The sequence below is a fragment of the Bradyrhizobium canariense genome, from assembly GCF_018130465.1.
Classification (GTDB): Bacteria; Pseudomonadota; Alphaproteobacteria; order Rhizobiales; family Xanthobacteraceae; genus Bradyrhizobium; species Bradyrhizobium canariense_C.
This window is the reverse complement of record NZ_JAFCKJ010000011.1, coordinates 1-54990: the sequence shown is the minus strand read 5'-3', so window position 1 is coordinate 54990 and position 54990 is coordinate 1. Positions and strand designations below refer to the sequence as shown.

The window sequence follows — 54990 nt, the reverse complement described above, 5'->3', positions numbered from 1 at the left end:
CGCCGGTGCGGGAGTCCTCGAATGCGATCGAAGCCATCGCGCTGGCACCGGCAAAGCGTAGCCCCTCCTGATAGGGCAGCGGATGCGGCTTGCCGTGCGGCAGCTCGGCACCGATCACGAGCGCCTTGAAACGGTGTGCGATGCCGAGGCCGGAGAGCAGCAGCTCCGCGTTGAGGCGCGGCGCGTTGGTCACGGCGACCATGGGAATGCCGGCCGCGTCCGCCCGGTCGAGCAGCGCCATCAGGCCCGGCAGCGGCTCGATCTGCCCGGCTACCAGCGCGCGGAAGACTCCCTCCTTCTCATCGAGGATCAAGGCACGCCGTTCGGGCGGCTCGTCGGGCAGAAAGCGTTCGCCGATCGATACATTGGCGAAACCTTGCAGCTCCCTGGAGAAGCGCGCGTGATCGAAGATATGACCGCGAGGGCCGAGCACCTCGTTGAAGGCCTTCAAGTGCAAGGGATCGGTGTTGGCGAGCGTGCCGTCGATGTCGAACAGCAATGCCCTGCTCGTCTCCTTGCCGATAGCCTCGATCATTTCCGTACTTTCCCGAATATATGACGCATCAATACGAAAGCCGTATCAATACAGCCTCAATCACGCAATGACGCTCGTGCATGACCACCACGCGACACTCGACAAAGTCGCGCGCGGCTGCAACACTCCATGCAAGATCAAAAAGGAGGAAACGATGACGATCAACCGACGCGATCTGGCTCTCTCGACTCTTGCTCTCCCAGCTCTTGCCGTCTCAGCTCTTGCGCTCACAACACCGGTGCTGGCGGCCTCGGCGGACGAGGAAGCCGTGGCGAAGAAGGTCGAGGCGTTCCGTCTCGCCCAGATCGCGGCTGATCCCAAGGCGCTTGGCGCGCTCTGCGCCGACGAGGTGAGCTACAGCCATTCCAGCGGCAAGGTCGAGGACAAGGCGACCTTCGTCACCAACGCCACCGACGGCAAGTCCAAATTCCTGTCGGTCGAATACAAGGACCCGACCATCAAGGTCGTCGGTCCCGCTGCGATCGTGCGTTTCCACTGGGTGGCGGAACAGGAGATGGCGGCCGATGGGAAAAAAGTGCCGACCAACCTTCACATCCTGATGAACTGGCAGAAGCAGGGCGACGACTGGAAGCTGCTGTCGCGGGCTGCAACGAAGTTGTGATGATGATTCTCACCCTCTCCCCTTGTGGGAGAGGGTGGCTCGCCGCATAGCGGCGAGACGGGTGAGGGGTATGCCTCCGCGAAGCAAATCTCTCACTGCTGAACTCGCTGAAACAACCCCTCATCCGGCGCCGTAGCCGATGCAAAGCATCGGCGTTCCTAAACAGCGGCGGCCGAAGGCCGCCTATGCCACCTTCTCCCACAAGGGGAGAAGAGAAGGCAGAGCACGCGGCAAAAGATTCCGGGCTCGCGCTCTGCGCGCCCGGAACGACAGGCGGAAAATTATGCCGCTTCCTTCACATCACCGTTAATTAGCTTGCGCGCGGCGCGCTCGGCTTCACGGGCATTGCGGAAGAGTTGGCCTTCGAGGCGGTTGAATTGGTGGGACGAGGCGAAGAAGCAATAGCCTCCGTCGCCGCGAACCACGATGCCCGCGGTCTGCGAATTAACCTCGATGATGTAGCTGTCCGGCATGGTCCGTGGATTCCTCAGTGCGGGCAAATAACCGGATCCCTGCCCGAAAGTTCCTCGGACAAATCATGCGGTTTCCACCCCGAATCGACAGGCAATTGAGTACGCCGCGACCTCATCCGTTTTATGACTGGTTCTTGGCAAAGCCGCGACGCCGTGACTCAGTCGCGCCGCGTTTGGCCGCGCCGCACCTGAGATGAGGCGCAACGCCGCGTGCGATTACGTCGCGATCGCGGTGTCGGTCGGACGAACCGCCTGTGGGCGGCCGTGCTCGTCGATCGAGACGTAGGTGAAATTGCCGTCGGTGACGAGGAACGGTTGCTGCTCCCCGCGGCGCAGCGCCCATGCTTCCAGATGCACGGTGATGGACGTGCGCCCGACGCGAACGAGGTGGGCGTGAACCGAAACGAGATCGCCGACATAGACGGCCTTGCGGAAATTCATCGCCTCGATCGCGACGGTCACCGTGCGCGACTTTGCGACCTTTGACGCAAACACGCCGCCGCCGACATCCATCTGGCTGAGCAGCCAACCGCCGAAAATGTCGCCGTTTGCGTTGGTGTCGGCAGGCATCGCCAGCGTGCGGATGCAGAGATCACCGCTCGGCCCGGCATTGGCTTGTTCGTTCATACCTGTCTCACTTGAAATTGTCCCAGCCCGGATCCGGCGCAAAGCGTTCGCCGAATCTCCCGGCGAGCGCGCGCAAGGTGGATACGACATTATCCACGCCACGCGTACGCGCGTAGTTCAACGGACCGCCACGGAACGGTGCATAACCGGTGCCGAAGATCATGGCACCGTCGACCATGTCGGCATCATCGACGATACCCTCGCGAAGCGCCGCGACGCAGACGTTGGACATCGGCAGCACCAGGCGGTCGATCATCTGATCGGTGACGCGCGGACCGGTCTCGGGCAACGGCGCCTTCTCGGCCTTGCCGTCGCGCCAGACGTAAAAGCCCTTGCCGGTCTTGCGGCCGAGTTCGCCCTTGGCGACCTTCTCGCGCAGCCAGGCCGGCGTCGGCGGCAGCAGATCGCCGAACTTGGTGCGCAGCATGTCGCCGACATCAATGCAAATGTCGAGCCCGACCTGGTCGGCCAGTTCGATCGGCCCCATCGGCATGCCGAACTGCTCCGCGGCGGCGTCGATCAGGCGCTGGTCGATCTTCTCGTCCAGCATCACCATCGCCTCCAGCATGTAGGGCGTCAGCGCGCGGTTGACGAGGAATCCCGGCGAGCTCTTCACCGACAACGGCAGCCGGTCGACCGCGCCGACGAAGGCGAGTGCTTCCTTCAGCACCTGCGTATCGTTACCGTCATGGCTGACGATTTCGACCAGTTGCAACCGCGACACCGGGTTGAAGAAGTGGAGGCCGACCAGCCGCTCCGGCCGCGCCAGCGTGGTTCGCAGATCCTGCAGCGGAATGCTCGAGGTGTTGGTCGCCAGGATCGCGCCCGGCTTCATCCGCGGTTCGAGGCCGGCATAGACCTTCTGCTTCAACTCGAGCTTTTCGGGGACCGCCTCGATGATGAGATCGGCGTTGCGGACACCCTCCCCGTCCATGTCGGGGATCAGGCGATCGAGCGCGTCGCGCACGTCGGTCGGCTTGCGGATGATCTTGCCGTAGAGCTCGGCGGCGCGCTTGACCGCGCCCGCGATCGGCTCCGCCTTCATGTCGGCGAGCGAGACGCGCAGCCCCTGCCCGGCGCACCAGGCCGCAATGTCGCCGCCCATGGCGCCGGCGCCGATGACGTGGACATGCTTGATGGTGTTGCCGGTGCCTGCCGCCTTCTTCATCTGCTCGCGCAGGAAGAACACGCGGATCAAATTCTGCGCGGTCGGCGTCACCATCAGCTTGGCGAATGAGGCCTGCTCCGCCCTGAGCATCGCGGCCTTGCTGCCGCCATGGGTTTCCCAGAGATCGATCAAGGCATAGGGTGCAGGATAATGCTCGCGGGACGCGGCCTTCGCAGCTTCGCTGCGCATGCGCTTGGCAAGGAGCCCGCGCACCGGTCCGAAATTGGCTGCGCGCGTGAGCAACCCCGGCCGCACCCGCTTCAACCGACCAAACAGCGCGTCCTTCACCGCGCTGCGAACGTGGCGCTCCTGGGTCACGGTGTCGACGAGGCCGAGCGATCTGGCGCGGCGGGCATCGATAGTGCGGCCCGTCAGCATCAGGGCCATCGACTGGGTCGGATTGACCAGCGCGGTGAAGCGCGCGGTGCCGCCGAGACCGGGATGCAGGCCGAGCATCACCTCCGGGAAGCCAAAGCGCGCGCCGTCGATGGCGATGCGCGATTGGCAGGCGAGCGCGACTTCGAGCCCGCCGCCGAGGCAGAAGCCGTGGATCACCGCGACCGTCGGCAGCTTCAGCGCTTCCAGATGGTCGACGACCGCATGGGCGGCGCGGATGCGCGTCTCCACCATTTCGGCATCACTGGCGCCACGGAATTCGTTGACGTCGGCGCCCGCGATGAAGCCGGACGGTTTGGCGGAGCGGATCACGAGGCCGGCAGGACGCTCGGTCTCGATCGCCGCCAGCACGGCGTCGAACTCCTCCATCACGTCCGAAGACAGCGTGTTGGCGCCGGCACCGGCGCGGTCGAACAGGAGCCAGGCGACGCCGTCAGCGTCGCGCGTCAGCTTGAAGTTCTTGTAGGGACTGTCTGACGCCGGCTGCGGTCCGAGCGCGAGGACGCGATCGCCGAGCGCGGTCATGATCTTGGAATCCATGGTCACACCGCCTCGATCAGCATGGCGCCGCCGAGCCCGCCGCCGATGCATTCAGTGGCAATGCCACGCCGCGTGCCGAGCCGCTTCATCGCGTTGACGAGATGCAGCACGATGCGGTTGCCGGAAGTGCCGACGGGATGGCCGAGCGAGATGGCGCCGCCGTCGACATTGAGTTTTTCGCGGTCGATCTCGCCGGCCGCGCCGTCGAGCCCCAAGATCTCGCGGCAGAATTTGTCGTCATTCCAGGCGGCGAGGCAGCCGAGCACCTGGGTTGCGAACGCTTCGTTGAGCTCCCAGGTCTGGACGTCGTTGATGGTGAGGTTGTTGCGCTTCAGCAGCGGCGTCGCGGACATCACGGGACCGAGGCCCATGATAGCAGGATCGAGCGCGGCCCAGTTGCTGTCGACGATGACCGCCTTCGGCGTCAGCTTGTGCTTGGCAACCGCTTCGTCGGAAGCCAGGATCACCCAGGACGCGCCGTCGGTGATCTGCGAGGAATTGCCGGCAGTGACCTGGCCCCAGGGACGCTCGAACACCGGCCTCAGCTTGGCGAGGGTCTCGGCGGTCGAGCCCGGACGCACGCCATCATCGTGGTCGAAGAATTTTCCGTCGCGGGAGAACGCAGTCTCGACCTCGCCCTTCAGATAGCCTTCTGCCTGCGCATGTGCGAGCCGTCGATGGCTCTCGGCAGCATAGGCATCGGACTGCGCGCGGGTGATGCCGAAGAGATGGCCGACGACTTCGGCCGTCTGGCCCATGTTCAAGTCGGTAATGGGATCGGTCAGCCCGCGCTCCAGGCCGATGATCGGCTTGAGATAGCGCGGCCGCAGCTTGAAAGCTGCGGCAAGCTTCGCGGCGACGCCCTTGGCGGTGGCAAGGCCGGCGAACCAGCGCACGCCGGAATTCGGCCAGACCAGCGGCGCGTGGCTCAAGGCCTCGGTGCCGCCGGCGAGGATCATGTTGGCATGGCCCTCGCGGATGTAGCGGTAGGCGGTGTCGATCGACTGCATGCCCGAGCCGCAATTGATCTGCACGGTGAAGGCGACCATGCCCTCGCCCATGCCGAGCCGGAGCGCGGCGACGCGGGCCGGGTTCATCTCGTCCGCGATCACGTTGACGCAGCCGAGGATGACCTGGTCGAAGGTATCAGGCGAAAACGGCTGGCGCGCCAGCAGCGGCCGGCCGCATTGCACGGCGAGATCGACAGGCGTGAACGGCCCCGGCCCCGAACGCGCCTTCAGAAACGGCGTCCGGCTGCCGTCGACGATGAAAACTGGTCGTGCCATCAGCTCGCCGCCCTCTGTTCTCCGAGTTCCTGGAAGAACTGATGCACGTCGCCGGTTTTCTTGTAAATCGGCGACAGCGCCTCCGGCGCAAAATCGTCGACCTCTATCACTTTTGTGACGGCTTCACGGGCTGCGGCCAGCTGCTCGCCTTCGGCCTGCGTGATCACGCCCTTGGCCACCGCATCCTTCCAGTCGCTCATATGCGCCGCGCGCATGCGCTTGGCGATTGCGTCCGTGCCTGCGACCAGGTTGAACGCGCGCTCCAGCCGGGCAAAGCCGCCATCGTCATCGACATAAGCGAGGTCGGGCGTGAGGCGGTCGCGCGCGGCCGACGGCTCCAGCACGAGGCTTGCGCATTGATGCACGACCCGATCGGAGGGACCCAGCACGCGGGCGCCGAATGGCTGGACCACGAACTTCAGGATGCATGCGACGAAGCGGTTCGGCAGATTGGCGAGAATCTCCGCAAGCCGGTTCTCGATGGTCCGAAAGCCCGTCGCCATGCACCATTCGAGCGCGGCAAAATCCTCGTTCTGCCGGCCCTCGTCCTGCCAGCGTTTGAGCGCGGCCGAGAGCAGATACAGCTCGGACAGGATGTCGCCGAAGCGCGCCGACAGCATCTCCTTGCGTTTGAGCGCGCCGCCGAGCGTGAGCAGCGCCATATCGGCGCAGAGGGCAAACGCCGCGGAGTAACGCGAGAGCTGGCGATAGAATGGCATCGCCTTGCCCGCATTCGGTGCCGGCGCAAAGGCGCCAAAGCTCCAGCTGCGGCCGAAGGCGCGCAATAGTGTCTCGAAGCTGTGGCCGACATGCTTCCAGAACACCTTGTCGAACGCGGTCAGCCCGCGCTCGCGATCGGCATCCGCGAGCGCATTCATCTCGTCGAGCAAATAAGGATGTGCACGGATGGCGCCCTGCCCGAACACGATGAGATTACGGGTGAGGATGTTGGCGCCCTCGACGGTGATGCCGACAGGGACGGCGCGGTGGAGATTGCCGAGATAGTTTTGCGGACCGTCGATCACGGCCTTGCCGCCATGAATGTCCATGGCGTCGTCGACCGCGGTGCGCATCCGCTCGGTCGCGTGCAGCTTCATAATGCCCGAGATGACGGCGGGATGGACGCCTGCGTTCAGCGCCGCGCAGGTCAGCCGTCGCGCCGCGTCGAGCTGATAGGCGGTCGCGACGATGCGCGCGAGCGGCTCCTCGACGCCTTCGAATTTGGAGATGGAGATGCCGAACTGCTCTCGGATGCGGGCATAGGCGCCGGTGGTGCGGGCGGCATAGGCGGCGCCGGCGGCCGAGAGCGACGGCAATGAGATGCCGCGGCCGGCGGCGAGCGCCGTCATCAGCATCTTCCAGCCCTGCCCCAGCCGCTCTTGGCCGCCGATGACATAGTCGAGTGGAATGAAGACGTCGCGGCCCCGGTTCGGGCCGTTCTGGAAGACCTGCATCGACGGCAGATGGCGACGGCCGATTTCGACTCCGGGCAGATTGGTCGGGATCAGCGCCACGCTGATACCGAGCTCTTCCTGGCTCCCCACGAGATGATCGGGGTCATAGGCCTTGAAGGCGAGGCCAAGCAGCGTCGCGACCGGACCGAGCGTGATGTAGCGCTTGTGCCAGTTGAGCTTCAGACCAAGCACCTCCTGGCCCTCGAAGGTACCCTTGCAGATGATGCCGGTATCGACCATCGAGGCGGCATCAGAGCCGGCCTCGGGGCTGGTGAGACCGAAGCAGGGAATGTCGCGGCCGTCGGCAAGACGCGGCAGCCAGCGCAGCTGCTGCTCCTTCGTGCCGAAGTGCATCAGGAGCTCGCCGGGGCCTAGCGAGTTCGGCACCATCACCGTCACCGCCGCTGCGATCGAGCGGGTCGAGATTTTGCGCACCACTTCCGAATGCGCATAGGGCGAGAAGCCGAGGCCGCCGAACTCCTTCGGAATGATCATGCCAAAGAATTTTTCGCGCTTGACGAAGTGCCAGACATCGGGTGGCAGGTCGCGCCATTCCCAAAAGATCTTCCACTCGTCGAGCATGGCGCAGAGCTCGTCTACGGGGCCGTTGAGGAAGGCCCGCTCCTCTTCGGTCAGCGTTGCCTGCGGGACCTTCAGCAGCTTCGACCAATCAGGGTTGCCGGTGAAGAGATCGGCGTCCCACCAGACGTCGCCGGCCTCCAGCGCCTCGCGCTCGGTGTCCGACATCGCCGGCAGCACGCCGCGCGCCCAAGCGAAAATCGGTTTTGTCAGGGTGTCGCGGCGGAAGCTCATGGCGGACCTCATGCATCGGCGCGGTGATCGGGCATTTTAGCGGAAAGTGGCCGGCGGAGGTGAACACTTCGCCTGCGAAAAGACGCGAATTGACGCGGCCGGGCGGCCGCCCAGGGCCATAACGGCCGAGGCGTGGTGGCAGTTCCGGGAGGGGATGGGCTTCGAGGTCGGCCGGTCTAATCCGGCCGCACCATCTCGAACATGTTTTCCGGCTTGATCTCGAAATAATCACCGCTGCGGCCGGCCCTGACGATCGGTCGGGCGGCGGCAGTCTGGTAGACGCCGTCCTTGATCATGGCCTTGTCGATATGAACGGCAACGACCTCGCCGAGCGTCAGCCAGGCATTGGCTTCCTTGCCGTCGGCGCCCTTGAGCCTGACGATGTCGGACACCTTGCATTCGAAGGCGACGGGACTCTCACCGACGCGCGGCACGTTGACGAGCCTGCCGGGCACGGCGGTGAGGCCGGCGACCTTGAACTCGTCGACCTCGGGGCCAACGTGCGCCGCAGTCGCGTTCATATGCTTGGCCAGGTCCATGGTGGCGAGATTCCAGACGAACTCGCCGGTCTGCTGGATGTTCTCGACCGTGTCCTTCCAGTTGGTGGAGGAGAAGCCGATGATCGGCGGCACGTAGCAGAAGGCGTTGAAGAAACTGTAGGGCGCGAGATTGACGTGGCCTCTGGTGTCGCGCGACGAAATCCAGCCGATCGGCCGCGGCGCGATGATGGCATTGAAGGGATCGTGCTTGAGGCCGTGGCCCTTGGCGGGCTCGTAGAAGTGCAGGTCTTTGTCGGTCACGCGCTGATTCTCCACTGCCCGTCATTCCGGGACGGTCCGCAGGACCGCCCCCGGAATCTCGAGATTCCGGGTTCGCGCTTTGCGCGCCCCGGAATGACTGCATGTCCGCTTATAAGAGGAAATCCGTCGCCGCGTCAGTGCCGCGGGGACAATCCCGCGATGACGAAATCGATCATCTGGTCGATGGTCGGGCCCGGCTTGGTGGCGCACTGGGCGATCATCTGGGGGTGGAAAAAGCGCATCATTGCGGTGCAGGCACAGAGCGCGGCCAGTTGCAGGTCCGGCGCCTCGAACTCGCCGGAGGCCACGCCTTGCGCGATCATCTGGCCGATGACCCCGGCAATGCACTCCATGTGGTTGACGCAGACGTCCCAGTCCTCCTGCATCGCGATCTCGACCATCTCGTGCAATTTGGAATCGCCGACATAGCGCTCGGTGTTCATGCGATGGATGGTGGTGAGCAGTTCGCGGAAGCGCGGCAGTACCGGACCGGGCCTCGCCACGATCCGCTGCGCTTCCAGTTCGACCTCGCCCATCAGCGAGCGGGCCACCGCCTGATGAATCGCCTTCTTCGATTCGAAGAAGCGATAGACGTTGGCGGGGCTCATCTTGAGCTCCTTGGCGATGTCCCCGACCGTGGTCTTCAGATAGCCGATCTGGCGGAACAGCCGCTCGGCCACCTCGAGAATACGATCCCGGGTGTCGCCTTCGATGTGTTCCGAAACCAGTGTCATCTGTCAGGACTCGTCATTCTTCATCTTCACTTATTCAGCCGCCTCAGCAAGCGGAATTGCGTGCGGATCATCGCTGCCATGCTGCGGCGCGGCAGGCTGCTCGGGGGTGCCCGCCTCATCCAGGCTCTTGCGGAACCAGAGGGCGTAGAGGCCCGGCAGGTACAGCAACGTGAGGAAGGTCGCAACGAACAAGCCGCCCATGATGGTGATCGCCATCGGGCCCCAGAACGCCGAGCGCGACAGCGGGATCATGGCGAGGATGGCGGCGAGCGCCGTCAGCACCACCGGACGGGCGCGGCGGACGGTGGCCTCCACGATCGCCTCGCGGCGGGTCAGGCCGTGCGAGACGTCGGTCTCGATCTGGTCGACCAGGATGACCGCGTTGCGCATGATCATGCCGGCGAGCGCGATCAGGCCGAGCAGCGCCACGAAGCCGAACGGGGCGTTGGCGATGTTGAGCCCGAAGGAGGCGCCAACAATGCCGAGCGGCGCAGTCAGGAACACCAGGATCAGGCGCGAGAAGCTCTGCAGCTGGAACATCAGCAGCGTCAGCATCACCATGACCATCAGCGGGAAGAGAATGAAGATCGAGGCGTTGCCCTTGGCGGATTCCTCGAACGCGCCGCCCGCCTCGATGCGGTAGGCCGGCTCGAGATTGTCCTTGATCGCCTTCAGCTTCGGCGCGATCTGGCCGGTGACGTCGGGCGCCTGCACGCCGTCGACGACGTCGGAGCGCACGGTGATCGCCATGTCGCGGTTACGCCGCCACATGATCGGCTCCTCGTGGGCATACTCGATCTTGGCGATCTGCTGCAGCGGCACGGCCACGCCGTTACGCGAGGTGATGGTGAGATCGCCGACTGCGCCGAGGTCGAGCCGTTCGGAGGAGACGGCACGCGCGACCACGCCGACCTTCTCGATGCCGTCGCGCACGGTCGTCACCTGTGAGCCCGAGATCAGCATCGACAGCGCCTGCGACACGTCCTGCGGGGTCAGGCCCATGGCGCGGGCGCGATCCTGGTCGACGACGAGCTTGAGGTAAGGCGACTGCTCGTTCCAGTCGAGCTGGACGTCCTTGACGCTCTTGTTCTGCCGCATGACGTCGCGGACCTGGTAGGCGATCTCGCGCACCTTGTTGGCGTCGGGGCCGATGACGCGAAACTGCACGGGAAAACCAACGGGGGGACCGAAATTGAAGCGGTCGACGCGCACGCGAGCCTCGTTGAGCGCACCGTCGGCAACGGCGTTTTCAAGCTTGGCCTTGATGCGCTCGCGCGCCTCGACGCCCTTTGCGACGATGACGACTTCGGCAAAAGCCTCGTTCGGAAGCTGCGGATTGAGGCCGAGCCAGAAGCGCGGCGAGCCCTGCCCGACATAGGCCGTATAGGTCTCGATGTCCTTGTCGTCCTTGAGCATCGTCTCGGCCTTCTTCACCGCCTTTTCGGTGACGTTGAAGGCGGTGCCCTCGGGCAGGCGAAGCTGGAGGAACAGCTCAGGGCGCTCGGACAGCGGGAAGAACTGCTGCTGGACGTGGCCGAATCCGACGATCGAGGCGATGAAGACGCCGACGGTGGCGACCACCACGGTGATGCGGTGGTTGACGCACCACTGCACGATGGCACGCAGCCCCCGATACATGCGGGTCTCGTAGACCGCGTGCGGATCGTGATTGTGGTGCACCTTGATGTTGGGCAGCAGCATGACGCCGATATAGGGCGTGAAGATCACCGCCACGAACCAGGACGCGACCAGCGCGATCGCCACGATCCAGAAGATGCTGCCGGCATATTCGCCGACCGCGGAATTGGCAAAGCCGATGGGGAGGAAGCCAGCGGCCGTGACCAGCGTTCCCGTGAGCATCGGAAACGCAGTGGATTCCCAGGCAAAGGACGCCGCACGCATGCGGTCCCAGCCCTGCTCCATCTTCACCACCATCATCTCGACCGCAATGATCGCATCATCCACCAGCAGGCCGAGCGCGATGATCAGCGCACCGAGCGTGATGCGGTGCAGGTCGAGCGACATGGTGTTCATGACGACGAAGACGATGCCGAGCACCAGGGGCACCGACAGCGCGACCACGATGCCGGTGCGCCAGCCGAGCGCCAGGAACGACACGAACAGCACGATGACGAGGGCTTCCATGAAGGAGTGCACGAACTCGCCGACGGCGTGCTCGACCACCTTGGGCTGGTCGGCGATCAGCTTGACGTCGACGCCCTGCGGCACCGCCTTCATGAATTCAGACGTCGCCTTCTCGACCTCCTTGCCGAGATCGAGGATGTTGGCGCCCTTGGCGGTGACGACACCGATGCCGATCGCGGCCTTGCCTTCCTGGCGCACGATGAAGCTCGGCGGGTCGACATAGCCATGGGTGACGGTGGCGATGTCGCCGAGGCGGAACACGCGGCCGTTGCTCTCGACGGGGGTTTCGGCGACGGCCTTGACACCGTCGAGCGCACCGGTGACGCGCAGCGGCACGCGCTGCGACGAGGTTTCGACCGTGCCGGCCGGCGTCACGTTGTTCTGCTTGGCGAGCGAATCGAACAGCGCCTGCGGCGTGATGCCGAGAGTGGCAAGCTTGGCATGGCTGAACTCGACGAAGATGCGCTCATCCTGGTTGCCGTAGACGTCGACCTTGGTCACGCCCGGAACCTTCAGAAGGCGCTGACGGAAACCCTCCGAGACCTTCTTGAGCTGGGCGTAGTCGGCGCCGTCGCCGGTCATCATGTAGAGGATGGAATCGACGTCGGAGAACTCGTCGTTGACGACGGGCCCCAAAATCCCCGAGGGCAATTGGCCCTGCACGTCGGCCAGCTTCTTGCGCAGCAGATAAAAGAGATACGGCACGTCCTTCGGCGGCGTGGAATCGCGGAAGGTCACCTGGAGCGCAGTGAAGCCGGGCTTGGAATAGGTCTGCACCTTCTCGAAGTAAGGCAGCTCCTGGATCTTCTTCTCGATGGGATCGGCGACCTGCGCCTGCATTTCCTGCGCGGTCGCGCCCGGCCAGAGCACGGAGACGTTGACCACCTTCACCGTGAAGAACGGATCCTCCGCGCGGCCGAGCTTCTGATAGGAGAAGAAGCCGGCGACGCCGAGTATCAGCATCAGGAACAGGATCAGCGTCGGATGGCTGACGGCCCAGGCCGAAAGGTTGAAGCGCTTCATCGCACTCTCCAAAGATGATCCAGTTGCAAAAAAACGACAGCCACTCTGTTCAACCCATCATCGCGAGGCAGCGAAGCAATCCAGGGGGCTGGGCAGGTTCTGGATCGCTTCGCCGCTTCAGCCTTCGCATTTGCGCTCGGGCCGAAACTCACCTCGCAACGAGGAACTCGTAAAAAAGCTTAGAAGGACAGTGAGGAGACGATCCGTACCCTCTGGCTCGGATCGAGCTTCTGCACACCGAGGGCGACGATCTTGGCGCCCTCTTCCACGCCGCCGGTGATGACGACGTCGTTGCTCTCGTAGGATTTCACCGCCACCGGCTTCAGCGTGACCGCGCCGTTGTCGTCGACGACGTAGAAGGACGGCTTGCCGCCTTCGTTGAACAGCGCCGACAGCGGCAGCCGCGCAACGCGCTCGGTCGCAGCGTCCGACAGCGTCAGCGTCGCCGTCATGCCGAGCGAGACCTTGTCGTCGGCCTCGGGCAGCGAGAATTTCGCAAGATAGGTTCGCGTGGCGGAATCCGCGGTGGGCGCGATCTCGCGCAGCTTGGCCGTATATTTCTTGCCCGGCTCCGACCAAAGAGTGACGCTGGCGGCGCCCGATTTGGCACGTCCGACCAGCGTCTCAGGGATCGCGACGACCGCTTCCTTCTCGGCAAAGCGGGCGACACGGATCGAGGTCTGGCCTGCGGCAACCACCTGGCCGGGCTCGATCAGAGTTGCAGTGACGACGCCACGGGCGTCGGCATTGAGCGTCGCGTAGGAAAGGGAATTGTTGGTCAGCTCGACCGAGCGCTCGGCCCGGTTCAGGCGCGCACGCGCCTCATCGGCGGAAGCGCGGCTCTGGTCGAGCTGGGCGTCGGTGGTCCAGCCCTTGGCCTTCAAATCCTTGGCGCGCTGCTCGGCCGCGGCGGCCTGGGCCAGCACGCCGGTCGCAGCGGTCTGCTCGGCGACGGATTGCTCGGCCTGGAGCTTCAGATCAACCTCATCAAGCGTCGCGAGCGGCTGGCCAATTTCGACAGTCTGGCCGACCTCGACCAGACGCTTGGCGACCTTGCCGGCGACCCGAAAACCCAGATCGCTCTCGATCCGCGGCCTGATGGTGCCAACGAAGCTGCGCTCGGGCTTTTCGGCATCATAATGGGCGGTGGCGACCAGAACCGGCCGCGGCGGCTCGGCCTTTTCAGCAACGGTATCATTGCACCCGGACAGGGCGGCAGCCATCAGGGCCAGCGACACACCTGCCAGGAGCTTGGAATAGCTGGATAAAACCGACCGGACGAACATCGAAGACACTCCGCTGCTGCAACGAGAGGAATGTCGACTAATCACTGATGAAAGTCAATAATCGTCAGTCATCAGGAAAGCGTGATCGTTAAGAGGTGGTAAGGATGGTCGCCCAGGTCTCGCTGGTAGCACCGGACGTTTTTTGCTAGGGTTACATGTAACCATCGAGAAGACATATGACTCCTTCGAAGCCCAAGCCATCTCGCATGAAGGTACAGGCCCACCGCGATAGATTGCGCGCACAAGGTTTGCGACCGATCCAGATCTGGGTGCCGGATATCCGCTCGCCCTCCTTTCAGTCGGAAGCCCATCGCCAATCGCTTGCGGTCGCAACCAGCGCACATGCATCCGAAGACCAGGGCTTCATCGACGCCGTATCCGATTGGACCGATGAATGAAGCGAGGCGAGGTCTGGACGGTGGCAGGCGGCAAGGACTATGCGGGCAAGCCACGCCCCGTCGTCATCGTGCAGGACGACAGCTTTGACGCCACGAACTCCATCACCGTCTGCGCCTTCACAACCGACGAAACTGAGGCTCCGCTCTTCCGACTCACGGTCGAGCCGAACGAACGCAACGGCCTTCGTGCTCCGTCCCGGCTGATGGTCGATAAAATTACCACGGTGCCGAAAGCCAAGGCTGGAACGCTGCTGGGGCGCCTCGACGATGACGACCTCTTGCGTCTCAACCGCGCTATGCTGGTGTTCCTCGGTTTGGCTGGTTCGCAGAAAAGCGCCGGCGCAGATTAGTCCGCAGCCCGGATGGAGCGCAGCGCAATCCGGGGGACTTCCGCCATTACGCAGCGGACCCGGATTTCGCTGCGCTCCATCCGGGCTACGCAGCTGGCGATGCCGCGTTACCGCCCCTGCTCCACGAACTCGTGCTTGCTCTCGTGGCCGCCGACAAACACCAGAATGCCGGCGAGCAGAGGCAGGACTGCCAGCACGAGCAGGCCGGTCGAGGTCTGGCCGGTGGCTTCCTTGACCCAGCCGATCAGGTAGGGACCGCCGAACCCGGCGAGGTTGCCGATCGAGTTGATCAGGGCGATGCCGCCGGCCGCCGCCGTGCCGGAGAGCCAGGCGGTCGGCAGGGTCCAGAACACGCCGAAGCAGCAGAACACGCCGATCGCGGCGACAGTGAGCACCACCATCGTCATGGCGGGATCGGTGAGATAGGAGGAGACGGCAAGCGCAACGGCGGTGAGCAACAGCGGCGCGCCGACATGCATCACGCGCTCGCGCGTAGCGTCCGAGTGCCTCGCCCAAAGGATCATCGCGATGGTGCCGAACAGATACGGGATCGCGGTGACGAAGCCGGTCTGCGCGTTGGTGAGGCCGAATGCCTTGACGATCTGCGGCAGCCAGAACTGCATGCCGTAGAGCGCGCCGACGAAGCCGAAATAGACCAGGCTGAGCGCGATCACCTTTGGCGACGACAAGGCTTCGCCGAGCGACAGATGCTTCACCGCCTGCTTGGCCGCGACTTCCGAATCGAGCCTCGACTTGAGCCAGGCCTTCTGCTCGGCCGAGAGCCAGTCCGCCTTCTCCGGCCTGTCGGTGAGGTAAAACCAGGTGACGATGCCGAGCAGCACGGAAGGGATGCCCTCGATGATGAAGAGCCACTGCCAGCCCTTCAGCCCCATCGCCCCGTCGAGGCCGAGCAGGAGGCCCGAAACCGGCGCGCCGATCACGGTCGAGACCGGAACGGCGATGGCAAAGGCCGCGAGGAAGCGGGCGCGATATTCGGCCGGATACCAATAGGTGAGATAGAGGATGATGCCGGGGAAGAAGCCGGCTTCGGCCACGCCGAGCAGGAAGCGCAGCACGTAGAAGCTCGTGACGCCGCTCGTGAGCGCCATCAGCGCCGAGATGATGCCCCAGGTCACCATGATGCGGGCGATCCAGCGGCTGGCGCCGAACTTTTCCAGCGCCAGATTGCTCGGCACCTCGAAAATGAAATAGCCGATGAAGAAGATGCCGGCCCCCCAGGAGAAGATCAGCGGCGTGAATTTCAGCTCGGCATTCATGGTCAGCGCGGCGAAGCCGAGATTGACGCGGTCGAGATAGGAGAAGAAGTAGGCCAGCACCAGGAACGGGATCAGGCGCCAGGAGATGGCGCGGATGGTCGAGGTCTCGATTTCCGACTTGGCTGCGCCGGTCGAACCGGCATAGGTCGTGGTCTGGCTCATGGCTTCTCCCCGGGGTTGTTGCTTTTATGGGCTGAGAGCCGGTTTTGAGGATCGCGGGCGAAGAGTCAATGGAGCAAGCAATGCAAGGGGCGCAGCCGCATCAACCTGTTGCGCCGTTACGGACATCGCTGATCCGCGCCGGGCTGGCGCTGGCGGTTATCGCCTGCGGACTCTCGCTGCGCCGGTACGGCTTTCCGCTCGGCCTGCCGGCCTTCGTGGTGAAGTACGGCGGCTCGCTACTGTGGGCAACGATGGTGCTTCTGCTGATCGGCGTTTTGCTGCCGCGGCTGCCACGGGCGCAGATCGCGGCCATCGCCGCGGCGATCGCAATCGCCGTGGAGTTTTCCCGGCTGGTGCATACGCCGTGGCTCGACGCATTTCGAATCACCAACGCGGGCGCGCTGCTGTTGGGGCGCATTTTTTCGCTGTGGAATTTGGTCGCTTATGCGATCGGGATTGTGTTTGGCGTCTGGATCGACCGTCTCGCCGCGATGCGTGGGGTGGCTATCCCGCTCTCCGAAGACGCCCTCACTCCGCGAGCTGAAACTTCTCAAAACGATCGAGCTCCTCCTCGATCTTCCGTTTGAGCTCCTTGCGCCCCGCGGTCTTCTTCCCCTCTCCGACCCAGGTCCATTTCTGCATCAGCAGCTTCTTCGCCTGCCGGTCGGTCTTCAGATCCAGCGCGGCGACGATCTCGTCGCCGACCAGCACGGGCAGCGCGAAATAGCCGAGCTTGCGTTTGGCCTTCGGCACATAGGCCTCGAACAAATGGTTATAGCCGAAAATGAGATTGGTGCGCTTGCGCTGGATGATCAGCGGATCGAACGGCGAGAGGATGTGAACGAGATCAGGCGGCGCACGCTCGCCCGGCTCGAGCGCAGCCGGCAGTGCCCAGTGCTCCTGCCTGCCGGCACCGTCGATGGCGACAGGCACGAGCTCGCCACGGCGGACGCGCGAGGCGATCAGGCCAGCCACCGCCGTCTTGCGCGGCGCGTCGAGATGGCAGACCGAATCGAGACTCACGACACCCTGCGATCGCAGCGCGCGATCGAGCAGATAGGCCGTAATGTCCTTTGTCGACGCCGGCTTCGGCAGCTTTTCCCAGCCGAAATGGCGCGTCATCAGCTCATAGGTCTTGAGCATGCCCCGGCGCTCGCTGATGGTCACGGCACCCGTATAGAAGGCGAGCTGCAACGCCCGCTTCGAGGGCTTTCGGCTCTGCCAGAGATGCTCCTTCTCGGTGAGCACGTCGTCCTCGATGTCGCGGATCGTCAGCGGGCCGGCGCGCACCAGCCGCATCACCTTGCGCATGTCGGCAGGCTTCACCGAGGCGAACCATTTGTGCCCCTCGCGGCGGTGCTCGCGCATCGACGGCAGGAAGAAGCGGAAGTCACCGGCCGGCACGTAAGAGAGCGCATGCGTCCAATATTCAAAGACGCTTCTATCTACGCTCTGCGCGTGGCGCAGATCGGCGCGGCGGTAGGACGGGATCCGGCTGAACAGGATGTGGTGATGGCAGCGTTCGATCACGTTGATGGTGTCGATCTGCACATAGCCGAGATGGGCGACCGCGTCGGAGACGGCTTGCGCGCCATCACCGAACGGCGCGCGCTCGTCCAGCCGCTGGGCATGAAGCCAGATTTGCCGGGCCTGTGTCGTGGTGATCGGAAGCGGTCTGGGCGCGCGAGACATTGCGGAATGCAATGTAGCGGGATTCGCATCAAGGCAAGAAGCCGATCAAAGAGCGGACAAAGAAAAACCGCGCTGCCATCTGCTGACAGCGCGGTCGAAAGGTGCGATCCGCGCCTACTTCATCGACATGGCCTTCTGCGCCTTCATGTAATGCATGCAGGCGCTTTTCATCTTGCCGTTGCTCATGTCGGTGTTGGCCATGGTCATTTCCTTGTTCATGGCCGTCTTGGCCGGCGTATCCGCCGTGCCGCCCATCATGGCGGCGGACTTCATCATATTATCGCTGGTGCACGCCATCATCGCGGCCGATGCAGGGGAAACGGCGAACGCGAAAAAAGCTGCGGCTGTGAGCAAGATTTTCATCGAAAAGTCTCCTCAGTAAAACGAAACCGGCGTCATGCCGGCCCTCGCAATTACGTATTCTCTGGCGAAGACGTTTCGTGGAGAAGACAATTTTCTTGCTGCGGTGCGAAGACGGAGGGCTCAGCGGCCAGCTTTCGGGGCTTTGAAGCGGTCCCCGACGCTGCCCGTGGCGACATCCGGCTCGCACGAGGCCCTGCCGCGCTCCTCCGCCTGGCAGCGATAGACACTGCCGGTGAGACGATCGACCAGCCACATATTCTCGTCAGTCGGCCCTTCAAGCCCGACATAGCGGGAGGTCAGCCCCGTGATCAGCGTCGACAGCAGGATCGCCACGGCGATCATCGCCGCGCCGATGTAAATGGGCATGGAGCTCAGGGACACGGTCCGATCCGGCGGGCCACTGCGATAGAACTGGTAATCACCTGTCCTCGGCACTGATGGAACTCGGCTCCCTTCTCTCGTGAGTGGCGGTCAAAGCCTGCTAGGCGCGCATCTGGCCGATTTCTTGTCCGCGAACTGGCCATGCCGCGACGGCTTTGCGACGATCGATGTGCACAGGTTTCCAGAGCAAGGTCGGCCCGGATCGAGCCGCTTTCGCGCATTGCGTTCGTCAATCACCGGCGGAACAGGCCGCCCATCATGTTGCCGAATAGACCGCCGGGGCCGCCGCCACCGCCCCCGCTGTGAACGCGACGGCCGCCACCGCCGGAGGACCGGCGCCGCGCAGGCTCGTCGACGGAATCATCGGGCGAGGCAACGCGGGCTGAGACGATCTCGGACTGCATCGCCTTGTGCTGGAGCTTGTTGAGAAAGCCGGTCGTCGGATAGCCGCGCGCGGCCTGCCAGCGCTTGATCACCGTGCGGGTTTCGTCGTCGAATCTGCCGGTCCCTTTGACGTCGAAGCCGAGGCCGGTGAGGCGGCGCTGCACGTCACGGCGCTGGTTCCTGTCCAGCCCGATCTGGTCTTCGGCAATCTGGTCGGCCTGTTCCGTGAAAGTGGCGGGATCGACCCCGGCAGTGAGATTGCGCGTCGTCGTGGAGGGACCGTCCTGGATCGCGGCGATGCGCGCCAGCGCCAGCGACTTGAAGGTGCCGTTCGGATAGTTGGTCAAATAGGCGTTGAGCTCCTCGACCTTGTTGGTGTCCTTGATCGAGCGCCAGAATTCGAGCTCGACCTCGCCTGCCTGGGCGACGGTCGCCGGCACAGCCGCGTCCGGCGCGGCCGCAGCGGCCGGGTTGAGAAAAACCGTGCCGGTGAGATTGGTGTGGCCCCACGGGAGTTGCGCCTTGTTGGTCTCGTCATTGACTTGGGCGCGGACCTTGGTCATCGCCTGCTGGATCTCGAGGCCGGGCGCAACGATGTTGGCGATGAGCGCGCGGGTGAACGGGCTGTTGGTGCCGGCCTCGCCGTCGAGCGCGGTCTGGCCGGGGCCGGTGGCGAACGCGATCAGCGTGCCCTCGTCAGACTTCATCTCGGCAAGGCCGCTCGCGACGGTGACGGAGCGCGTCGCCTTGGCCGAGCGGATTTTCGCGGCGAAGGGGTTGTCGCGGCAGGCATCGAGAAACACCAGCTTCACCTTGGCATCCGCCATGGTCTGCTCCAGCGTCAGGTCGACGTTGATGGCGGCACCCAGCTTGACGTCCATCTCGGATTTGAGATCGGCATCGACCGGCAGCAGATAGTTGGCGCCGTTCACCGCGATGCCGTGGCCGGCATAAAAAAACAGCGCCACATCGGCGCCTTCGCTCTTCTTTCCGAATTCGAGCAGCTTGGCCGTCATCGCGTCGCGGGTGAGGTTGCTGCCCTCGACCACGTCGAAGCCGACATTGCGCAGCACCCGCGCCATCGACTTGGCGTCGATGGCCGGGTTCGGAAGCTGCGGGACATTCTTGTAGGCGGCGTTGCCGACCACGAAGGCGACGCGCTTGTCAGCCAGGGCCGCATTGCTGCTGAAGGCAAGAACTGCGAGGGACATCGCCGCGATCAGGAAACGCATGGTCTTTCTCCCCAGATCCAGAACCACCGATGCACCCAGTGTGATCTTTTCCGCGACGGCTGAACGTGATCCAGATCACGCTTAGATCGTGGCAGATCAAACCGGCCTCGAAAACGACGCGACCACTACAGTTCGCCGGCTCAGGACTGCCCTCCCAGCGAAAGCGAAGCAGCCCTCGCGCGCCCGAAACACTGCGAAACTCGCTAGGGTGAGTCCGCAAGCTTCTGTAACCACCGTGACCAAGATCACATCAGGGCTTTTGAACCTGCCCTATGCTCGCAGCATCAAATAGCCATCAGGCGTCACAGCGAGGATACGATAATGACCCATTTCAATAAGTTCTTTGGACTGAAGGCGATTGCTCTCTCGGCAGTTCTGTCGATGACGGCGGGCCTGGCTCTGGCCGGCGACAGCAACGTCTCCACAGGCCAGATCCTGGATGCGCTGAAGCCGAAGCCGGCGACCCGCGGTCTGTCCGCCGGTCCGCAGGCCGATCCGGCGGTGCAGGCCAAGGAATCGACGTTCCTGAACACCGTGCGCAACCGATCGACGCGGTCGCTGTCGACGGGCGAGCGCGAGCAGATTGCCGAGCTCGCCGCGACCAAGCCGAAGATCGATCTGGAGATCCAGTTCGACTACAACTCGGCCGATATCGCCAAGACGTCGGTGCCGTCGGTGCAGGCGCTCGGCAAGGCGCTGTCCGACCCATCGCTGAAGGGCTCGACCTTCGTGGTCGCCGGCCACACCGATGCGGTCGGCACCGAGGAATACAATCAGGGGCTCTCCGAGCGGCGGGCCGACACCATCAAGAAGTACCTGGTGCAGAACTACGGCCTCACCGGTACCGATCTCGTCACCGTCGGCTACGGCAAGACCAAGCTGAAGGACACCGCCAACGGCGCCGACCCGATCAACCGCCGCGTCCAGGTCGTGAACATGGACACCCAGACCGCGTCCAAGTGATCTGACGCTCACGTGAGCTGACGACGACCCACCGCCTGCCGCGCCCCGCGCGGCAGGCGGATCGACGACTCAGATTCAAACCGGCGCCGCTGTGGCGAGTGCCTCCCGCAGCAGCCTCGCAAGCTCCGCCTTGCGATAGGGTTTTTCCAGGATCAAGGCGCCCTGCCGGATGTGGCCGTTCGCCGCCAGCGTCTCGAGGGCATAACCTGACGTCAGCAGCACGCGCAGATCTGGCTTTGCCTTGCGCGCAAGGCCCGCCAGTTCCCAGCCGTTGACGCCCCCCGGCATCACGATGTCGGTGAACAGGAGATCGACGTGCGGCGCGGCCGCGAGCTTCTGCAAGGCCTCCTTGCCGTCAACGGCCGAAATGACCTGGTAGCCGAGGCTCTCCAGGCTCATGACGGCATAGGAGCGGACGAACGGATCATCCTCGACGACCAGCACGGTTTCAGAACCGCTCTGCACCGCCTCCCGTTCAACCGCCAGCGGCGCGCCCTGCGTCTTCACCATCACGGACGGAAGGTAGATTCTCACCGTCGTTCCGAGGCTTGGCTCGCTGTAGATCGTGACATGGCCGTTGGACTGCTTGGCAAAGCCGTAGACCATGCTGAGCCCCAGCCCGCTGCCCTTGCCCACCTCCTTGGTGGTGAAGAAGGGCTCGAACGCACGCTCCAGCACCCGCTTCGGCATGCCCGACCCGTTGTCGGTCACGGCAATCACGACGTACTCGCCGGGCCCGACCTCGGGATGCGCATTGTGATCGCCGGCATCAAGCGACGAGTTCGCCGTCGAGATGCTCAGGCGACCGCCGGACGCCATCGCATCCTGGGCGTTGAGCGCAAGGTTGAGGATCGCCGATTCGAGCTGCACCGGATCGGCGAAGGCGTGACGGAGACCGGGATCGAAATGGGTGCAGATCTCGATGTCCTCGCGAAGGGTCCGCCGCAACAGCTTGTGCATGGAATCGACGAGCTTGTTGCATTCGGTCTCCACCGGCCGCAGCAGCTGCTTGCGGCTGAAGGCGAGCAGGCGTTGCGTCAGTTCCGCGCCGCGTTCGCCGGCACTGCAGATGTCGTCGGCCAGCCGCTTCAAATCTCCCCGCGACGCCAGTTGCTCGCTGAGATGTTCTGCGTTGCCGACGATCACGGTGAGGAGATTGTTGAAATCGTGGGCGATGCCGCCGGAGAGCTGGCCGACCGCCTCCATCTTCTGCGCCTGCATGAGCTGCGCCTCGGTGCGCTTGCGCTCCGTCAGGTCGTGGATCATGCCGACGAAGATCGACGACCCGTCCTGCTTGGCCTCGCCAACCGAAAGATCCATCGGGAAGGTGGAGCCGTCCTTGCGCTGGCCCATCACCTCGCGGCCGATGCCGATGATCTTCTTGTCTCCGGTGGCGAGGAAATTGCGGATGTAGCCGTCATGCCCGGAGCGATAGGGCTCCGGCATCAGCATCCGGACGTTCTCTCCAAGGACCTCGTCGGCCTGATACTTGAACAGCCTTTCACAGGCCGGATTCAGTTTCAGGATTATGCCGTCGGAATCGATCAGGATTACGCCATCGACAGCCGTATCGACGACTGCCCGCAGCCGTGCCGCGCTCTCGCGCAGCTCACGCTCGACTCGTTCCCGCTCGGTGAGATCGTGAATGATGCCGACGAAGATCGACTCGCCGACCGCCCGCTGGGTTTCTCCGACCGAGAGATGCATCAGGAAAGTCGAGCCGTCCTTGCGCTGCCCCACCACCTCACGTCCGATGCCGATGATCTTGCGGTCGCCGGTGGTGTGATAATTGTGCAGGAACCCGTCATGAGCGTCGCGATAGGAGGGCGGCATCAGGACCTTGACGTTCCGGCCGATGACCTCGTCGGCTGGATAGCCGAACAGGCTTTCGCAGGCCGGATTGAACATCAGGATGGAGCCGCGCGCGTCGATCAGGATCACGCCGTCGACCGCCGTGTCGACGACGGTACGCAGCCAGTCGGCATTGGAACGATCCGGTCCGGCGATGTCGCTTTCCATGCTCACCCGGCGTGTCTCCAATTCCGGCGATGCCGGCCACTCCACACGCCTCGATTGATTCCGGCAAGCCAATTCTACCGGAGATATGCACGCAAGCGGGCATTAGATCCAATTCTGGAACAGCATCAGCCGGTTGAAGGTCTGCATCGACGTGCCGACGAAGGCCGCCGAGATCGGCAGCATGGCGGCAAAGCCTGCCGCCGCGACCGAGACATAGGCCCACAACAGCCAGCGTGGCAGACCGTCCCGGCGCAGCACGTAGACCAGCGCAAGCGACGCCAGGGTCGCGGCCGGCAGATAGTAATAGATGAAACCGAGTGTGCGCGGCAGCAACGCCCAGGCGAGCCAGGACCCGAAATAGAAGGCCGCGATCAGGAACGCATCCCGACGGCGCGCCACGACGAAGTCGCGCAGCACGACGGCGAGCGCGGGCAGCGCCGGCCACAGCACCAGGGGATTACCGAGGAAGACGATCGCGGAGACATTGTCTTCCGCGCCCTTGTCGAACAGGAACCACACCGGGCGCGCGAGCAGCGGCCATGACGGCCACGCGCTCATATAAGTGTGGCCGGCGATGGCAGTGGTGGTGTTGTCGGCGAAGATCCGGCGCTGCGCCTCGACCAAATCCGGCAGCGACACTCCGTAGAGCGGGACGAAGGCCGCAAGATATGTCATCGCGGGCAGGACGGTGAAGCAGAGCACGACGTGATGTAATCTGAAGTCTGGCCAGAGATCGGGCCGGTACCAGTCCCCCGGCTTCGCGTCGGCAAACAGGGTGTGCCAGCCCTGCATCAGGCGGATCACCGCGACGACGACGATGCAGATTCCGAGCGGAAACAGGCCGCTCCATTTGCACGCCGCAGCACAGCCGAACAGGCTGCCGGCAGCTGCGAACAATGCATGGGGACGATCCTTTCGAAAACCGTGCATGAAGGCGGCAATGGCGAGCAGGCCGAAGCCGAGTGCAAAAATGTCGAGCATCGCGATCCGCGCCTGCACGTACAGCATCTGGTTGCAGCCGGCGATCAGCGCGGCGGCGATCGCGGGCCCTTGCGCGGCGAACAGCGCGAGACCGCACAGATAGACCGCGACGATCGCGAGCGCGCCGAACAATGTCGCGGGATACCGCCAGCCCAGCGCGGTGTCGCCGAAGGCCGCGATCGATACCGCGATCAGCTCTTTCGCCAATGGCGGATGCATCGGATTGAGCATCGGTTGCGACATCGCCGGTGCCAGCATCTGCCGCGCCGCCGGCACGTAGTGCACCTCGTCGAAGACGAACTTCTCCGGCGTCGTCAGGCCGATCAGCAGCGCGAGATGGGCGGCCAGGAAAATCGCGACAGCAATCACTGCGCTCCGCGACACCTTCGGAACCGCGGGCAAGTCGAACGGCATTTGTAGGGATGTTTTGCGTGGCAAATTTGCGTCACCGCGGAGAATAATCGAGATCGCAATTTTCATTGAACGCATTCTGCCGCAACTGTCACTAAGCATAACGCAGGTCTCGCGCTGCTTGTGATAATTCCGCCACATCGCAAGCGCGCGTGATCCGGTACGATCAGGGACACTCGATCGGTTGCGAAAATGAATTTGCGTTTCTGGTTTTTCTCCACGCTGTTGTCGGCCGCCTTGTGCGCGGCGCCTTGCGCGCAGGCGCAGACGCGCGTCGGTGAAGCCGTCGTGATCCAGAACGACGTGGTGCGCGTGGCTGCGACCACGACACCGATCAGTGTCGGCGACAGCATGCTGCGGGACGAGACCGTACGCACCGGCGCCGACAGCGCGGCGCGCTTCGTGATGGCCGACAGCACCAATCTGTCGCTCGGCCCGAGTGCCACGCTCAAGCTCGACCGCACCGTCTTCAACGACGAGCACAGCTATCGCGACGTCGCGATCCGCATGACGACCGGCGCATTCCGTTTCGTCACCGGACATTCCGAGAAGACCGCCTACAAGATCACGACGCCGCTCGCGACCATCGGCGTGCGCGGCACCACACTCGATATCCTGTCCCAGCGCGGCCGCTCGGTCGTCGTGCTGCAGGACGGCGCCGCCAGTGTCTGCACGACGAGCCAACAGTGTGTGCAGCTCACCCAGCCCGGCGACACCGCAATCATCACCTCGACCGGCGGCAAGGTCTCTATCAGTAAAACCAATACGCCGCCCTGGACCTTTGCTGCGACCTGCGCCGCGAGCGCGGGATTGTGCGCGGTCAACCAATATGCGGACGCGTCGCCGACCATCACGCCCGCCGTCCACGACGACGGCATGCTGTGCGGACGCTGAAGATGGAGGTATTCAACGTCAGGCGCTTCATCCTCGCGAGCGTGCTGACCGCTGTGGCTGCGTTTGCGTTTGTCGCGGTCGATGCCCGTCCGGCGGCAGCCCAGGCGGCGACGTGCGAGTCCGAGTGCGGAGAGCCGACGCCCTCCCCGTCGCCGACATATTCACCGACGCCGACCTATAGCCCCTCACCTTCGCCCAGCCCCTACCCGTCATCGTCACCAAGCCCTTATCCGTCCTCCTCGCCGAGCCCGACGCCGACCGGCGCGGATTCCAGCGGCAGCTCGATCGGCGGCCTCGCCAACCAGCGCTTCAACCAGATGATCACCAACCGGGTGCTTGGCACGGTGCTGCTCGGCGTCAACGAGCAGGTCAATTGCAGCGACTGCATCAGCGCGTTCGGCTCCGCCGGCTCGTTCTCGGCCGGCATCCACGGCCGCAAGGAGCTGACCAACAATCTGTCGCTGCTCGCCGGCATCGCCTACACACAGTACAGCGAGGGCGGCTACAACATCACCAGCGCGCCGATCGGCGCGTTCGCGCTGCGCTATGACTTCACCGACTGGGGCTCGTCGCGCCCGTTCTTCGACGTCGGCACGATCCTGACGCCGTGGGAGAAGGCGCGCTACACCCGCAGCTACAACACCAGCCTCGGCCCGGTGAGCGTCACGAGTTCGACCAACGCCTCGAACTACGCCGTCTACGGCCGCGCCGGCTGGATGAGCCGCGTGTCGCCCCGCGACGAGGTCGCCGCCTCGATCGAGGTCTGGCAGCTCTGGCAGCGCGTCTCGGGCTATGCCGACAGCGCAGTGGCCTTCAATCCGTTCGACGCCAGCATCGCGACCGGCACCGACCGCACCAGCCTGGTCAAGATCGGCGGCCAGTGGACACATCTCTTCGGCAGCAATATCGAGACCAACATCAACGGCGGCTGGGTGCAGTCATTCGCTGGCCATAGCGGTATCGTCGCCACCGTGACCGGCGACGGCGTGGTGGTGCCGACCATGGGCAACCAGGGCTGGTTCGAATATGGCGGCCGGCTCGGATTCCGCGTACAGAAGGGCTGGATCGTGGACCTGTTCGCCAACGGCACGCTCGGCCCCCAGCCGGTGGGTAACACCATCCATGGCGGTGTGGGGCTAAGGATCAATTACTGAGGCGCCAACCTCAGCTGTCATGCCCCACCACCGGGTCTCGCCTTCGGCGAGCCCAATGACAGGCTCCGGCGGGGCATCCAGTACGCCGCGGCCTATCGATCAATCACTACCGTCTCGGAGTACTGGATCGCCCGCCTTCGCGGGCGACGACAGTGAGTATGTGGCGAGAGCATCCGCGTCACGCCGCCGACTTGCCCTCGAACGCGCGGCGCAAGGTTGCCACGTCCAGTTTCACCATCTTCATCATGGCCTGCATCGCGCGGGCGGCCGCGGCCTTGTCGGGGCTCGACAGGAATTCGAACATCACCTTCGGCACGACCTGCCAGGACACGCCGTAACGGTCGTGGAGCCAGCCGCACTGCTCTTCCTTGCCGCCATGGGCCAGGAAGGCATTCCAGACGCTGTCGACCTGGGCCTGATCGTCGCAGTGGATCATCAGCGAAAGCGCGTGGGTGTATTCCATCTTCATGCCGCCGTTGAGCGCGACGAGAGGCTGTCCGGCCACCGTGAACTCGACAACGAGCACGGAGCCCTCCTTGCCGGACGGGCCATCTGAAACGTTGCGCTGAACGTGCGTGATCGCCGAATTCGGCACCAGCGAGACGTAGAATTTCGCGGCTTCCTCGGCATCGCCGTTGAACCACATGCAGGGAACGACCTTTGACATCTTGAATGCTCCTCGTCAGTTTCAATGTTCGCGGGTTTCGATCAGGCGTGCGCCATATCGGGCTGGATAGGGGCGACCGCCATGTCCAGCCAGTTCACTCCCCACATGTGGCCATCCGGATCTTCGAAGCTGCGGCCGTACATGAAACTGTATTCGTCCTTCGGGCTGGGATCGGCCACCCCGCCCGCCGCCGCGGCCCTGCCGACGATATCGTCGACCTCGTTCCGGCTGTCGGCGGACAGGCAGAACAGCGCCTGGTTCGTGGTCTTTGCATCCGCGATCGGCTTCGGCGTGAACTGACGGAATTTGTCGTGGGTCGTCAGCATCGCGAAGATGGTCTCGGAAAAGACCATGCAGCTCGCCGTGTCATCGCTGAATTGCGGGTTCCTGGTCGCACCGATCGCCTCATAAAATGCGGTCGCGCGCTTGAGGTCGGTCACGGGCAGATTGAGAAAGATCATCCTGGGCATCGGAAGCTCCTTGGGGCGGGTTCTGCCCAAGGACGGATGGCCCGGCGGCCATCCGACACCGCTTCCCAATTATTTTTTTGAACTTTACGCTAAGGGGTTCTCGACGCGCCCTGCGCCGCCCTGAGCGGCCTTACTTCTTCTCGTTCGGGTCCCGATGGATCGGATCGACCCACAGCACGGTCTCGGGCTTCTCGACCGGCTCGATGTCGAGATTAATCGCGACAGCCTCGCCGTCGCTGCGCACGAGCACGCATTCCAAGACTTCGTCGGGGCTGGCATTGATCTCCTGATGCGGCACGTAGGGCGGCACGAAAATGAAATCGCCGGGACCGGCCTCGGCGGTGAATTGCAGGCTCTCGCCCCAGCGCATCCGCGCCTTGCCCTTCACCACGTAGATGACACTTTCGAGATGGCCGTGATGATGTGCGCCGGTCTTGGCGTCCGGCTTGATGCTGACGGTGCCCGCCCACAATTTCTGCGCGCCGACGCGCGCGAAATTGATCGCGGCCGCGCGGTCCATGCCGGCCGTCGACGGCACGTTGGTGTCGAGCTGGTTGCCGGGAATGACGCGCACGCCGTCATGCTTCCAGCGATCGTCATGATGATCGTGGTCATGGTGGGAATGCGTGTGGTCATGGCCGGTCATGGGACTTGCTTTCTGTTGGTTCCGTGCGCGCGAAACTAACCAAAGCTGCGACATCAAGCCATACCAAAATCGGAACTCTCATGGTCGCCGGACGTTGTCATCCCGAGCAAACTGGAAGGAGAGTTTCATGGGTAGCACGAGCGACAAGATCAAGGGCGCCACCAACGAGGCGATCGGCAAGGCCAAGCAAGGCATCGGCGAAGCCACCGGTTCCGAGCGCCTGCAGGGCGAAGGCGTGGTTCAGGAAGTGAAGGGCAAGGGCCAGCAGGCCATGGGCGACGCCAAGGAGTCCGCGAAGGAAGCGATTGACCGCGCCGCGGCGGCAGCAAAACGCGCAGCCGAGTAACACGCCCATATCTGAAAGCGAAAGACCGGCCGCGAGGCCGGTCTTTTTGTTTGTGCGGTTCACTTCACCGCGAGCAATTCCACGTCGAACATCAGCGTCGCGTTCGGCGGGATCACGCCGCCGGCACCGCGGGCGCCGTAGCCGAGCTGCGGCGGAATGATCAGCGTACGCTTGCCGCCGACCTTCATCGTGGCAACGCCCTCGTCCCAGCCGCCAATGACGCGGCCCTTGCCGATCGGGAATTCGAACGGCTCGTTGCGATCGACGGACGAGTCGAATTTCTTGCCCTTCTGGCCGTTCTCATAGAGCCAGCCGGTATAGTGCATCACGCAGATCTGCCCGGGCTTCGGCGAAGCGCCGGTGCCGACGACGCTGTCGATGGTCTGCAATCCTGAAGCCGTGGTCATGGTCTTTCCTGCGGTCTGGGCCGAGGCCGTGGTGGAAGCGAAATCGGACACGCCGGCGATCACAGTGATCGCAAGTGCCGACATGATGGCGAGGAGCACGCGCTGGAAACGCTGCATTAAGACACCTTCCGTTTGAGGCGGAAGGTGTCTAGCGCAACGAGGGTGTGGTTTCCAGCCCCGCGCCAAGATCAATAGCCCAGCGCGCAGCCGTCCTTGCGCGGATCGGAACCGCCGGTGAGCGTGCCCTTGTCCCAGTCGATCCAGATCGCCTGGGCGCCGCCGAGCGGACCGACCACGTTGGTGGTCTTGTGGCCGAGCTTCTTCAGGCCTGCGACGATATCGGCCGGCACGCTGTCCTCGAGCTGGTACTGGCCCTCGTAATGCAGGCCGCGTGGCATATCGATCGCCTCCTGCACGTCGCAGCCATAGTCGAGAATGTTGGTCACCACATGGGTCTGGCCGACGGGCTGATACTGTCCGCCCATCACCGCGAACGGCATCACGGAACGGCCGCCCTTGGTCATCAGGCTCGGCATGATCGTGTGCAGCGGGCGCTTGCCGCCGGCGATGCAGTTGGGATGGCCGGGCTGGATGCGGAAGCCGCCGGCGCGGTTCTGGAGCAGAACGCCGGTCTTGTTCGAGACGATCGCCGAGCCGAAGGAATGCGCGATCGAGTTGATGAACGAGCAGACGTTGCGGTCCTTGTCCACGACCGTGATGTAGATGGTCGAGGGATTCATCGGCGGCGCGACATTGGGCAGGTCGAGCATGCCGTCCATGCGGATCTTGTCGATGTGCTCGTTGCAGTATTCCTTGGCGAGGATCTTCGAGACCTCGATCTGCATATGCTCGGGATCGGCGACATGCAGCTCGCGATGCATGTAGGCGATGCGTGCGGCCTCGGCTTCGAGATGGAAACGCTCGATGCTGAGCGGCGCGTATTTCGTCAGGTCGAACCGCGACAGGATGTTCAGCATCAGCAGCATGGTGAGGCCGGGTCCGTTCGGCGGGCACTGCCAGACGTCGTAGCCCTTGTACATCGTGCCGATCGGCGTCGTCGTCTCGGTGGAGTGCGCGGCGAAATCGTCCAGCGTGTGCAGGCCGCCGATTCCGCGCAGGGTCTCCACCATGTCTTCCGCGATCGGGCCCTTGTAGAAGGCGTCGCGGCCGTCCTTGGCGATCGCCCGCAGCGTCCTGCCGAGCTCCGCCTGGCGGATGACGTCGCCGGCCACCGGAGGCTTGCCGTGCGGCAGCAGATAGCGCTCCGTGTTGGTGCCACCCTTCAGCTTCTCGAACTGGTTCTTCCAGTCGAAGGCAATGCGAGGGGCGACGACGTAGCCTTCCTCGGCCGCCTTGATCGCGGGCTGGAGCAGCCGATCGAAGCCGAACTTGCCGTGATCGCGCAAGACGGTCGCAAAGGCGTCGATCACGCCGGGGATCGAGACCGCATGCGCCGAGGTCAGCGGCACGGAGTTGATCTTGCGCTCGAGATACCAGTCGGCGTTCGCCGCCTTCGGGGCGCGGCCGGAGCCGTTATAGGCGATGATCTTGCCCTCGCCGCGCGGCTGGATCAGCGCAAAGCAGTCGCCGCCGATGCCGGTCGATTGCGGCTCGATCACGCCGAGAATGGCCGAGCCCGCGACGGCCGCGTCCACCGCCGTGCCGCCCTCGCGCAGCACCTCGATCGCGGCGAGCGACGCCTGCGGATGCGAGGTCGCCACCATCGCGTTGGTGGCGTGGACCGTGGACCTGCCGGGGAAATGGAAGTTTCTCATCGAATTCTTGCTCTCGTTGGGCGTCTGGCGCGGATGGCGCGCCATCTCGGAAAAACCGGGCCTACATGACACATTCCGGCCCGCCGGGGCAATGCTGGCATACCAGGGAAATGGCTGCCATCCGCTGGGAATAGAGCTGCTCGTTGCGGGTTTTCCGGGCGCGGTCCGCCTGCTAAACGGGCGCCATGATTTACAAGGTCGCCGCCTTCTACCAATTCGTCGCCCTCCCTGATTACCGCGAGCTGCGCGAGCCGCTGCGCGCGTTCTGCGCCGGCCTTGCACTGAAGGGCAGCGTGCTGCTCGCGCAGGAGGGTATCAACGGCACGATCGCGGGCGCGGACGAGGCGATCGACGCTCTCGCCCATGAGCTCGCGCACGGCGACATGTTCGGCGGCAGGTTGAACAATCTCGAATTGAAGTTATCGTCCGCCGCGGCGATGCCATTCGGCCGGCTCAAGGTGCGGCTGAAGAAGGAGATCGTCACGCTCGGCGACGAAGCCGCCGATCCGACGCGGCGGGTCGGCACCTATGTCGACGCGGCCGAATGGAACGCGCTGATCGCGGCTCCCGACATGCTGGTGCTCGACACCAGGAACGCCTTCGAGGTGGCGATGGGGACGTTCGACGGCGCGCTCGACCCCGGCATCAGGAATTTTGGCCAGTTCAAGGATTTTGCGGCCGAGCAGCTCGATCCCGCCAAACACCGCAGAATCGCGATGTTCTGCACCGGCGGCATCCGCTGCGAGAAGGCGAGCGCGCATCTACTCGCGCGCGGCTTTGCCGAGGTCTATCACCTCAAGGGCGGCATTCTCAAATATCTGGAAGAGGTGCCGGAGGCTCAGAGCCGCTGGCGCGGCAAATGCTTCGTGTTCGACGAGCGTGTCGCGCTCGGCCATGGTTTGCAGCAACTCGGCTTGCAAGAACTTGGTTTGCCCGAACGAAATAAGGACGCGGCACGTGACCAATGAGATCAAGACGCTCGGCGAGCGCATCGACACGCTGGAGACGCGCCTCGCCTATCAGGACGACGCGATCGAGACGCTGAACCAGACCATCACCGCGCAGTGGAAGCAGATCGACGCCCTGACGCGGAAGATCGCAGAGCTCGGCGAGCGGCTGCAGGAGGCCGAAGCGAATGCGCCGGGAGCGGCCAATGAGCCCCCGCCGCATTATTGAGCGGTGTTACTGACCGGACGCCTTGCGCAGGAGGCTGGTCACCTCGCCCGACATCATCAGCCGGTTGCGCCCGGCCTCCTTGGCGGCATAGAGCGCCTGGTCGGCGGCCTCGACGAGCGAGGCAACGCCGGCCGTGCGCTCCAGCGCCGGCCGGCAGGCTGCACCGCCGAGCGAAGCGGTGACGCAGCCGGCCGCATGGTTGCTGGTGTGGACGAGGCCCGCATCGCGGATCGCCCGTCGAATCCGGTCGCCGATCCGGGCGCAGCCCTTGGCGTCCGTGTTCGGCAACAGCATGGCGAACTCCTCGCCGCCGTAGCGCGCCGCCAGATCGCCGGAACGCTGCATCTCGGTGGCGATGATCTGCGCCACCTGCCGGAGGCAGGCATCGCCCGCGGGATGGCCGTATTCGTCGTTGTAGGACTTGAAGTGGTCGACGTCGATCATGAGCAAAGAGAGGTTGGAGCGGTCGCGATAGGCGCGCGCCCACTCCTCCTTCAGTCGTTCATCGAAGCGGCGGCGATTGGCAAGCCCGGTGAGACTGTCCTCGATCGCGAGCGTTTCGAGCCTGGTCTCCAGCTTCTTCTGCTCGGTGATGTCGCGCGAGATGGCGACCAAGCCGTCGACGCGGCCATTGTCCTTGCGGGTCACCCGCATGGTCGATTCGAGCCAGACTTCGGCATTCTGCCGGTGCGCGTTGCGATAGGTGACGCGGGCCTCCTCCTTCTCGCCGCGCTTCATCGCATCGACGAGAGCCTGGACCTGCGGCCGGTCGTCCGCGTGAATGCCGGCGAGCGCGGATGTTCCGATCAGTTGATTGGCGCGCCAGCCGACGACGCTAATCGACGACGGCGAAACATAGCGCAGCCGCTCGTCGAGCCCGATACGCGTCACCATGTCGCTGGAGCCTTCGGCAAGCAGGCGGAAATGCGCTTCCTTCTCGACCAGCGCGGCGGCCATGCGCTGGCCCCGTTGCAACTGCCGCACCAGCACCGCACCGATGATCGCGATCAGCATGACCAGCGCGAGCACGTAGAGCATGCGAGAGATCGCCGCAGCACGCCAGGGCGCCAGCAGTTCGGCTTTATCGACGGTGGCGAGCAGGACGAGCGGATAGCGGCCAGAGCGCTTGAAGAAGCTGACGCGCTCGGCCCCGTCGAGCGGCGACTTGAAATGATAGGCGCCGCCCGGCCGCTGCAGGCCGGCGTCGCGGAACAGCGGTGTATCGGCAACGCTGCGACCGACGAATTTCTCGTTGCTCGGGTTGCGCGCGATGATCAGGCCGTCGCCGTGCGTCAACGCCACCGAGCTGTTGCGGCCGATCTCGAACTGTTCGTAGAAATGCGAGAGATAGTTGGAGCTGATGGTCGCGAGCACAACGCCGCCGAAGCTGCCGTCCAGCTTGTTGAAGCGGCGCGACAAGGTGACGACCCACTCGCCATCGAGCAGGCTCTTCACGGGCCGGCCGACATGGGGCTCTCGTTTCGGGGAGAGCTGGTGATAGCGGAAAAACGCGTCGTCGTTGAGCGTCGAGCCGATCGTGCCAGGCGAGGTCAACCAGTTGCCGTGGTCGTCGATGATGGCGAGGCTGTGCACGCGCTCCATCGCCTTCTTGCGCGCCTCCAGCAGGTTTCTGAGCTTGGCGATCGTGGCCGGCTGGGTGCCGTCCATCTCCAGCCGGCTGACGACGCCGACGACGCCTGAATCCAGGAGATCGAGGCTGTCCTCGGCATGCTGCGTCAGCGAGCGCGCAACGTTCGCCATCTCGGTTTCGGCGCCCTTGAGCACCGCGTCGCGCGCCGCCCATTCCCGCCAGCCACTGATGCCGAGGATCGCCACGCAGGTCAGCGCGACGAACGCAGCCGCCCGCAGCGGCAGGCGGCTCCATCCGGCTCTTTGGGTCACAGCGCTCATGCGGCAGAATTCTCCGATGATCGGAAACTCTGCTGCTTCTGTTATTGAACTCTGAAACGCCCGCAGAAATATGCGGTGATGTCCCCGGTTTCCCGTAGTCGTACGGACGCCGGAATTAGCGCATCGCTAACAAGGTATTAGCAAACCTATCGGAATCCAGCGCTCCCCGCCGCTAGCTGAAGATGGCCTTAACCTTGTCCCAGAGCGAGGGATTGTCGGCATCCGCATCGGCCTTCGAGGGCGTCGGCTGGGCGGCGCTCACGGGATCGGAAGCCGGGAAGCTGTCTTCCAGCCCGGCGTCGAGCTTGGTGTGGCGATCGGCAGCGAGCGCTTCGTGCAGATCGTCGGCGTGCTTGTCGTGCGGCGCGGGGTTGAATGTCTCAGCCATGGTCTCGTCCTCCATTGGCTGGTCAACGCGGTCCAATTGCGCTTGGTTCCCCTGTTCCGCTTCGGGCCGCGGCGGTGTATCAGGAGCCGTAACCATCTTCAGGACCGTTCGTGCCCCAGTCTGCGACAAAACCCTTCATCGACGTCCTCTCCGGCCAGCGGCAGGTCATTCCGCCGGTCTGGATGATGCGGCAGGCCGGTCGTTACTTGCCGGAATATCGCGAGGTGCGCGCCAAGGCCGGCGGCTTCCTCGATCTCTGCTTCAACCCGGAACTTGCCGCCGAGGTGACGCTGCAACCGATCCGGAGGTTCGGCTTCGATGCGGCGATCATCTTCTCCGACATCCTGGTGATCCCCTATGCGCTCGGACGTTCCGTGCGCTTCGAGGTCGGCGAGGGTCCGCGGCTCGAACCACTGGATGATCCCGCCAAGGTCGCGACACTGGCGAAGCACGCCGATTTCGGCAAGCTCGCACCGGTGTTCGAGGCACTGCGCATCGTGCGCGGCGCGCTCGATCCCAAGATCGCGCTGATCGGCTTCTGCGGCGCCCCGTGGACGGTGGCGACCTACATGGTCGCCGGCCAGGGTACGCCCGATCAGGCGCCGGCGCGGATGATGGCCTACCGGCATCCGGAGGCGTTCGCAGGAATCATCGACGTGCTGGTCGAGAACTCGATCGAATATCTGCTGGCGCAGCTTGCGGCCGGCGCCAACGCCCTGCAGATATTCGACACCTGGGCCGGCGTGCTGCCGCCCGCCGAATTCGCGCGCTGGTCGGTCGAGCCGACGCGGCGCATCGTCGAGGGCGTGCGCGCCAAGGTGCCGGACGCCAAGATCATCGGCTTTCCGCGCGGCGCCGGTGCGCAATTGCCCGGTTTCGTCGAGGCGACCGGTGTCAACGCGGTCAGCATCGACTGGACCGCGGAGCCGGCCTTCATCCGCGAGCGCGTGCAAAGCAAAGTCGCCGTGCAGGGCAATCTCGATCCGCTGGTGCTGATCACAGGCGGCGCCGCGCTCGACCGCGCAGTCGACAATGTGCTGGCGAACTTTGCGCAGGGGCGGTTCATCTTCAATCTCGGCCACGGCATCCAGCCGGAGACGCCGATCGCCCATGTCGAGCAGATGCTGAGGCGCGTGCGCGGGTGAAAAAAGTTCCGTCCCCTCAAGGAGGCGGAAACAAAAACCGTTAAAACAACCCCATGCACAGTACAAATCATTGAAGAATTCTGCCCGGCGCAACCATAGGCCCTGCGGCTAATGGCCCGTAGCTGCCGCTCCGCTTGCGGGTTGCTATGGATCGAAAGATGGCCGCGATCCCCACACGTGATCAGCGGACAGCGACGCGGTTAGGCTCCTTGACGGGGCCTACCCCAAACAGCTTGAGAATAGCGTCGCAGCCTAGCAAGAACGCGAACCAGCGGTCAGGTCATTCATCGCCTTCAGCCTGAACCGGTGGCTTCTGAGCGCTCTGAACGTTCTGGCTCAGCGACGCCAGCGCGGTGTTCAACTCACCAGAGAGGGGCGCGAGGTCCTTAATGTCCTCGAAGGCTTGGGCGACCCGCTCATTGGCTGATTTCTCGAACGGTTCGAAGCCTTCAGAGATGCGCGTTCCTGCTCCAAAGACGGTGGAAGCGGCCATCGGCCCGAGCAGGAGGATTGCGCCTCCGATGATGCCGATCTTGCGGATGCGAGCGGTCCGCGGCGGTCGCACGAGGCGGTCATTGCTCATTGTCTCTACCTCACGGCGTACAGTCCGTGCATCATGCCGATCGTTGCGAGCAAACGGTAGATCGGGCGTCTACCATTAGGAGGTACTCAAGCCGAGGCGCGTTTTCGTCGAGTTGCACGCGAACGCCAAGCACCGTCGATCTGGGCGCAAGATGATCGACGCCATCGTCGCGGCCAAGGAGGGCTCGTGCCGGCCCCCACGCGGCATCAGACTGACGTCCACTTCGCGCCACATCAGAAAAAGCTCTTCCCGTTTCCCGCGCTCACCAGCGCGAGGCTGTGATAAATGACTGATCGGGTCCAACGTGCACAAGCGAACTGCGTTGAAGATTAGGCTAGGCTGACCTTGCTCGGCGCTCACAAGCGCCAAGCACCTCAACTTCAGCACTCAACGACTCCGCTAGCCAGAGGGGCGACGGGACTATCATTTCAGCTATAGGACAACAGCACTGGCTTGATTAGCATCGCGCCGGTGACGACATTATAGGTCATCGGGGACACGTTGGCCCCGACACACAGGCAACGCATTGACCGCCTCATTCGGATGAAGGCATTGCGTCCTGCGGCTAGCAGGCTTGGGCCACGTTCGAGCACCGCTCGGCGCGGCAAACCTCTACGCAAACGCAGCGCAACGGCACAAGCCGCCGAGGGAGACCTTGGCGGCTTTTGCGTGGGGTCAAATCGGACTAGCCTGTTGAGCTGCACGGCTTATCGGAGGACGCGAATGTGAACTCCACCCTTAAGATCCAAAAGTCAGAAGCAACCCTGATCGAACAGATCAAGGCCGAGATCAAAAAGCGTTCAGAGGCGAAGGCCAAACGGATGCTGCTCAAGCGGCCCAAAAGGCTGGCCAAACGCTGCGGCTAGTCGATCAGCTCGTCGGTGTCACCAGCGTCTTTGAAGAGCGTCTTCAGCAGCCGCCATAGTTCGCGGTGCCCAGGGGTTTGGCCGCCTTGCTTGAAGTAATCCGCGATATCCATTGTGGTGGTTTGCATCTCAATCGTCCCGTCGACGCGTGCATCGAAATGAGCTACCTCGCGCTCGACATACAAACTCTTGGTGTCCGTATCGAAGACTAGCTCGCAACGATCCGCGTGGATGACTTCCGGGCCTCTGACTCGACGGCACAACTCGCGTCTTAGGAGGGCCATGTTTTGCTCCCGACGGACGGTTTCCGACAGTAAACAACGCTCCTCGGGTCAGCAAAGTTCGAACTAGACTGGTTTGTCGGCCTGGAATTTCGTCGATCCGTTGTTCCAATCATGAATTCTTGTCCGCCACAGGGAGAGCGCATCACTTCAAACCTCGGCGCTCTTGTTTTGAATGACGCTATCGGTCTCCTTGACGTGGCGGACCATGGCATCGGACCAAAGGTCGATCAGCAGACAGATACCGTCGAGGATGCGCTGAACGTTCCCAATGGTGGTATTGTCACCCGTTGCAGATGACAGCCCGTCTGCTCTCGATGATCTGCGGCAGGCGCGCGAGTTGGCGCTGCTCTCATCAGCAAGAGCGAGGATGCCGTCGAGACATTCATCTCTCAGTACGACCATCGCCGCGCGTTGGCGAACCTTACATTGAGCCTGAGCTGATTGTTGGCGGCCAACTGCTGTTTGCAACCGGAAATGGGCCCGGCTCTAAGGCTCTGCCCGACAAGAGCTTGAATGCACCTGTACGCTCAGACCGCGGGCTGATATGCTTCCATGATTGGGACAGCATGGTCGCCGGTCCGTTAGCCGTCGCATGGCTCCTGGAATGATGCATCTCGTTCAGATCGAGTCCCGATCCCGCATCGCTCCGGATTTTTCGGCGCAAATGGATTATCAAGCGGCTTAATCGTCCCACGGAAACGCGATGGGAGGTGCGTCATGGCTGCATCTGACTGGCGTCTCGAAGGCGAATGGATCAAGAACTGCAATTGTGCATTTGGCTGCCCCTGCGATTTCAATGCTCCGCCGACCCACGGCAGCTGCAAGGGCTTGGTCGGTATGAGGATCACCAAAGGACATTTCGGGAGTACCAAGCTCGACGGCCTGGTGTTCGCCGCAACCGTCGATTTTCCCGGCGCGCTGCATGAGGGCAATGGGCAGATGCAGCCGATCATCGACGAACGCGCCACGGCGGAGCAGCGCGAAGCCCTGCTCAACATCTTCTCCGGCAAGCATTCAGCCGACGGCACGCTGTTCCATATCTTCAGCCTGATCGTCACCAAGATCCACGATCCGGTCTTCGTGCCTTTCGAGTTCACCTTCGATAAGAACGGGCGCGTCGCCAAGCTCGTCGCCAAGGGCGTGCTGGAGACGGAGGTCGAGCCGATCAAGAACCCGGTGACCGGTACGCCACATCGCATCCAGGTCGTGATGCCGGAAGGGTTCGAGCACAAGGCCGCCGAGGTGGCCTCGGCCAACATCCGCTCGACCGGGGCGATCAAGTTCGACACGAAAGGCACGCACAGTTCTCTCGCAAACGTCGTACAGACGCCTGACGGTGTTGCGGCTTGATGCCATGTAGGGTTCTGTCTTTGATCTGACCTAGGCGTGTGTGAGCCCAATGGCTGAGCTGTTGGCCTTGGAATACTTGCTGCGGCGCGACCGGCTTATTGTTGGCGTCGGGCTGGCTGTCGTGGTGGCGCTGGCGTGGGCATATCTGGCCACCGGGGCAGGCATGGACACCGACATGGCCAACATGGCGATGGATATGCCGATGCCGTGGTCGCCGTTCTACGCTGCGCTCGTGTTCGTCATGTGGTGGGTCATGATGATCGCCATGATGGTGCCGAGTGCGGCTCCCACGATCCTGCTATTTACGACAATCCGCCGCAAGCAAGCGACCTCCGTTAATCCCTCGGCGGAGGCCTGGCTCTTTTTTGGCGGCTATCTCCTCGTGTGGGCAGGTTTCAGCCTCTTCGCGATCCTGACGCAGTGGGGCCTCGAACGCGTCGGGCTATTGTCAATGGCTATGGCAAACACCAGCCCGGTACTCGGCGGTGTCATTCTGCTTGCCGCAGGACTCTATCAGTTCACGCCGGTCAAGCATGCTTGCCTGCGCTACTGCCAGAGCCCGGTACTATTCCTAAGCCGGTACTGGCAACCTGGTGCAGGGGGCGCACTACGCATGGGGCTCCGGCACGGAGGCTACTGCCTCGGCTGTTGCTGGTTCCTGATGGCGCTCTTGTTCGTCAGCGGGGTTATGAACCTTGTCTGGATTGCCGGCATCGCCCTCTATGTCGCATGCGAGAAATTGCTGCCACACGGCCGCGCGTTCAGCCGCGCCGCCGGTGTCGCGCTAAGCGCTTCGGGCGTGTTTCTACTAGCCCGCGCGTTCATTGCTTAATTGTCGGAGGGCGATTGCCAACCACCACAAGTGCCATGTCTCCTCATCGCCCATCGCGACATATTGCGATGACGCAACAGCTTGGTAGCCGTAGTGAAAAGCCGGTCGTTGCCTCAGTCCACCGGACTTATGGTCCACGCCTTAGCGCGGCCGGCTGCGCTCGATGATCTCGGCGGCGCCCTTCGCAAGCAGATCCAGTCCTACCGCACGGCCGAGTTCGCGCGGGCGATTGGCGGGGCCCGACCGCAAGGCTTCGATGATGGTGTTGCCGGAGAGATCGAGCACGGACGCGGTGAGCGACATCTGATCGCCCGCAATCGTCGAAAAGCCCGCCACCGGCGAATTGCAGTGGCCGTTCAGCACCCACAGCACTTCCCGCTCGGCATCGGCGGAGGCGTGTGCAGCGGGATCGTCGATCGATGCGAGGATGCGACGCGTCTGCCAGTCCTGTGCCGCGCACTCGACCGCGACGATGCCCTGCCCCGCTGCCGGCAGCATCTCAGCTGCGGTAAACTCGTAGGCGATGCGCTGCGAAAGGCCGACGCGGTCGAGGCCGGACCGCGCCATGATGAGCGCATCCGCAGGTCCCACCGCGTCGCCATCCGGCAGGCGCTGCTTCTCGCCATTGTCGAGTTTTCGCACGCGCGTGTCCGCGGCGCCGCGGAAGTGGATGATCTCGACGTCGGGAAACAATCGTCGCGCATAGGCGGCGCGGCGGACGGCGTTGGTGCCGATCTTGAAATCCTTGCCACGGGATTGGCGCAGCGCCTCCAGCGTCACGCCGTCACGCAGCACCAGCGCGTCATTGGGAGGATCGCGCGAGAGCGTGGCGCCGATCACGAGGCCCGGCGTGTCTTCGTTGCCGGGCATGTCCTTCAGCGAATGCATCGCCGCCTGGAGTTCGCCCGACAGCACGGCGGCGCGAATCTGCGCCACGAAGGCACCGCCCTTGCCGCCATGGGGCAACAGCTTGCTGGTCTGGTCGAGATCGCCCGTGGTGTCGAACTTGACGATCTCGACGTCGAGATCGGGCATGGCAGCGGTCAGGCGGCGCGCGATCTCTTCCGTCTGTGCCAGCGCCATCGCGCTCTTGCGTGTGCCGATCTTGAATCGCGTAGCCAAGCCCTGGTCCCTTTCAACGCACGTCATTCTTTTGAGCATGATCTTATCGGAAAACCGGCTCCCACTTTGCGCTAACGCGGCCCTCCGGGTCCGGATTGCTCTACCGCGCATCCTCCAATATCATGTCGGAGGCCTTTTCGGCGATCATGATAATCGGCGCGTTGGTGTTCCCCGACACGAGATCCGGCATGATCGAGCCGTCGACGATTCGGAGGCCTTCGAGGCCCCTCACCTTCAGCCGCTGATCGACCACCGCGAGCGCATCATTGCCCATACGACAGGTCGAGGTCGGATGGTAGATGGTGCTGCCCCGCTCACGGCAATAATCCAGCAGCTCTCCATCCGTGGATACCTTCGCCCCGGGATCGTATTCGTCGACCACGAACGGCTTCAGCGCCGGGGCGCTCAGTATCTTGCGCAGGATCTTCAGAGCTTCGACGTTGGTGGTGCGGTCGGTCTCAGTCGACATGTAGTTGATGCGGATCTCCGGCGGCACCGTCGGGTCGGCGCTTTTGATGCGTAAGGTCCCGCGGCTTTCGGGACGGAGCTGGCACACCGACGCCGTGAAGCCGGAGAAAGCATGCAGCTTCTCGCCCATCTTGTCGGTCGAGAACGGCAGGAAGTGGACCTGGATGTCGGGCGAGGCCAGCCGCGGACTGGTCTTGAAGAACGCGCCCGCCGTGCCGGCCGCGATCGTCAGCCAGCCCTTCCGGAACAGCGCATAGCGCGCGCCGGCGAGCGTACGGCGGAGCGGATGATTGACGGTGTCGTTCAGCGTGATCTTCTGCGAGCAGCGCATCACGATGCGGACCTGCATGTGGTCCTGGAGATCGTGCCCGACACCCGGCGCGTCCAGCACGACGTCGATGCCGTGCTTGCGCAGCAGGTCGGCGGGTCCGACGCCGGAGAGCTGGAGCAGCTGCGGCGAGTTGTAGGCGCCGCTCGACAGCACGATCTCCTTGCGCGCACGGGCGCGGCGCACATTCGCGCCCTGACGGTATTCAACGCCGACCGCGCGGCGGCCCTCGAACAGCACACGCTGGCCAAGCGAGTCAGTTTCGATCTTGAGATTGCCGCGGGTCTTGGCGGGGCCGAGATAGGCCACCGCCGTCGAGGCGCGGCGGCCGTTGCGCGTCGTGGTCTGGAACAAGCCGACGCCTTCCTGTGTGGCGCCGTTGAAATCGGCGTTATAGGGCAAGCCGTTCTCGACCGCGGCGTCGATGAAAGCTTTCGACAGCGGATCGGTCACCACCATGTTGGACACCGGCAGCGGGCCGCCGCTGCCGTGGTATTGATCGGCGCCGCGTGACTGGTTCTCGGCTTTCTTGAAATAGGGCAGCACGTCGTCATAGCCCCAGCCGGCGTTGCCGCGCTGGCGCCATCTGTCGTAATCCTCGTGCTGGCCGCGGACATAGAGCAGGCCGTTGATCGAGCTCGATCCGCCCAGCGTCTTGCCGCGCGGCTGGAACACCTGGCGGCCCTTCAGCTCGGGCTCCGGCTCGGTCTGGTACATCCAGTTGACGGTCTTTTCCTTGAACAGCTTGCCGTAGCCGAGCGGCACGTGGATCCAGATGTTGGAATCCTTCGGGCCTGCCTCGAGCAGCAGCACGCTGTGCTTGCCGTTTGCCGACAGCCGGTTGGCGAGCACGCAGCCGGCAGAGCCGGCACCGACGATGATGTAGTCGAACTCAGGGTCGGAGGGCGTCAGGGAGGAAGTTGCGTTCATGCGCTACTGTTCTTCTTGTTGGTGTGGGCGTTTCCGTTCTCGTGACTTAGCACGATCATGCGGAGAGGCGCAGCGCCTCGACCAGCGACCTGAACGCACGGGCGTATTCCGCGCCCGCCCTTGCGATATCGGCGCGTCCGGCGCAGGCGACCGCGGCCTCCGTCACCGCGCCGAGCAGCAGCCGGGCCAGCGGCTCGACCGGCTGCCGCGCGATCAGGCCGGCCTCCATCGCCGCCGCAATCGCGCGCGGCAGCTTGCCGCCAAAATGCTTGGCGTCGATCTCCCGCCAGCGCTCCCAGCCGAGCACGGCCGGGCCGTCGCGCAGGATGATCTGGCCGGTCGGGCCCTTGGCGGTCGCGGCGAAATAGTGCTGGGTGCCGGCGACCATTGCGGCGAGCACGTCCTTCTCGGCACGGGCAGTGCTGTCGATCTCGGCGACGAGATCGCGCGAGACCTGGTCAAACACCGCTTCGAACACCGCCTCCTTGGTCTTGAAGTGATGATAGACCGCGCCCTTGGCGACGTCGGCGGCTTCGGCGATCTCGTCCATCGTCGTCGCGGCAAAGCCCTGCGTCCCGAACAGGCGGCGCGCCGCCGTCAGGATCGCCTCCGATGTCGCTGCCCGCCGCTCCGCCTGTTTCGCCATCTGTCTGCTGTAGTCGAAATGGATGAGAGCAGCCAGTTGACTTTTCGACCGCCGGTCGGTATTTACCGACTATCAGTCGGTTTTATTCGTGAGGTGCGCCATGCCGAGCCGTGACGTCGTCGAAGCTTTTGCCGAGCGATTGGAGGCCGGGGATTTCATCGGCGCGATCGAGCAGTTCTATACGCTTGAGGCCGCGACCTACGAGAACAACGCGGCACCAACGGTCGGCCGCGACAAGCTCGTCGCCAAGGAGCGCGGCGTGCTGGCGGCCTCCAGGGAGGTCAAGGCGGTCCGCATCGGGCCGAGCCTGATCGAGGGCGACCATGTCGCGACGCGCTGGAGCTTCAGCTTCACCAATGCGGAAGGCATCATCCGAACGTTGGATGAGATCGCATGGCAGACGTGGCGGGGCGATCAGTTGATCGAAGAACGGTTCTATTACGATCCGAAACAATTGGGGCGGTGATGCCCAAAGCACAGCTGTCATCGCCCGGCTTGACCGAGCGATCCAGTACTTGGCGATCCAGTACTTCGAGACAGGTGTGATTGGTCTGATAGGCCGCAACGTACTGGATGCGCCGCCCCAGTGCGCAGGTGCGCACAAGGCGGGGCATGACAGTGGAATTGGTGGCGGACACCGGGCTGCCATTACAACCGTAACGCGGGCCACCGCATTTGTATCGATTTGTTATCGATACTGCACAACGAACACGCAGAAGTGGTCGCGGTGATCGTCGCAAGCTCGGATAATTCATAGTTCGTCAAAGGTTTGCAGCGAATTCTCCGTATCGGGCCGGACAAACGGCCTATGCTGCTAGGCACTGGAATGCGGACTCAAACGACCAGCTATTTCGCGCGGCTGTTCGCCGGCGATCTGTCGGCCTTTGGCGGTCCCGTAACCGACGAAGCCGTCGCCGGCCATATCCGCGCCGAACAGATGTCGCTCGTGCTCGGCTATTCCGTCGGCATCATGCTGGCCAATGCCTGCAACGCCGGGGTGCTCGTCATCGCGCTGTGGCATTCGCCGGACTTGAAGCTGGCCTTGATCTGGGCCGCCATCGTGGCAAGCGCTGCGATCGCGTTCGGCCTGCAATCCCATGCCGCGCGCCGCATCACCAAACCGCAATTCGTCTCGCGCCGCGCCATGCATCGGCTGGTACGCAATGCCTTTCTCCTCGGCGCCGCCTGGGGCATCGTCCCGGTCGCGTTCTTCGCCGATGCTTCGACCGGCGGGCAGCTCGTCATCACCTGTCTTTGCTCGGGAATGCTGGCCGGCGGCGCGCTTGCCTTCGCCACGATCCCCATCGCGGCGATCGCATTCACGGCCCCGATCTTCGTCGGCATCGCGATCTGCCTCGGCAGGAATGGCGATCCGGCGTTTCTGCTGATCGCCTTCCTGGTGGTGGTCTACGGATCTGTGTTGCTGCGTAGCGTGTTCGTCAATTCGGTCTCGTTCGCACGGCGCGTGATGCGGCAGATCGAGGCCGAGCGTACGGTGCGGCAGGACCCGCTGACCCATCTGCCCAATCGCGTCGCCTTCAGCGAAACGCTCGATGCCGCCTTGAAGCGGCTCGCTCTGTCCGGCGAGGAGTTCGCGGTGCTGCTGCTCGATCTCGATCGTTTCAAGGAGGTCAACGACAAGTTCGGCCATCCCGCCGGCGACGAGTTTCTGGTCCAGATCGCAAGTCGCCTGCAACGTTGCACTCGCGCGGCCGAGCATGTCGCACGCATCGGCGGCGACGAGTTCGCGCTGGTGATGGCCAATCTGGCTCGGCCGGAGGATGCGCTCGAGATCGCCGAGCGCTTCATCGCGGCCTTCGACCAGCCATTCCAGATCGAGGGCCGCCAGATCGTCGGCGCGACCAGCGTCGGCATCGTGCTGGCGCCGCGCGACGGCAATACGCAGCTCGACGTCATGAAGAACGCCGACGCCGCGCTCTATCGGGCCAAGAAGGCCGGGCCGGGCACGGTCTGCTTCTTCGAGGAAGCCGACGACCGCTCGTCCCGCGACCGCAAGGCGCTTCAATCGGATCTGGAAGGCGCCATCGCCAGGGACGAGCTGTTCCTGGTGTTCCAGCCATTCCTCGATCTCGGCGGCAACCGCGTCACCGGCTTCGAAGCGCTGCTCCGCTGGCAGCATCCCCAGCGCGGGCTGGTGCCTCCGAGCGAGTTCATTCCGATCGCCGAGGAAACCGGGTTGATCCACGAGATCGGCGAATGGGTCGTCCGTCGCGCCTGCGCGACGGTTGCCGAGTGGCCCGAAGAGATCAGGGTCGCCGTGAATTTCTCGGCCGCACAGTTTCACAACAACGGCCTCCTCCAGATCATCGTGCAGGCGCTCGCGGACGCAAGGATCGCGCCACAGCGCCTCGAGATCGAGATCACGGAATCGATGCTGCTGTCGAAATACGGCTCGGCCGCGTCGGTCCTGAACGCGCTGCTGGAGCTCGGCGTCACGGTGGCTCTGGATGATTTCGGAACGGGCTTCTCCTCGCTGACCTATCTGCGCAAGCTGCCGTTCAGCCGCATCAAGATCGACCAGTCCTTCATCCGCGACATGCTGGTGCAGCCTGACTGCGCCGCGATCGTGAAGTCGGTGATTGGGCTCGCCCGCGACCTGCGCATCGGCGTGGTCGCCGAAGGTGTCGAGACCGCCGACCAGCTCGAATATCTGCGCCAGATCAGTTGCGACGAGGTCCAGGGTTATCTCATCAGCCGGCCGGTGTCGGCGGATGGCGTGCTGGCGCTGCTCGACCCGAAGAAGCTTCGGGCGACTTACGCGGCGTAGGTCCTCTGCGGCCATCCTTCGAGACGCCCGCCTTTGGCGGGCCCCTCAGGATGAGGTCTTTTTCCGCGGCGCGACTCTTAGCTCCTCATGGTGAGGAGCGCCGCTTGCGGCGCGTCTCGAACCATGCAGGCCGATAACCCTGCCTCAGACCGGATCCGCCCGCAGCAGCGTGTCCACGGTGATGGTGCCGCGGGCGCGCGAGACGCAGGCGCAGATCTTCTGGTTGCTCTCTTTCTGATGGTCGCTGAAGAAGACGTCGCGATGGTCGATCTCGCCGTCGACCTCGATCACATCGATGGCGCACAGGCCACATTCGCCGCGCTTGCAATCGTACATCACATCGTGGCCGTTCGCGTTGAGCACGTCCAGCATCGAGCGCTCGCGCGGGATTTCGAGTTCGACATCGGAGCCCTTCAGGCGCACGCGGAACGTTTCGGTCGGCAGCGTGCCGCTGGAACCGAAGGTCTCGTAGCGGAGATCGGGGAGCGGATGGCCGGCGCCGATCCAGGCGTGGCGCGCGGCATCCAGCATCCGCATCGGGCCGCAGAACAGCACCAGCGCGTCCTTGGGCACCGAGGCGAACAGGGCGTCGAGATCGAGTCGCTTGCCCTCATCGCTGGCGTGAACGACCAGGCGATCACCGAGCGTTGCGCCGAGATCGTCGAGATAGGCGGCCTCAGCGCGCGAGCGCACCGCATAATGCAGCGTCACATCGGCGCCGCGCCGCGCCAGCGCCTGCGCGGCGCCGAGGATCGGCGTGATGCCGATGCCGCCGGCGATCAGGCAGTAGTTTTGGCGCGCCCAGTCGACCGCCAGCAGCGAGGCGGGCGTCGTGATGTCGAGCCGTGCGCCCGGCTGCAATGACCACATATAGCGCGAGCCGCCGCGCGAATCCTCCGCGCGGCGCACCGCGATCCTCAAGCCCCGCGACGAGGCTTCCCCAACCAGCGAATAGGACCGCGTCTCGGGCAAGCCGTCGATGGTGACGCTGACGTTGATGTGGCTGCCGACCGGATAGGCGGCGCCGTCGAACTGCTCAGGACGAATCAGGAATTCGCGGATACCCGGCGCGAGATCGCGCGTCGAGACGAGCGTCGCCGGAATCCAGGTTTCGATGAAGCGCATGGCACTCCCCTCAATCAGTTGCGGTCTTGATCAGCGCAAGCGCCGGCAGCAGGTCGAGATGGGTCCGGTTGCGCAGCGCAAGCCGCAAATTGCGCACCGCGAGCCGCGCATGCTCGCGCATGACCGCCTCGGCGCGCGCGCCTTCGCGATTCTCGATCGCGTCGATCACGACGCGGTGGTGCTCCTGCCCGATGATCAGGATCTGCTGCGCCTCGGGCAGCGCCGACTGGGCCATCACGAAACCGCTCGGCGAGGCAAACGGCAGCGCCGAGGCGCGGTCGATCTGCCGGATCAAGGGCGGGCTGCGCGACAATTCCGTGAGCAGCGCGTGGAAGCGTGCATTCAGCGTGACATAGGACGAGAACGCATCGACCGAGATAGGGACCTGGCGCAGCAACTCGTCGATCGCGGAAAGACATTCCTTCAATGGCTCGAGCTCGCGCGCGGAAACGCCGCGCTCGGCGGCAAAGCGCGCGGCGAGCCCCTCCAGCGTGCCGCGCAGCTCGATGGAATCGGAGATGTCGCGCTCCGAAAACGCCTTCACCATGAAGCCGCCGGAGGGAATCGCCTCCAGCAGGCCCTCCTCCTCCAGCCGCACCAGCGCCATGCGCACCGGGGTGCGCGATGCGCCGGTCGTCTCCACCGCCTGGAGCTCGGAGATGCGCTCGCCCGGGCGCAGCGAGCCCGACAGGAGCTGGTCGCGCAGCGCGAGCTGCGCTTTCACGGTCTGCGAGACGGAGCGGTCGACCTCACGCTCGGCCATATCGCTACTCCGCGGCCTGGAGGTGCTGCGGCGGGTTTTCCTTCGCCACCATCTTGTCGATCAGCTTGCGCGTCCACATCGCGCCGGCGTCGATGTTGAGATTGTAGAAGATGCGATCGGGGTTCTCGTCCATCGCGCGCTGCTGCGCTTCGAGGATCAGCTCGTCCTCGTGGAAGATGCCGGAGACGCCCTCGCGGATCTCGGTGGTGATGCGCTGCTCGCCGATCTGATAGTTGCGCACGAACGCCCAGAAATAGTGGCAGGTCTTCTCGGTCTCCGGCGTGATGGTGTTGAGCACGAAGCCGTTGACGCCCTGCGAGCGGTCGCCTTCGGGCGCGCCGGTGCCGGTCGGTGCCACGCCGACGTCGATGGCAATCGTGCACGGCGCCTCGAAGCGGATGATCTGCCAGCGGTCGACGAGGCCTGATTTGCCGAGCTGCTTGGCCCAGAACGGCGGCGCCTCGATGCCGCGCATCCAGCGCGTCACCGTCACCGTCTTCTCGCCATGGGTGACATCAAACGGCGCCTCTGCAACCGCCTCGTTGCCGATGGACGAGCCGTGCACGAAAGTCTCGTGGGTGAGGTCCATGAGATTGTCGAGCACGAGGCGGTAGTCGCAATTGACGCGGATAGTCTTGCCGTCGCCGGCCCAGGCCGGGTCGTGATTCCAGTGCATGTCGGGCACCAGCGCGGGATCGGCCAGCGCGGGATCGCCCATCCAGAGCCAGATGTAGCGGTGACGCTCGACCACGGGATAGGCGCGCACGCAGGCCGACGGGTTGATGGTCTCCTGCGAGGGCATGAAGGTGCAGCGCCCCTGCGCATTGTATTTCAGGCCGTGATAGCCGCAGACGACGGTGTCGCCTTCGAGCCGGCCCTTGGACAGCGGCACCAGGCGGTGCCAGCAGGCATCCTCCAGCGCGGCCACCGAGCCATCGGCCTTGCGATACATCACGACGTGCTTGCCGCAGATCGTCCGCGGCAGCAGCGCCGGCTTCACGTCGGCATCCCAGGCGGCGACGTACCACGCGTTCATCGGGAAGGGCTTTGTCATCGGTCTCACTCCCAAGGGTTCTGAATACTTAATGTATACAATAGCGGGGACACAGAACGATTCAAGGCCAAAATGCCTCTACCTAATTACCAATACTTCCATTTGTGTATACATACTGAGATCGATGTCATTCCCCGCGAAAGCGGGGAATCCAGTACTCCGCGGCGGTCTTGGTTCAGACAATTCCGCCGCGGAGTACTGGATCGCCCGCCTGCGCGGGCGATGACACCGTGTGGTACGGCGAGGCCTTCCCTTGGTCGCGAAGGCGGCACGGCCCTTCGGCTTGGCGCATTACGCCCCGAACACCTTCGCCAGCCCCGCCTGAGCCTCGTCCTGAATCCGCTTCAGGTGCTCCGTGCTCCTAAAACTCTCCGCGTAGATCTTGTAGACGTCCTCGGTGCCCGACGGCCTGGCGGCGAACCAGCCGAAATCGGTTTCGACCTTGATGCCGCCGAACGGCTGGCCGTTGCCGGGCGCCTTGCTCAGCGTGGCGCGGACGGGATCGCCGGCGAGATCCTTCAGGCCGAGCTGCTCGGGCGTGACGGACTTCAGGATGTTCTTCTGCGGCGTGGTCGCGGCGACGTCGATGCGCGCGTAATGGGGCACGCCGAGCTCGGCGGTGAGGTCGTTGAAGAGCTGGCTGGGATCGCGGCCGGTCTTCGCCATGATCTCGGCGGCGAGCAGGCCGAGGATGATGCCGTCCTTGTCGGTGGTCCACACCGCGCCGTCACGGCGCAGGAACGAGGCCCCTGCACTCTCCTCGCCGCCGAAGCCGAAGCCGCCCGTGAGGAGGCCATCGACGAACCATTTGAAGCCGACCGGCGTCTCGACCAGCTTGCGGCCGAGTTTCTTCGCGACGCGGTCGATGATCGAGCTCGACACCACGGTCTTGCCGATCGCGGCGTCCTTGCCCCAGTTCGGCCGATGCGCGAACAGGTAGGAAATCGCGGTCGCAAGATAATGGTTCGGATTCATCAAGCCGCCGGTGCGCGTGACGATGCCGTGGCGGTCCGCGTCGGTGTCGTTGGCAAAAGCGACGTCGAAGCGGTCGCGCATCGCGATCAGGCTCGCCATCGCATAAGGCGAGGAGCAGTCCATGCGGATCTTGCCGTCCCAGTCCACCGTCATGAAGCGGAAAGTCGGGTCGATCGCCTCGTTCACCACGGTCGCCTTCAGGCCGTAGCGCTCGATGATCGGATGCCAGTAATGCACGGCGGCGCCGCCGAGCGGATCGATGCCGATATTGATGCCGGCGGATTTGACGAGATCGAGATCGACCACGTCGCCGAGATCGGCAACGTAGGGCGTGATGAAGTCGTAGGCGTGGACGTTCGCAGATTTGCGCGCCCTGGCGTAGTCGATGCGCTTCACGCCCTTGAGGCCATCGGCGAGATAGGCATTGGCGCGTTTCTCGACCACGGAGGTCGCGTCGGTGTCGGCCGGCCCGCCATGCGGCGGATTGTATTTGTAGCCGCCGTCCTCAGGCGGATTGTGAGAGGGCGTGACGACGACGCCGTCGGCGAGGCCTGACGTGCGGCCCTTGTTGTAGGTCAGGATCGCGTGGGAGATCACCGGCGTCGGCGTGTAGCCGCCGTCCTTGTCGATCATGATGTCGACGCCGTTGGCCGCGAACACCTCGACGGCGCTGACCAGCGCCGGCTCGGCCAGCGCATGAGTGTCGATGCCGATAAAGAGCGGACCGGTCAGCCCCTTCTCCCGTCGGTAATCACAGATTGCCTGCGTCGTCGCGAGGATATGGCCCTCGTTGAAGCTGTTCTTGAACGAGGTGCCGCGATGGCCGGAGGTGCCGAACGCCACCCGCTGCGCGGGATCCGCGACATCTGGCTTGCCGGCGAAATAGGCCGTCACCAGCCGCGGAACGTTGGTGAGCGCGTCCGGCGAAGCCTGCTTGCCCGCCGCGGGATGAACATCAGCCACTGGATATACCTCGTCCTGTCGTAGAGATTGCGCAATACCATAGCATCGGCCAAGCCCCCGCCAAGAGCACAACACACGCGATGGGGCGGCCGTTCCTGAGATCATGCTATGGTCTTTCGATCGGGGCTTTTCGAGTCGGGGCATGACGCTGTTTCAGAGGCTCTTGGTTGTTCTGATTGCCTGGCTTGCAACGGCTGGCATCGTGCCCAATGCGATGGCCGCGGAGTTCTACACCGAGGACCTGCGCATCCCGACGGCCGAGGCCGGACCACAGGGACTGGAGGCGTTCCTGGTTCGGCCGGCCGGGACGAAGCGCTATCCGCTGGCGCTGCTCAGCCACGGCTCGCCGCGCAGTTTCGACGACCGCGCGACGATGTCCGCGCACAAATATTACGGCATCGCTCTGGAATATGCCCGGCGCGGCTTTGCCGCGCTGATCGTGATGCGGCGCGGCTACGGCACCTCGCCCGGCGGGCGCGTCGACAGCGTCAGAGGTTGCGCCAATGCCGCCTACCTGCCGGCGGCGGCGGTCGCGGTCGCGGATTTGCGCGCGGCGATCGAGGCGATGGCGCGCCGAAGCGACGTGACGACATCAGGCATGATCGCGGCCGGCCATTCCGCCGGCGGACTCGCCACCGTCGCGTTGACCGCGCAGGCCCCCGCGGGTCTCGTCGCCGCGATCAGCTTTGCCGGCGGGCGCGGCTCGCGCGACGACGACGACGTCTGCAATCCCGACGGGCTGGTTGAGGCCTTCGCCACGTTCGGCAAAACCTCGCGCGCGCCGATGCTGTGGGTCTATGCCACCAACGATTCGTACTTCGGTCCCGAACTGGCGCGCCGCTTCCATGACGGATTTCGCGCCAGTGGCGGCATCGCGAAATTCATCGCGGCGCCGCCTTACGGCGACGATGGCCACTATCTCTATTCGGTCGTGGGCCGCCCGCAATGGACGCCGTATCTCGACGCCTTCCTGCGCGAGCGAGGTCTCGGCCACGATATCCTGAGCCCGCCCGATCCGCTGCCGCCGCCGGCCCAGCTCAACGAGGCCGCGCGCGCCGAATTCTCGCGCTATCTCGCCAGCACGATGCCGCACAAGGCTTTTGCGGTGTCGCCGAACGGTGGTTACGGCTGGCGCTCGGGGCGCGCGACGGCCGACGACGCCCAGCGCGATTCACTCGGCGCCTGCATGAAATGGTCGCCCAGCTGCACGCTCTATGCGGTCGACGACAAATTGGCCGGGGCTGCGCCAAGCATATCGACAGACCAGAGCGCCCGCGCGCGATAAGGCGCGAGGGCGATCGGATCTTTCGCCAGGCGAAGCTAAAGCCGCTCGCTGAGCGCGAGCTTGTAGCCGACGCCGGTGACGGTGGTGATGACAGGCGTGCCGCTGCCGACGAGCTTGCGGCGCAGCCGCGCCACCAACGCATCGACAGTGCGGATGTCGACCTCGGCCTGGCGGTTGCTGACGACCTCGATCAGATAGTCGCGGCTGAGCGGCCTGCCGTCGGCACCGACGAGCGCCGCGAGCAGGTCGAATTCGGCGCGCGTCAGCGCCACCGGCTTGCCGTCGCTGCCAAGCAGCTCGCGCCGCGTCAGGTCGATGATCCAATCGCCGAAGGCGATCGAATTGTGGCTGCGCGCGGCCTTGCGGTCGATCGAGCGCCGCCGCAGCACGCTGCGCGCGCGAGCGAGCAGGTCGCGCAAATTGATCGGCTTGGTGACGTAATGGTCGCCCGCGACCTCGAGGCCGAGGATGCGATCGACGTCGGTGTCGCGGCGCGTCACGAAGATGATGCCCGCGTTGCTGGTCGCCTGGATCTCCTTGGCGAGATCGAAGCCGTCGCCATCAGGCAGCTGCACGTCGAGGAAGACGAGATCGGTCCGCGCCCGCAGCGCCTGGCGGCATTCCGCGCAGGAGCCGGCGCCGACCACGTCGAAATTGTTCTCGCTGAAATAACCGACCAGCATCGTCCGCGTCACCGGATCGTCCTCGACGACGATCAGCCGCTCGCGGCCAGCGACACGCAATTCCTGAAGTGCGGCATCAGCCACGATGTTGGATGTCCTGTGTGCCTGCGGGCCGGCCTGAAAATTCAAGTCGTCGCGCAATGCGATGTCCTGTGAACGAACATTCACGACTATTCGAGCCCCCGAAATTGCCTGCCAGAATACTAGGCGTGTTGTGACGCCCAAACAATAATGGCCACGATCTTGACGCATTAAGTATGAATTAGCCCACAATTCTCATACCGCGCATCATGTGCGGGCCCCTGCAGGCACAAGCGGCAGTTGTGCGAAAACGTAGCGCTGCCCCCCTTGGCGCACGGCAGCTTGCCCCGCCAAGAGCTTCAAACCTACTGTGCGCCCCGAAAAGTCTGCACCAGGAGGTGGCGCCATGGAAGTCATACTGCTCGGCACCGGCGGCCCGCGCCCGGACCCGCGCCGCATGGCGACGACCACGCTGATCAGGCTCGGCGAGGAAAACATCCTGATCGACGCAGGCCGCGGCGTCATGGTGCAGCTCAGCAAGGCCAACGTGCCGCTCGGCTCCATCAACACGGTCTTTCTCACCCATCACCATTTCGACCACATCGGCGACCTCTACGACGTGATGCTCAATTCATGGCTGCATGGGCGCAAGGACGATCTGCGCATCTATGGACCGCCGGATACCGAACGGCTCGTCAGTACGCTGGTCACGCAGGTCTACGACAAGGACATCACCTGGCGCGATCAGGGCGAGCCGAGCTTCGGCGGCTGGAAACCGGTCGTCGCGACCGACATTATACCGGGCCCCGTTCTCGACACCGGGCGCTGGAAGATCAGCGCCGAGCTCGTCTCGCATGGCGACGGTCTCGACATGTCGCCGGCCTTCCTCGCGCGCTGGATGTGTCTCGGCTATCGCTTCGAGGCCGAGGGCAAGGTCATCGCGATTTCCGGCGACACAGTGCCCTGCCCCGGTCTCGAGCGGTTGGCTGAGGGAGCCGACCTGCTGGTCCAGTGCTGCTTTCTCGCCACGCCGGAGATCAACAACGAGCACCTGCGACGGCTTGCGAAATTCACGATCGCCTGCGGCGATACGGTCGGCAAGGTCGCGGCCAAGGCCGGCGTCAAGAAGCTCGCGCTGACCCATCACCGGCCTCGCACCGACGATTCCATGCTGAACGCGCTGCTTGCGGACGTCAGGCGGGACTACTCGGGTCCTGTCGTGCTCGGCGAGGACCTCACGCGGATCGAGGTCTGAGAACTTGAGATGCGCGACGGCCGTCCGGCCTCAGGACGATCCAACCTCGATCCGGAACGACAAAAGCTCTTCTGCGCCGGCTGCGATGTGCATCAGGCCCGGCTTGTCGCTGAACTCGCCATCGAAGCCGGCGGGACTGGCATAGCCGCGCCAGGGCTCGATGCAGAGGAACGGCGCGCCCGATGGTTTCGACCAGACGCCAAGCTCGCGAAATCCGCGCCATGACATTTTCAACCACGGCCCGGTGGACGCACCCTGCTCCGCGGCATAGCGGACCGAATTGCTCGCGATCCGATCGAAGATGATTGCGTCGTCGACGAACAGGGATTCGGACAAGGGCAGCACTGTGCCGTTCACGGGGCTTGGCTCCGTTGCCGGGCGCAGCAAGCCACCGTCGAGACGGCGGACGGGAGATGGCTCTGCGCTCGCGAAGCTCATCGCGTAGCTCTCCTTCGTCAGCCCCGGTTGGAGCGGCCAGTTGAAAGCGGGATGGCCGCCGAGCGAGGCCGGCAATGTCTCCTTGCCGGTGTTCGCGATCGTGAGTGAAAGATCGAGACCGGATTCATCGAGCGTATAGCTTGCCGTCAGGCGGAACGCGAACGGGTAGAGCGCGCGCGTCGTCTCGCTGTCTTCGAGCACCAGGACACAGCGACTTTCACCACGTTCCGCCCACGCAAAGCGGCTGTCACGCGCGAAGCCGTGCTGAGTCATCCGGTAGGTTCTGCCCCGGTGCCGCAATTCGTCATTGGCGAGACGCCCGACGATCGGAAACAGCAGCGGCGCATGCCGCGGCCAGGCCGCCTCCGCCTGCCAGACGAACTCGACGCCGGCATCGCTCGCCAGCGAACACATCTCGGCGCCTTGCGCCTTGATGGTCGCGGTGAGCCCGCCGCTGCGGATCGTGTGCGTGTCGTCGGTCATGACCGTCCTCATCGCGAAACCGAGGCTGACGAGCGAAGTGCCGCCGCCTCGTGCGAACAGAGCATAGCCCATCGGCGAAGGTTTCGCCCGCCCGTGGTGGGGCGAGCGAAGCTCAGCTCCGCATTGCCGTGCCAGGGCTTACCTGGCAGGCTAGCCTGTCAAGCTTGGGACGACCGTCCGACGCTCTCGTAGGTGAAGCCGGCCGCAGCCATGTCCTCGGGGCGGTAGATGTTGCGGAGGTCGACGACGACGGG

Annotated in this window: 54 protein-coding genes and 1 pseudogene (1 of these 55 only partly in view); 18 read left to right on the top strand and 37 right to left on the bottom strand. The window is 64.2% G+C overall.

Annotation, left to right across the window (positions count from 1 at the left end; genetic code table 11):
- On the bottom strand, window positions 1-535 hold the 5' portion of the coding sequence (locus JQ591_RS25655; RefSeq protein ID WP_211398797.1) for an HAD family hydrolase. 152 nt of this gene lie to the left of the window's left edge; the window shows 535 of its 687 coding nt (coding positions 1-535); its start codon is at window positions 533-535; its stop codon lies off the left edge, out of view.
- Window positions 536-689: 154 nt separating this feature from the next.
- On the opposite strand from JQ591_RS25655, the gene JQ591_RS25650 reads away from it, so the two are divergent.
- Window positions 690-1157, top strand: a complete 468-nt coding sequence (locus JQ591_RS25650) for a nuclear transport factor 2 family protein (RefSeq protein ID WP_211398796.1) — start codon at window positions 690-692, stop codon at window positions 1155-1157.
- Between the two features lie 281 nt (window positions 1158-1438).
- On the opposite strand, the gene JQ591_RS25645 is transcribed toward JQ591_RS25650, so the two are convergent.
- The 9 genes from JQ591_RS25645 to JQ591_RS25605 form a co-directional block, all read right to left on the bottom strand.
- Window positions 1439-1630 (bottom strand): hypothetical protein, encoded by a 192-nt coding sequence (locus JQ591_RS25645; protein ID WP_211398795.1) that lies wholly within the window; start codon window positions 1628-1630, stop codon window positions 1439-1441.
- A gap of 216 nt (window positions 1631-1846) precedes the next feature.
- On the bottom strand, window positions 1847-2257 hold the full coding sequence (locus JQ591_RS25640) for an acyl-CoA thioesterase (protein WP_211398794.1): 411 nt from the start codon (window positions 2255-2257) through the stop codon (window positions 1847-1849).
- 7 nt (window positions 2258-2264) lie between these two features.
- Window positions 2265-4361, bottom strand: a complete 2097-nt coding sequence (locus JQ591_RS25635; RefSeq protein WP_211398793.1) for a 3-hydroxyacyl-CoA dehydrogenase NAD-binding domain-containing protein — start codon at window positions 4359-4361, stop codon at window positions 2265-2267.
- Window positions 4362-4363: 2 nt separating this feature from the next.
- Window positions 4364-5647 carry an acetyl-CoA C-acetyltransferase gene (locus JQ591_RS25630; protein ID WP_211398792.1) on the bottom strand — a complete coding sequence of 428 codons (1284 nt, stop codon included), beginning with the start codon at window positions 5645-5647 and terminating at the stop codon, window positions 4364-4366.
- On the bottom strand, window positions 5647-7914 hold the full coding sequence (locus tag JQ591_RS25625; RefSeq protein WP_211398791.1) for an acyl-CoA dehydrogenase: 2268 nt from the start codon (window positions 7912-7914) through the stop codon (window positions 5647-5649). Before JQ591_RS25625 ends, JQ591_RS25630 begins: the two co-directional genes overlap by 1 nt.
- A 176-nt stretch (window positions 7915-8090) precedes the next feature.
- Complete coding sequence (locus tag JQ591_RS25620) at window positions 8091-8714, bottom strand: flavin reductase family protein (protein ID WP_211398790.1); 624 nt, start codon at window positions 8712-8714, stop codon at window positions 8091-8093.
- A gap of 134 nt (window positions 8715-8848) precedes the next feature.
- The gene (locus tag JQ591_RS25615) at window positions 8849-9448 is read right to left on the bottom strand and encodes a TetR/AcrR family transcriptional regulator (protein ID WP_211398789.1); all 600 of its coding nucleotides are present in this window, start codon (window positions 9446-9448) and stop codon (window positions 8849-8851) included.
- 30 nt (window positions 9449-9478) lie between these two features.
- Window positions 9479-12616: an efflux RND transporter permease subunit gene (locus JQ591_RS25610; protein WP_211398788.1), complete on the bottom strand. Its 3138-nt coding sequence runs from the start codon at window positions 12614-12616 to the stop codon at window positions 9479-9481.
- Between the two features lie 179 nt (window positions 12617-12795).
- Window positions 12796-13902: an efflux RND transporter periplasmic adaptor subunit gene (locus tag JQ591_RS25605; RefSeq protein ID WP_211398787.1), complete on the bottom strand. Its 1107-nt coding sequence runs from the start codon at window positions 13900-13902 to the stop codon at window positions 12796-12798.
- Window positions 13903-14078: 176 nt separating this feature from the next.
- Between JQ591_RS25605 and JQ591_RS25600 the strand changes: the two genes are divergently transcribed.
- Together JQ591_RS25600 and JQ591_RS25595 are read left to right on the top strand one after the other, a co-directional pair.
- Window positions 14079-14300 carry an antitoxin MazE family protein gene (locus JQ591_RS25600; protein ID WP_211398786.1) on the top strand — a complete coding sequence of 74 codons (222 nt, stop codon included), beginning with the start codon at window positions 14079-14081 and terminating at the stop codon, window positions 14298-14300.
- Complete coding sequence (locus tag JQ591_RS25595) at window positions 14297-14650, top strand: type II toxin-antitoxin system PemK/MazF family toxin (RefSeq protein ID WP_211398785.1); 354 nt, start codon at window positions 14297-14299, stop codon at window positions 14648-14650. Before JQ591_RS25600 ends, JQ591_RS25595 begins: the two co-directional genes overlap by 4 nt.
- Window positions 14651-14757: 107 nt before the next feature.
- Here JQ591_RS25595 and JQ591_RS25590 read toward each other — a convergent pair whose 3' ends face one another.
- Entirely contained in the window at window positions 14758-16089 is a 1332-nt protein-coding gene (locus JQ591_RS25590; protein WP_211398784.1) for an MFS transporter, read from the bottom strand.
- Window positions 16090-16169: 80 nt separating this feature from the next.
- Here JQ591_RS25590 and JQ591_RS25585 point away from each other — a divergent pair, with 80 nt between their 5' ends.
- Window positions 16170-16676 carry a DUF2809 domain-containing protein gene (locus JQ591_RS25585; protein ID WP_211398935.1) on the top strand — a complete coding sequence of 169 codons (507 nt, stop codon included), beginning with the start codon at window positions 16170-16172 and terminating at the stop codon, window positions 16674-16676.
- On the opposite strand, the gene JQ591_RS25580 is transcribed toward JQ591_RS25585, so the two are convergent.
- The 4 genes from JQ591_RS25580 to JQ591_RS25565 form a co-directional block, all read right to left on the bottom strand.
- Window positions 16618-17781, bottom strand: a complete 1164-nt coding sequence (locus tag JQ591_RS25580) for a winged helix-turn-helix domain-containing protein (protein WP_211398783.1) — start codon at window positions 17779-17781, stop codon at window positions 16618-16620. The two genes, JQ591_RS25585 and JQ591_RS25580, sit on opposite strands and share 59 nt — an antisense overlap.
- Window positions 17782-17895: 114 nt before the next feature.
- Complete coding sequence (locus JQ591_RS25575) at window positions 17896-18144, bottom strand: hypothetical protein (RefSeq protein WP_211398782.1); 249 nt, start codon at window positions 18142-18144, stop codon at window positions 17896-17898.
- 120 nt (window positions 18145-18264) lie between these two features.
- The gene (locus JQ591_RS25570) at window positions 18265-18510 is read right to left on the bottom strand and encodes a hypothetical protein (RefSeq protein ID WP_211398781.1); all 246 of its coding nucleotides are present in this window, start codon (window positions 18508-18510) and stop codon (window positions 18265-18267) included.
- Between the two features lie 248 nt (window positions 18511-18758).
- Window positions 18759-20141: a caspase family protein gene (locus JQ591_RS25565; protein ID WP_211398780.1), complete on the bottom strand. Its 1383-nt coding sequence runs from the start codon at window positions 20139-20141 to the stop codon at window positions 18759-18761.
- 321 nt (window positions 20142-20462) lie between these two features.
- Between JQ591_RS25565 and JQ591_RS25560 the strand changes: the two genes are divergently transcribed.
- Window positions 20463-21104 carry an OmpA family protein gene (locus JQ591_RS25560; protein ID WP_211398779.1) on the top strand — a complete coding sequence of 214 codons (642 nt, stop codon included), beginning with the start codon at window positions 20463-20465 and terminating at the stop codon, window positions 21102-21104.
- A 75-nt stretch (window positions 21105-21179) separates the two neighbouring features.
- On the opposite strand, the gene JQ591_RS25555 is transcribed toward JQ591_RS25560, so the two are convergent.
- The gene (locus tag JQ591_RS25555) at window positions 21180-23123 is read right to left on the bottom strand and encodes a hybrid sensor histidine kinase/response regulator (protein WP_211398934.1); all 1944 of its coding nucleotides are present in this window, start codon (window positions 23121-23123) and stop codon (window positions 21180-21182) included.
- A gap of 102 nt (window positions 23124-23225) precedes the next feature.
- On the bottom strand, window positions 23226-24656 hold the full coding sequence (locus JQ591_RS25550) for a phospholipid carrier-dependent glycosyltransferase (protein WP_211398778.1): 1431 nt from the start codon (window positions 24654-24656) through the stop codon (window positions 23226-23228).
- A gap of 51 nt (window positions 24657-24707) precedes the next feature.
- Between JQ591_RS25550 and JQ591_RS25545 the strand changes: the two genes are divergently transcribed.
- Window positions 24708-25409: a FecR family protein gene (locus JQ591_RS25545; protein ID WP_211398777.1), complete on the top strand. Its 702-nt coding sequence runs from the start codon at window positions 24708-24710 to the stop codon at window positions 25407-25409.
- 2 nt (window positions 25410-25411) lie between these two features.
- On the top strand, window positions 25412-26563 hold the full coding sequence (locus JQ591_RS25540; RefSeq protein WP_211398776.1) for a hypothetical protein: 1152 nt from the start codon (window positions 25412-25414) through the stop codon (window positions 26561-26563).
- A gap of 178 nt (window positions 26564-26741) precedes the next feature.
- Here the strand turns inward: JQ591_RS25540 and JQ591_RS25535 are convergent, their stop codons facing one another.
- The 3 genes from JQ591_RS25535 to JQ591_RS25525 form a co-directional block, all read right to left on the bottom strand.
- On the bottom strand, window positions 26742-27230 hold the full coding sequence (locus tag JQ591_RS25535; RefSeq protein WP_211398775.1) for a VOC family protein: 489 nt from the start codon (window positions 27228-27230) through the stop codon (window positions 26742-26744).
- A 41-nt stretch (window positions 27231-27271) separates the two neighbouring features.
- Window positions 27272-27700, bottom strand: coding sequence for a VOC family protein (locus JQ591_RS25530; protein ID WP_211398774.1), 429 nt, complete (start codon window positions 27698-27700; stop codon window positions 27272-27274).
- Between the two features lie 130 nt (window positions 27701-27830).
- Complete coding sequence (locus tag JQ591_RS25525) at window positions 27831-28346, bottom strand: cupin domain-containing protein (RefSeq protein ID WP_200472516.1); 516 nt, start codon at window positions 28344-28346, stop codon at window positions 27831-27833.
- A gap of 127 nt (window positions 28347-28473) precedes the next feature.
- Here JQ591_RS25525 and JQ591_RS25520 point away from each other — a divergent pair, with 127 nt between their 5' ends.
- The gene (locus JQ591_RS25520) at window positions 28474-28692 is read left to right on the top strand and encodes a CsbD family protein (protein ID WP_211398773.1); all 219 of its coding nucleotides are present in this window, start codon (window positions 28474-28476) and stop codon (window positions 28690-28692) included.
- Window positions 28693-28751: 59 nt separating this feature from the next.
- Here the strand turns inward: JQ591_RS25520 and JQ591_RS25515 are convergent, their stop codons facing one another.
- Entirely contained in the window at window positions 28752-29216 is a 465-nt protein-coding gene (locus JQ591_RS25515; protein ID WP_211398772.1) for an FKBP-type peptidyl-prolyl cis-trans isomerase, read from the bottom strand.
- 71 nt (window positions 29217-29287) lie between these two features.
- Complete coding sequence (gene ggt, locus JQ591_RS25510; protein ID WP_211398771.1) at window positions 29288-30874, bottom strand: gamma-glutamyltransferase; 1587 nt, start codon at window positions 30872-30874, stop codon at window positions 29288-29290.
- Window positions 30875-31059: 185 nt separating this feature from the next.
- On the opposite strand from ggt, the gene JQ591_RS25505 reads away from it, so the two are divergent.
- Window positions 31060-31842, top strand: coding sequence for a rhodanese-related sulfurtransferase (locus JQ591_RS25505; RefSeq protein ID WP_211398770.1), 783 nt, complete (start codon window positions 31060-31062; stop codon window positions 31840-31842).
- On the top strand, window positions 31832-32050 hold the full coding sequence (locus JQ591_RS25500) for a SlyX family protein (protein WP_211398769.1): 219 nt from the start codon (window positions 31832-31834) through the stop codon (window positions 32048-32050). Before JQ591_RS25505 ends, JQ591_RS25500 begins: the two co-directional genes overlap by 11 nt.
- A gap of 6 nt (window positions 32051-32056) precedes the next feature.
- Here JQ591_RS25500 and JQ591_RS25495 read toward each other — a convergent pair whose 3' ends face one another.
- Window positions 32057-33961 carry a sensor domain-containing diguanylate cyclase gene (locus tag JQ591_RS25495; RefSeq protein ID WP_211398768.1) on the bottom strand — a complete coding sequence of 635 codons (1905 nt, stop codon included), beginning with the start codon at window positions 33959-33961 and terminating at the stop codon, window positions 32057-32059.
- Window positions 33962-34133: 172 nt separating this feature from the next.
- Window positions 34134-34349, bottom strand: coding sequence for a hypothetical protein (locus tag JQ591_RS25490; protein ID WP_211398767.1), 216 nt, complete (start codon window positions 34347-34349; stop codon window positions 34134-34136).
- A gap of 110 nt (window positions 34350-34459) precedes the next feature.
- Here JQ591_RS25490 and hemE point away from each other — a divergent pair, with 110 nt between their 5' ends.
- The gene (gene hemE, locus JQ591_RS25485; protein WP_211398766.1) at window positions 34460-35494 is read left to right on the top strand and encodes a uroporphyrinogen decarboxylase; all 1035 of its coding nucleotides are present in this window, start codon (window positions 34460-34462) and stop codon (window positions 35492-35494) included.
- Window positions 35495-35774: 280 nt separating this feature from the next.
- Here the strand turns inward: hemE and JQ591_RS25480 are convergent, their stop codons facing one another.
- Complete coding sequence (locus JQ591_RS25480; RefSeq protein ID WP_211398765.1) at window positions 35775-36077, bottom strand: hypothetical protein; 303 nt, start codon at window positions 36075-36077, stop codon at window positions 35775-35777.
- A gap of 725 nt (window positions 36078-36802) precedes the next feature.
- On the opposite strand from JQ591_RS25480, the gene JQ591_RS25475 reads away from it, so the two are divergent.
- Entirely contained in the window at window positions 36803-36943 is a 141-nt protein-coding gene (locus JQ591_RS25475; RefSeq protein WP_211398764.1) for a hypothetical protein, read from the top strand.
- Here JQ591_RS25475 and JQ591_RS25470 read toward each other — a convergent pair.
- Both JQ591_RS25470 and JQ591_RS25465 read right to left on the bottom strand, forming a co-directional pair.
- On the bottom strand, window positions 36940-37227 hold the full coding sequence (locus tag JQ591_RS25470; RefSeq protein WP_211398763.1) for a hypothetical protein: 288 nt from the start codon (window positions 37225-37227) through the stop codon (window positions 36940-36942). The two genes, JQ591_RS25475 and JQ591_RS25470, sit on opposite strands and share 4 nt — an antisense overlap.
- Before the next feature lie 147 nt (window positions 37228-37374).
- Complete coding sequence (locus JQ591_RS25465; protein ID WP_211398762.1) at window positions 37375-37629, bottom strand: hypothetical protein; 255 nt, start codon at window positions 37627-37629, stop codon at window positions 37375-37377.
- Window positions 37630-37944: 315 nt separating this feature from the next.
- Here JQ591_RS25465 and JQ591_RS25460 point away from each other — a divergent pair, with 315 nt between their 5' ends.
- Window positions 37945-38577: a DUF1326 domain-containing protein gene (locus JQ591_RS25460; RefSeq protein ID WP_211398761.1), complete on the top strand. Its 633-nt coding sequence runs from the start codon at window positions 37945-37947 to the stop codon at window positions 38575-38577.
- Between the two features lie 49 nt (window positions 38578-38626).
- A complete protein-coding gene (locus tag JQ591_RS25455) occupies window positions 38627-39409 on the top strand; it encodes a DUF2182 domain-containing protein (RefSeq protein ID WP_211398760.1) in 783 nt (260 codons plus the stop codon).
- Window positions 39410-39550: 141 nt separating this feature from the next.
- On the opposite strand, the gene hemC is transcribed toward JQ591_RS25455, so the two are convergent.
- The 3 genes from hemC to JQ591_RS25440 form a co-directional block, all read right to left on the bottom strand.
- On the bottom strand, window positions 39551-40531 hold the full coding sequence (gene hemC / locus JQ591_RS25450; RefSeq protein WP_211398759.1) for a hydroxymethylbilane synthase: 981 nt from the start codon (window positions 40529-40531) through the stop codon (window positions 39551-39553).
- A gap of 100 nt (window positions 40532-40631) precedes the next feature.
- Window positions 40632-42257 (bottom strand): GMC family oxidoreductase, encoded by a 1626-nt coding sequence (locus tag JQ591_RS25445; RefSeq protein WP_211398758.1) that lies wholly within the window; start codon window positions 42255-42257, stop codon window positions 40632-40634.
- A 55-nt stretch (window positions 42258-42312) separates the two neighbouring features.
- Window positions 42313-42903 carry a TetR/AcrR family transcriptional regulator gene (locus JQ591_RS25440; RefSeq protein WP_211398757.1) on the bottom strand — a complete coding sequence of 197 codons (591 nt, stop codon included), beginning with the start codon at window positions 42901-42903 and terminating at the stop codon, window positions 42313-42315.
- Between the two features lie 100 nt (window positions 42904-43003).
- Here JQ591_RS25440 and JQ591_RS25435 point away from each other — a divergent pair, with 100 nt between their 5' ends.
- On the top strand, window positions 43004-43369 hold the full coding sequence (locus JQ591_RS25435) for a nuclear transport factor 2 family protein (RefSeq protein ID WP_211398756.1): 366 nt from the start codon (window positions 43004-43006) through the stop codon (window positions 43367-43369).
- Between the two features lie 360 nt (window positions 43370-43729).
- A complete protein-coding gene (locus tag JQ591_RS25430) occupies window positions 43730-45691 on the top strand; it encodes a putative bifunctional diguanylate cyclase/phosphodiesterase (RefSeq protein WP_211398755.1) in 1962 nt (653 codons plus the stop codon).
- Window positions 45692-45835: 144 nt separating this feature from the next.
- Here the strand turns inward: JQ591_RS25430 and JQ591_RS25425 are convergent, their stop codons facing one another.
- From JQ591_RS25425 to pgm, 4 genes are all read right to left on the bottom strand, one after another.
- Window positions 45836-46816 (bottom strand): PDR/VanB family oxidoreductase, encoded by a 981-nt coding sequence (locus JQ591_RS25425; protein ID WP_211398754.1) that lies wholly within the window; start codon window positions 46814-46816, stop codon window positions 45836-45838.
- Between the two features lie 10 nt (window positions 46817-46826).
- Window positions 46827-47579, bottom strand: a complete 753-nt coding sequence (locus JQ591_RS25420; RefSeq protein ID WP_211398753.1) for a GntR family transcriptional regulator — start codon at window positions 47577-47579, stop codon at window positions 46827-46829.
- Between the two features lie 4 nt (window positions 47580-47583).
- Window positions 47584-48633 carry an aromatic ring-hydroxylating dioxygenase subunit alpha gene (locus JQ591_RS25415; RefSeq protein WP_211398752.1) on the bottom strand — a complete coding sequence of 350 codons (1050 nt, stop codon included), beginning with the start codon at window positions 48631-48633 and terminating at the stop codon, window positions 47584-47586.
- Window positions 48634-48924: 291 nt separating this feature from the next.
- Entirely contained in the window at window positions 48925-50571 is a 1647-nt protein-coding gene (gene pgm / locus JQ591_RS25410) for a phosphoglucomutase (alpha-D-glucose-1,6-bisphosphate-dependent) (protein WP_211398751.1), read from the bottom strand.
- Between the two features lie 142 nt (window positions 50572-50713).
- On the opposite strand from pgm, the gene JQ591_RS25405 reads away from it, so the two are divergent.
- The gene (locus tag JQ591_RS25405; RefSeq protein ID WP_211398750.1) at window positions 50714-51856 is read left to right on the top strand and encodes an alpha/beta hydrolase family protein; all 1143 of its coding nucleotides are present in this window, start codon (window positions 50714-50716) and stop codon (window positions 51854-51856) included.
- 35 nt (window positions 51857-51891) lie between these two features.
- On the opposite strand, the gene JQ591_RS25400 is transcribed toward JQ591_RS25405, so the two are convergent.
- Complete coding sequence (locus JQ591_RS25400) at window positions 51892-52707, bottom strand: response regulator (protein WP_211398749.1); 816 nt, start codon at window positions 52705-52707, stop codon at window positions 51892-51894.
- Between the two features lie 259 nt (window positions 52708-52966).
- Here JQ591_RS25400 and JQ591_RS25395 point away from each other — a divergent pair, with 259 nt between their 5' ends.
- Window positions 52967-53815, top strand: coding sequence for an MBL fold metallo-hydrolase (locus JQ591_RS25395; RefSeq protein ID WP_211398748.1), 849 nt, complete (start codon window positions 52967-52969; stop codon window positions 53813-53815).
- 30 nt (window positions 53816-53845) lie between these two features.
- Here JQ591_RS25395 and JQ591_RS25390 read toward each other — a convergent pair whose 3' ends face one another.
- Window positions 53846-54736 carry an aldose 1-epimerase family protein gene (locus JQ591_RS25390; RefSeq protein WP_211398747.1) on the bottom strand — a complete coding sequence of 297 codons (891 nt, stop codon included), beginning with the start codon at window positions 54734-54736 and terminating at the stop codon, window positions 53846-53848.
- Window positions 54737-54894: 158 nt separating this feature from the next.
- Window positions 54895-54990: pseudogene (locus JQ591_RS35430) on the bottom strand (UDP binding domain-containing protein); the annotation flags it as partial.

Excerpts from the sequence above, each read along its gene's own strand:
- JQ591_RS25650 (WP_211398796.1), top strand. The coding sequence starts at position 690 with ATGACGATCAACCGACGCGATCTGGCTCTCTCGACTCTTGCTCTCCCA.
- JQ591_RS25645 (WP_211398795.1), bottom strand. The coding sequence starts at position 1,630 with ATGCCGGACAGCTACATCATCGAGGTTAATTCGCAGACCGCGGGCATC.
- JQ591_RS25640 (WP_211398794.1), bottom strand. The coding sequence starts at position 2,257 with ATGAACGAACAAGCCAATGCCGGGCCGAGCGGTGATCTCTGCATCCGC.
- JQ591_RS25635 (WP_211398793.1), bottom strand. The coding sequence starts at position 4,361 with ATGGATTCCAAGATCATGACCGCGCTCGGCGATCGCGTCCTCGCGCTC.
- JQ591_RS25630 (WP_211398792.1), bottom strand. The coding sequence starts at position 5,647 with ATGGCACGACCAGTTTTCATCGTCGACGGCAGCCGGACGCCGTTTCTG.
- JQ591_RS25625 (WP_211398791.1), bottom strand. The coding sequence starts at position 7,914 with ATGAGCTTCCGCCGCGACACCCTGACAAAACCGATTTTCGCTTGGGCG.
- JQ591_RS25615 (WP_211398789.1), bottom strand. The coding sequence starts at position 9,448 with ATGACACTGGTTTCGGAACACATCGAAGGCGACACCCGGGATCGTATT.
- JQ591_RS25610 (WP_211398788.1), bottom strand. The coding sequence starts at position 12,616 with ATGAAGCGCTTCAACCTTTCGGCCTGGGCCGTCAGCCATCCGACGCTG.
- JQ591_RS25605 (WP_211398787.1), bottom strand. The coding sequence starts at position 13,902 with ATGTTCGTCCGGTCGGTTTTATCCAGCTATTCCAAGCTCCTGGCAGGT.
- JQ591_RS25600 (WP_211398786.1), top strand. The coding sequence starts at position 14,079 with ATGACTCCTTCGAAGCCCAAGCCATCTCGCATGAAGGTACAGGCCCAC.
- JQ591_RS25595 (WP_211398785.1), top strand. The coding sequence starts at position 14,297 with ATGAAGCGAGGCGAGGTCTGGACGGTGGCAGGCGGCAAGGACTATGCG.
- JQ591_RS25590 (WP_211398784.1), bottom strand. The coding sequence starts at position 16,089 with ATGAGCCAGACCACGACCTATGCCGGTTCGACCGGCGCAGCCAAGTCG.
- JQ591_RS25585 (WP_211398935.1), top strand. The coding sequence starts at position 16,170 with ATGCAAGGGGCGCAGCCGCATCAACCTGTTGCGCCGTTACGGACATCG.
- JQ591_RS25580 (WP_211398783.1), bottom strand. The coding sequence starts at position 17,781 with ATGTCTCGCGCGCCCAGACCGCTTCCGATCACCACGACACAGGCCCGG.
- JQ591_RS25575 (WP_211398782.1), bottom strand. The coding sequence starts at position 18,144 with ATGAAAATCTTGCTCACAGCCGCAGCTTTTTTCGCGTTCGCCGTTTCC.
- JQ591_RS25570 (WP_211398781.1), bottom strand. The coding sequence starts at position 18,510 with ATGCCCATTTACATCGGCGCGGCGATGATCGCCGTGGCGATCCTGCTG.
- JQ591_RS25565 (WP_211398780.1), bottom strand. The coding sequence starts at position 20,141 with ATGCGTTTCCTGATCGCGGCGATGTCCCTCGCAGTTCTTGCCTTCAGC.
- JQ591_RS25560 (WP_211398779.1), top strand. The coding sequence starts at position 20,463 with ATGACCCATTTCAATAAGTTCTTTGGACTGAAGGCGATTGCTCTCTCG.
- JQ591_RS25555 (WP_211398934.1), bottom strand. The coding sequence starts at position 23,123 with ATGGAAAGCGACATCGCCGGACCGGATCGTTCCAATGCCGACTGGCTG.
- JQ591_RS25550 (WP_211398778.1), bottom strand. The coding sequence starts at position 24,656 with ATGTGGCGGAATTATCACAAGCAGCGCGAGACCTGCGTTATGCTTAGT.
- JQ591_RS25545 (WP_211398777.1), top strand. The coding sequence starts at position 24,708 with ATGAATTTGCGTTTCTGGTTTTTCTCCACGCTGTTGTCGGCCGCCTTG.
- JQ591_RS25540 (WP_211398776.1), top strand. The coding sequence starts at position 25,412 with ATGGAGGTATTCAACGTCAGGCGCTTCATCCTCGCGAGCGTGCTGACC.
- JQ591_RS25535 (WP_211398775.1), bottom strand. The coding sequence starts at position 27,230 with ATGTCAAAGGTCGTTCCCTGCATGTGGTTCAACGGCGATGCCGAGGAA.
- JQ591_RS25530 (WP_211398774.1), bottom strand. The coding sequence starts at position 27,700 with ATGCCCAGGATGATCTTTCTCAATCTGCCCGTGACCGACCTCAAGCGC.
- JQ591_RS25525 (WP_200472516.1), bottom strand. The coding sequence starts at position 28,346 with ATGACCGGCCATGACCACACGCATTCCCACCATGACCACGATCATCAT.
- JQ591_RS25520 (WP_211398773.1), top strand. The coding sequence starts at position 28,474 with ATGGGTAGCACGAGCGACAAGATCAAGGGCGCCACCAACGAGGCGATC.
- JQ591_RS25515 (WP_211398772.1), bottom strand. The coding sequence starts at position 29,216 with ATGCAGCGTTTCCAGCGCGTGCTCCTCGCCATCATGTCGGCACTTGCG.
- ggt (WP_211398771.1), bottom strand. The coding sequence starts at position 30,874 with ATGAGAAACTTCCATTTCCCCGGCAGGTCCACGGTCCACGCCACCAAC.
- JQ591_RS25505 (WP_211398770.1), top strand. The coding sequence starts at position 31,060 with ATGATTTACAAGGTCGCCGCCTTCTACCAATTCGTCGCCCTCCCTGAT.
- JQ591_RS25495 (WP_211398768.1), bottom strand. The coding sequence starts at position 33,961 with ATGAGCGCTGTGACCCAAAGAGCCGGATGGAGCCGCCTGCCGCTGCGG.
- JQ591_RS25490 (WP_211398767.1), bottom strand. The coding sequence starts at position 34,349 with ATGGCTGAGACATTCAACCCCGCGCCGCACGACAAGCACGCCGACGAT.
- JQ591_RS25480 (WP_211398765.1), bottom strand. The coding sequence starts at position 36,077 with ATGAGCAATGACCGCCTCGTGCGACCGCCGCGGACCGCTCGCATCCGC.
- JQ591_RS25470 (WP_211398763.1), bottom strand. The coding sequence starts at position 37,227 with ATGGCCCTCCTAAGACGCGAGTTGTGCCGTCGAGTCAGAGGCCCGGAA.
- JQ591_RS25465 (WP_211398762.1), bottom strand. The coding sequence starts at position 37,629 with ATGGTCGTACTGAGAGATGAATGTCTCGACGGCATCCTCGCTCTTGCT.
- JQ591_RS25460 (WP_211398761.1), top strand. The coding sequence starts at position 37,945 with ATGGCTGCATCTGACTGGCGTCTCGAAGGCGAATGGATCAAGAACTGC.
- JQ591_RS25455 (WP_211398760.1), top strand. The coding sequence starts at position 38,627 with ATGGCTGAGCTGTTGGCCTTGGAATACTTGCTGCGGCGCGACCGGCTT.
- JQ591_RS25445 (WP_211398758.1), bottom strand. The coding sequence starts at position 42,257 with ATGAACGCAACTTCCTCCCTGACGCCCTCCGACCCTGAGTTCGACTAC.
- JQ591_RS25440 (WP_211398757.1), bottom strand. The coding sequence starts at position 42,903 with ATGGCGAAACAGGCGGAGCGGCGGGCAGCGACATCGGAGGCGATCCTG.
- JQ591_RS25435 (WP_211398756.1), top strand. The coding sequence starts at position 43,004 with ATGCCGAGCCGTGACGTCGTCGAAGCTTTTGCCGAGCGATTGGAGGCC.
- JQ591_RS25430 (WP_211398755.1), top strand. The coding sequence starts at position 43,730 with ATGCGGACTCAAACGACCAGCTATTTCGCGCGGCTGTTCGCCGGCGAT.
- JQ591_RS25425 (WP_211398754.1), bottom strand. The coding sequence starts at position 46,816 with ATGCGCTTCATCGAAACCTGGATTCCGGCGACGCTCGTCTCGACGCGC.
- JQ591_RS25420 (WP_211398753.1), bottom strand. The coding sequence starts at position 47,579 with ATGGCCGAGCGTGAGGTCGACCGCTCCGTCTCGCAGACCGTGAAAGCG.
- JQ591_RS25415 (WP_211398752.1), bottom strand. The coding sequence starts at position 48,633 with ATGACAAAGCCCTTCCCGATGAACGCGTGGTACGTCGCCGCCTGGGAT.
- JQ591_RS25405 (WP_211398750.1), top strand. The coding sequence starts at position 50,714 with ATGACGCTGTTTCAGAGGCTCTTGGTTGTTCTGATTGCCTGGCTTGCA.
- JQ591_RS25395 (WP_211398748.1), top strand. The coding sequence starts at position 52,967 with ATGGAAGTCATACTGCTCGGCACCGGCGGCCCGCGCCCGGACCCGCGC.
- JQ591_RS25390 (WP_211398747.1), bottom strand. The coding sequence starts at position 54,736 with ATGACCGACGACACGCACACGATCCGCAGCGGCGGGCTCACCGCGACC.